Annotated in this window: 53 protein-coding genes, 1 tRNA gene and 2 pseudogenes (2 of these 56 running past the window's edge); 15 read left to right on the top strand and 41 right to left on the bottom strand. The window is 64.1% G+C overall.

The features are described from left to right. The 3 genes from FJ974_RS04935 to FJ974_RS04945 all read right to left on the bottom strand — a co-directional run. On the bottom strand, positions 1-1,111 hold the 5' portion of the coding sequence (locus FJ974_RS04935; RefSeq protein WP_140538083.1) for a D-amino acid dehydrogenase. The gene continues 146 nt to the left of window position 1, outside the view; only the first 1,111 of its 1,257 coding nucleotides appear in the window; its start codon is at positions 1,109-1,111; its stop codon lies off the left edge, out of view. 92 nt (positions 1,112-1,203) lie between these two features. Then, positions 1,204-2,346 carry an alanine racemase gene (gene alr / locus FJ974_RS04940; protein ID WP_140538081.1) on the bottom strand — a complete coding sequence of 381 codons (1,143 nt, stop codon included), beginning with the start codon at positions 2,344-2,346 and terminating at the stop codon, positions 1,204-1,206. Positions 2,347-2,429: 83 nt separating this feature from the next. Then, a complete protein-coding gene (locus tag FJ974_RS04945; protein ID WP_140538079.1) occupies positions 2,430-2,948 on the bottom strand; it encodes an RNA pyrophosphohydrolase in 519 nt (172 codons plus the stop codon). A 185-nt stretch (positions 2,949-3,133) separates the two neighbouring features. On the opposite strand from FJ974_RS04945, the gene FJ974_RS04950 reads away from it, so the two are divergent. Further along, the gene (locus tag FJ974_RS04950; RefSeq protein ID WP_140538077.1) at positions 3,134-3,463 is read left to right on the top strand and encodes a hypothetical protein; all 330 of its coding nucleotides are present in this window, start codon (positions 3,134-3,136) and stop codon (positions 3,461-3,463) included. Positions 3,464-3,493: 30 nt separating this feature from the next. Here the strand turns inward: FJ974_RS04950 and FJ974_RS04955 are convergent, their stop codons facing one another. The 5 genes from FJ974_RS04955 to rsfS form a co-directional block, all read right to left on the bottom strand. Continuing rightward, positions 3,494-4,687: a divergent polysaccharide deacetylase family protein gene (locus tag FJ974_RS04955; RefSeq protein WP_140538075.1), complete on the bottom strand. Its 1,194-nt coding sequence runs from the start codon at positions 4,685-4,687 to the stop codon at positions 3,494-3,496. 199 nt (positions 4,688-4,886) lie between these two features. After that, positions 4,887-6,218 carry a S41 family peptidase gene (locus FJ974_RS04960; RefSeq protein WP_181177276.1) on the bottom strand — a complete coding sequence of 444 codons (1,332 nt, stop codon included), beginning with the start codon at positions 6,216-6,218 and terminating at the stop codon, positions 4,887-4,889. Between the two features lies 1 nt (position 6,219). Next, a complete protein-coding gene (locus FJ974_RS04965) occupies positions 6,220-7,551 on the bottom strand; it encodes a murein hydrolase activator EnvC family protein (RefSeq protein WP_140538073.1) in 1,332 nt (443 codons plus the stop codon). A 146-nt stretch (positions 7,552-7,697) separates the two neighbouring features. Then, on the bottom strand, positions 7,698-8,180 hold the full coding sequence (gene rlmH, locus FJ974_RS04970; RefSeq protein WP_140538071.1) for a 23S rRNA (pseudouridine(1915)-N(3))-methyltransferase RlmH: 483 nt from the start codon (positions 8,178-8,180) through the stop codon (positions 7,698-7,700). Between the two features lie 57 nt (positions 8,181-8,237). Next, the gene (gene rsfS, locus FJ974_RS04975) at positions 8,238-8,615 is read right to left on the bottom strand and encodes a ribosome silencing factor (RefSeq protein ID WP_140538070.1); all 378 of its coding nucleotides are present in this window, start codon (positions 8,613-8,615) and stop codon (positions 8,238-8,240) included. A 244-nt stretch (positions 8,616-8,859) separates the two neighbouring features. Between rsfS and FJ974_RS04980 the strand changes: the two genes are divergently transcribed. Continuing rightward, a complete protein-coding gene (locus FJ974_RS04980; protein WP_140538068.1) occupies positions 8,860-9,711 on the top strand; it encodes a mechanosensitive ion channel family protein in 852 nt (283 codons plus the stop codon). Positions 9,712-9,772: 61 nt separating this feature from the next. Here FJ974_RS04980 and FJ974_RS04985 read toward each other — a convergent pair whose 3' ends face one another. The 5 genes from FJ974_RS04985 to obgE form a co-directional block, all read right to left on the bottom strand. Beyond that, a complete protein-coding gene (locus FJ974_RS04985; protein ID WP_140538067.1) occupies positions 9,773-11,065 on the bottom strand; it encodes an MFS transporter in 1,293 nt (430 codons plus the stop codon). Between the two features lie 246 nt (positions 11,066-11,311). After that, entirely contained in the window at positions 11,312-11,944 is a 633-nt protein-coding gene (locus tag FJ974_RS04990) for a nicotinate-nucleotide adenylyltransferase (RefSeq protein WP_413468335.1), read from the bottom strand. Between the two features lie 205 nt (positions 11,945-12,149). Then, positions 12,150-13,436 carry a glutamate-5-semialdehyde dehydrogenase gene (locus FJ974_RS04995; RefSeq protein ID WP_140538128.1) on the bottom strand — a complete coding sequence of 429 codons (1,287 nt, stop codon included), beginning with the start codon at positions 13,434-13,436 and terminating at the stop codon, positions 12,150-12,152. A gap of 113 nt (positions 13,437-13,549) precedes the next feature. Continuing rightward, positions 13,550-14,689, bottom strand: coding sequence for a glutamate 5-kinase (gene proB, locus FJ974_RS05000; RefSeq protein WP_140538065.1), 1,140 nt, complete (start codon positions 14,687-14,689; stop codon positions 13,550-13,552). A 2-nt stretch (positions 14,690-14,691) separates the two neighbouring features. Next, the gene (gene obgE, locus FJ974_RS05005; RefSeq protein WP_140538063.1) at positions 14,692-15,720 is read right to left on the bottom strand and encodes a GTPase ObgE; all 1,029 of its coding nucleotides are present in this window, start codon (positions 15,718-15,720) and stop codon (positions 14,692-14,694) included. Between the two features lie 203 nt (positions 15,721-15,923). Between obgE and FJ974_RS05010 the strand changes: the two genes are divergently transcribed. Further along, positions 15,924-16,787: an endonuclease/exonuclease/phosphatase family protein gene (locus FJ974_RS05010; protein ID WP_140538061.1), complete on the top strand. Its 864-nt coding sequence runs from the start codon at positions 15,924-15,926 to the stop codon at positions 16,785-16,787. A 194-nt stretch (positions 16,788-16,981) separates the two neighbouring features. On the opposite strand, the gene FJ974_RS05015 is transcribed toward FJ974_RS05010, so the two are convergent. From FJ974_RS05015 to rplU, 3 genes are all read right to left on the bottom strand, one after another. Next, complete coding sequence (locus tag FJ974_RS05015) at positions 16,982-17,569, bottom strand: GNAT family N-acetyltransferase (protein WP_140538059.1); 588 nt, start codon at positions 17,567-17,569, stop codon at positions 16,982-16,984. Between the two features lie 125 nt (positions 17,570-17,694). After that, positions 17,695-17,964, bottom strand: a complete 270-nt coding sequence (gene rpmA / locus FJ974_RS05020) for a 50S ribosomal protein L27 (RefSeq protein WP_140538058.1) — start codon at positions 17,962-17,964, stop codon at positions 17,695-17,697. A 100-nt stretch (positions 17,965-18,064) separates the two neighbouring features. Then, a complete protein-coding gene (gene rplU / locus FJ974_RS05025; RefSeq protein ID WP_140538056.1) occupies positions 18,065-18,781 on the bottom strand; it encodes a 50S ribosomal protein L21 in 717 nt (238 codons plus the stop codon). Between the two features lie 363 nt (positions 18,782-19,144). Between rplU and FJ974_RS05030 the strand changes: the two genes are divergently transcribed. Beyond that, a tRNA-Ser gene (locus tag FJ974_RS05030) sits at positions 19,145-19,234 on the top strand. A 44-nt stretch (positions 19,235-19,278) separates the two neighbouring features. Here the strand turns inward: FJ974_RS05030 and FJ974_RS05035 are convergent. After that, positions 19,279-19,569 (bottom strand): annotated as a pseudogene (locus FJ974_RS05035) (IS481 family transposase); the annotation flags it as partial. A 218-nt stretch (positions 19,570-19,787) separates the two neighbouring features. On the opposite strand from FJ974_RS05035, the gene FJ974_RS05045 reads away from it, so the two are divergent. Beyond that, positions 19,788-20,117 (top strand): type II toxin-antitoxin system PemK/MazF family toxin, encoded by a 330-nt coding sequence (locus FJ974_RS05045; RefSeq protein ID WP_140538053.1) that lies wholly within the window; start codon positions 19,788-19,790, stop codon positions 20,115-20,117. Positions 20,118-20,263: 146 nt separating this feature from the next. Here FJ974_RS05045 and FJ974_RS05050 read toward each other — a convergent pair whose 3' ends face one another. Both FJ974_RS05050 and FJ974_RS05055 read right to left on the bottom strand, forming a co-directional pair. After that, a complete protein-coding gene (locus FJ974_RS05050) occupies positions 20,264-20,449 on the bottom strand; it encodes a hypothetical protein (RefSeq protein ID WP_226891486.1) in 186 nt (61 codons plus the stop codon). A 37-nt stretch (positions 20,450-20,486) separates the two neighbouring features. Continuing rightward, complete coding sequence (locus FJ974_RS05055; protein WP_226891488.1) at positions 20,487-21,560, bottom strand: hypothetical protein; 1,074 nt, start codon at positions 21,558-21,560, stop codon at positions 20,487-20,489. On the opposite strand from FJ974_RS05055, the gene FJ974_RS05060 reads away from it, so the two are divergent. Next, a complete protein-coding gene (locus FJ974_RS05060) occupies positions 21,480-22,469 on the top strand; it encodes a DUF1186 domain-containing protein (protein WP_181177275.1) in 990 nt (329 codons plus the stop codon). The genes FJ974_RS05055 and FJ974_RS05060 overlap by 81 nt on opposite strands. 30 nt (positions 22,470-22,499) lie before the next feature. On the opposite strand, the gene recQ is transcribed toward FJ974_RS05060, so the two are convergent. The 8 genes and pseudogenes from recQ to uxaC form a co-directional block, all read right to left on the bottom strand. Then, on the bottom strand, positions 22,500-24,368 hold the full coding sequence (gene recQ, locus FJ974_RS05065; RefSeq protein ID WP_140538051.1) for a DNA helicase RecQ: 1,869 nt from the start codon (positions 24,366-24,368) through the stop codon (positions 22,500-22,502). Further along, the gene (locus FJ974_RS05070) at positions 24,365-25,348 is read right to left on the bottom strand and encodes a hypothetical protein (RefSeq protein ID WP_140538050.1); all 984 of its coding nucleotides are present in this window, start codon (positions 25,346-25,348) and stop codon (positions 24,365-24,367) included. The genes recQ and FJ974_RS05070 overlap by 4 nt, the downstream gene beginning before the upstream one ends. 69 nt (positions 25,349-25,417) lie before the next feature. Next, positions 25,418-26,164 carry a sulfotransferase domain-containing protein gene (locus FJ974_RS05075; RefSeq protein ID WP_140538048.1) on the bottom strand — a complete coding sequence of 249 codons (747 nt, stop codon included), beginning with the start codon at positions 26,162-26,164 and terminating at the stop codon, positions 25,418-25,420. A 429-nt stretch (positions 26,165-26,593) separates the two neighbouring features. Next, positions 26,594-26,665: pseudogene (locus tag FJ974_RS05080) on the bottom strand (cupin); the annotation flags it as partial. Positions 26,666-26,808: 143 nt separating this feature from the next. Next, the gene (gene kduD / locus FJ974_RS05085) at positions 26,809-27,576 is read right to left on the bottom strand and encodes a 2-dehydro-3-deoxy-D-gluconate 5-dehydrogenase KduD (RefSeq protein ID WP_140538047.1); all 768 of its coding nucleotides are present in this window, start codon (positions 27,574-27,576) and stop codon (positions 26,809-26,811) included. Then, complete coding sequence (kduI, locus tag FJ974_RS05090) at positions 27,573-28,424, bottom strand: 5-dehydro-4-deoxy-D-glucuronate isomerase (RefSeq protein WP_140538045.1); 852 nt, start codon at positions 28,422-28,424, stop codon at positions 27,573-27,575. The genes kduD and kduI overlap by 4 nt, the downstream gene beginning before the upstream one ends. A 19-nt stretch (positions 28,425-28,443) precedes the next feature. Then, positions 28,444-29,217, bottom strand: coding sequence for a FadR/GntR family transcriptional regulator (locus FJ974_RS05095; RefSeq protein ID WP_140538044.1), 774 nt, complete (start codon positions 29,215-29,217; stop codon positions 28,444-28,446). A 70-nt stretch (positions 29,218-29,287) separates the two neighbouring features. Then, positions 29,288-30,691 carry a glucuronate isomerase gene (gene uxaC / locus FJ974_RS05100; protein WP_140538042.1) on the bottom strand — a complete coding sequence of 468 codons (1,404 nt, stop codon included), beginning with the start codon at positions 30,689-30,691 and terminating at the stop codon, positions 29,288-29,290. A gap of 201 nt (positions 30,692-30,892) precedes the next feature. Between uxaC and FJ974_RS05105 the strand changes: the two genes are divergently transcribed. Then, the gene (locus tag FJ974_RS05105) at positions 30,893-32,398 is read left to right on the top strand and encodes a mannitol dehydrogenase family protein (protein ID WP_140538041.1); all 1,506 of its coding nucleotides are present in this window, start codon (positions 30,893-30,895) and stop codon (positions 32,396-32,398) included. Here the strand turns inward: FJ974_RS05105 and FJ974_RS05110 are convergent. The 8 genes from FJ974_RS05110 to FJ974_RS05145 all read right to left on the bottom strand — a co-directional run bounded on the left by FJ974_RS05110 (position 32,395) and on the right by FJ974_RS05145 (position 40,086). After that, positions 32,395-33,240: a hypothetical protein gene (locus FJ974_RS05110; RefSeq protein WP_140538039.1), complete on the bottom strand. Its 846-nt coding sequence runs from the start codon at positions 33,238-33,240 to the stop codon at positions 32,395-32,397. The two genes, FJ974_RS05105 and FJ974_RS05110, sit on opposite strands and share 4 nt — an antisense overlap. A gap of 121 nt (positions 33,241-33,361) precedes the next feature. Beyond that, positions 33,362-33,769, bottom strand: coding sequence for a F0F1 ATP synthase subunit epsilon (locus FJ974_RS05115; protein ID WP_140538038.1), 408 nt, complete (start codon positions 33,767-33,769; stop codon positions 33,362-33,364). A 108-nt stretch (positions 33,770-33,877) separates the two neighbouring features. Continuing rightward, on the bottom strand, positions 33,878-35,476 hold the full coding sequence (gene atpD, locus FJ974_RS05120; RefSeq protein ID WP_181177274.1) for a F0F1 ATP synthase subunit beta: 1,599 nt from the start codon (positions 35,474-35,476) through the stop codon (positions 33,878-33,880). A gap of 65 nt (positions 35,477-35,541) precedes the next feature. Next, positions 35,542-36,426, bottom strand: coding sequence for a F0F1 ATP synthase subunit gamma (locus FJ974_RS05125; RefSeq protein ID WP_140538036.1), 885 nt, complete (start codon positions 36,424-36,426; stop codon positions 35,542-35,544). A 34-nt stretch (positions 36,427-36,460) separates the two neighbouring features. Next, positions 36,461-37,990, bottom strand: coding sequence for a F0F1 ATP synthase subunit alpha (gene atpA / locus FJ974_RS05130; protein ID WP_140538035.1), 1,530 nt, complete (start codon positions 37,988-37,990; stop codon positions 36,461-36,463). Beyond that, complete coding sequence (locus tag FJ974_RS05135; RefSeq protein WP_140538033.1) at positions 37,990-38,550, bottom strand: F0F1 ATP synthase subunit delta; 561 nt, start codon at positions 38,548-38,550, stop codon at positions 37,990-37,992. The genes atpA and FJ974_RS05135 overlap by 1 nt, the downstream gene beginning before the upstream one ends. A gap of 348 nt (positions 38,551-38,898) precedes the next feature. Continuing rightward, positions 38,899-39,294 carry a DUF4345 family protein gene (locus FJ974_RS05140; RefSeq protein ID WP_140538032.1) on the bottom strand — a complete coding sequence of 132 codons (396 nt, stop codon included), beginning with the start codon at positions 39,292-39,294 and terminating at the stop codon, positions 38,899-38,901. A 96-nt stretch (positions 39,295-39,390) separates the two neighbouring features. Then, positions 39,391-40,086 (bottom strand): aspartate/glutamate racemase family protein, encoded by a 696-nt coding sequence (locus tag FJ974_RS05145; protein WP_140538030.1) that lies wholly within the window; start codon positions 40,084-40,086, stop codon positions 39,391-39,393. Between the two features lie 62 nt (positions 40,087-40,148). On the opposite strand from FJ974_RS05145, the gene FJ974_RS05150 reads away from it, so the two are divergent. After that, positions 40,149-40,337: a type II toxin-antitoxin system Phd/YefM family antitoxin gene (locus FJ974_RS05150; RefSeq protein WP_140538029.1), complete on the top strand. Its 189-nt coding sequence runs from the start codon at positions 40,149-40,151 to the stop codon at positions 40,335-40,337. A 10-nt stretch (positions 40,338-40,347) separates the two neighbouring features. On the opposite strand, the gene FJ974_RS05155 is transcribed toward FJ974_RS05150, so the two are convergent. Further along, positions 40,348-42,531, bottom strand: a complete 2,184-nt coding sequence (locus FJ974_RS05155; protein WP_140538027.1) for a primosomal protein N' — start codon at positions 42,529-42,531, stop codon at positions 40,348-40,350. A 90-nt stretch (positions 42,532-42,621) separates the two neighbouring features. On the opposite strand from FJ974_RS05155, the gene fsa reads away from it, so the two are divergent. After that, positions 42,622-43,278 (top strand): fructose-6-phosphate aldolase, encoded by a 657-nt coding sequence (gene fsa, locus FJ974_RS05160; protein ID WP_140538026.1) that lies wholly within the window; start codon positions 42,622-42,624, stop codon positions 43,276-43,278. A gap of 408 nt (positions 43,279-43,686) precedes the next feature. Here fsa and lptE read toward each other — a convergent pair whose 3' ends face one another. Together lptE and leuS are read right to left on the bottom strand one after the other, a co-directional pair. Beyond that, positions 43,687-44,268 (bottom strand): LPS assembly lipoprotein LptE, encoded by a 582-nt coding sequence (lptE, locus tag FJ974_RS05165; RefSeq protein WP_140538024.1) that lies wholly within the window; start codon positions 44,266-44,268, stop codon positions 43,687-43,689. Next, the gene (leuS, locus tag FJ974_RS05170) at positions 44,255-46,882 is read right to left on the bottom strand and encodes a leucine--tRNA ligase (protein ID WP_140538022.1); all 2,628 of its coding nucleotides are present in this window, start codon (positions 46,880-46,882) and stop codon (positions 44,255-44,257) included. Before leuS ends, lptE begins: the two co-directional genes overlap by 14 nt. Positions 46,883-47,027: 145 nt before the next feature. On the opposite strand from leuS, the gene FJ974_RS05175 reads away from it, so the two are divergent. The 3 genes from FJ974_RS05175 (at position 47,028) to FJ974_RS05185 (ending at position 49,516) form a co-directional block, all read left to right on the top strand. Next, positions 47,028-47,693: a YggS family pyridoxal phosphate-dependent enzyme gene (locus tag FJ974_RS05175; RefSeq protein ID WP_140538021.1), complete on the top strand. Its 666-nt coding sequence runs from the start codon at positions 47,028-47,030 to the stop codon at positions 47,691-47,693. Between the two features lie 172 nt (positions 47,694-47,865). Next, positions 47,866-48,264: a hypothetical protein gene (locus FJ974_RS05180; protein ID WP_140538019.1), complete on the top strand. Its 399-nt coding sequence runs from the start codon at positions 47,866-47,868 to the stop codon at positions 48,262-48,264. Between the two features lie 202 nt (positions 48,265-48,466). Beyond that, positions 48,467-49,516 carry an aldo/keto reductase gene (locus FJ974_RS05185; protein ID WP_140538018.1) on the top strand — a complete coding sequence of 350 codons (1,050 nt, stop codon included), beginning with the start codon at positions 48,467-48,469 and terminating at the stop codon, positions 49,514-49,516. A gap of 57 nt (positions 49,517-49,573) precedes the next feature. Here FJ974_RS05185 and FJ974_RS05190 read toward each other — a convergent pair whose 3' ends face one another. Further along, complete coding sequence (locus FJ974_RS05190; protein WP_140538016.1) at positions 49,574-50,479, bottom strand: LysR family transcriptional regulator; 906 nt, start codon at positions 50,477-50,479, stop codon at positions 49,574-49,576. A 121-nt stretch (positions 50,480-50,600) separates the two neighbouring features. Here FJ974_RS05190 and FJ974_RS05195 point away from each other — a divergent pair, with 121 nt between their 5' ends. Both FJ974_RS05195 and FJ974_RS05200 read left to right on the top strand, forming a co-directional pair. After that, entirely contained in the window at positions 50,601-51,788 is a 1,188-nt protein-coding gene (locus FJ974_RS05195) for an MFS transporter (protein WP_140538014.1), read from the top strand. 37 nt (positions 51,789-51,825) lie between these two features. Next, entirely contained in the window at positions 51,826-52,860 is a 1,035-nt protein-coding gene (locus tag FJ974_RS05200) for an aldo/keto reductase (protein WP_140538012.1), read from the top strand. 189 nt (positions 52,861-53,049) lie between these two features. On the opposite strand, the gene FJ974_RS05205 is transcribed toward FJ974_RS05200, so the two are convergent. Both FJ974_RS05205 and FJ974_RS05210 read right to left on the bottom strand, forming a co-directional pair. After that, positions 53,050-54,255, bottom strand: a complete 1,206-nt coding sequence (locus FJ974_RS05205; protein ID WP_140539330.1) for an integrase core domain-containing protein — start codon at positions 54,253-54,255, stop codon at positions 53,050-53,052. A 120-nt stretch (positions 54,256-54,375) separates the two neighbouring features. Further along, entirely contained in the window at positions 54,376-54,648 is a 273-nt protein-coding gene (locus FJ974_RS05210; RefSeq protein ID WP_140538319.1) for an usg protein, read from the bottom strand. Positions 54,649-54,950: 302 nt separating this feature from the next. On the opposite strand from FJ974_RS05210, the gene acs reads away from it, so the two are divergent. Next, positions 54,951-56,086, top strand: the 5' portion of a protein-coding gene (acs, locus tag FJ974_RS05215; RefSeq protein WP_140538318.1) for an acetate--CoA ligase. The gene runs 820 nt beyond the window's last position; only the first 1,136 of its 1,956 coding nucleotides appear in the window; it begins with the start codon at positions 54,951-54,953; the stop codon falls past the right edge of the window.

Below are 56,086 nucleotides of genomic sequence, written 5' to 3' on the forward strand. Positions count from 1 at the left end.
ATTCGCTGCGGCCGACCAGCGGCGGCCCGTCCGGCGTCATCGGCCTGAGGCCGCACCAGAAGCTCGCCGCCTTGAGGTCGCCGCTGCCCGGAAACAGATCGCCGACTGAATGTTCGAGCGTGCGGCGACGCGATTCGTGCAGGCGCAGGTCAAAGCCTGAAATCTCCGCCGTGCCGCCGACCCGGATGCGGTCGCCCAGCCTGGTGATCGCCACCTTGTAGGTCTCGTCCATGACCGTCGACACGGGGGCGGCTTCGGCATCCCTGATCGGCACGGTGATCGAATAGCCCTTGACCGGATAGACCGGGATCGGCCGCTGCAGCTTGCGCATCATTGGCGCCGAATAGCTGCCCATCGCCATCACATAGGCGTCGGCCACCCGCCAGCCCTTTTCGGTGCCGACATTGGCGACACGGTTGCGGTTTCTGACGATGCGCCGGACCGTCGTGCCATATTCGAACTTGACGCCGCGCGCCACGCAAAGCTGCGCCAGCCGGTCAGTGAACATCTTGCAGTCGCCGGTCTCGTCGCCGGGCAGCCTGAGCCCGCCGACGAATTTCTCGCGCACGCCGGCCAGCGCCGGTTCAGCCGCGATGCAACCTTCCCGGTCGAGGAGCTCGTAGGGCACGCCGTATTTCTTCAGCACCTCGACATCGCCGCCGGTGCCGTCGAGCTGCTTCTGCTTGCGGAACAGCTGCAGCGTGCCTCTGGCCCGTTCGTCATAGGCAATGCCGGTCGCCGCGCGCAGCGCCTTCAGCGTGTCGCGGCTATATTCGGCAAGCGGCACCATGCGCGACTTGTTCAGCGCATAGCGCTCGGCCGTGCAGTTGCGCAGCATCTTGATGAGCCACGTCCACATGTGCGGATCGAAGGCCGGCCGCACCACCAGCGGACCGTGCTTCATCAGCAGCCATTTGACCGCCTTCAGCGGGATGCCGGGGCCGGCCCAGGGCGAGGCATAGCCGGGCGACACTTCGCCGGCATTGGCAAAGCTGGTTTCCAGCGCGGGCGCCTGCTGGCGGTCGATGACGGTGACCTCGTGGCCGGCCTCGGCGAGGAAGTAGGCGGTGGTCACCCCGATCACGCCGCCGCCCAGAACCAGTATCTTCATGGCTTGCATCCCTCAAGGCCGGCCATGCCGCCGAAGGGCATGGGTCGTTTGGCCTGTCTGCCGGATTTTGTCGTTCCCGCCAAGTAGCGCGCTTACGCGTTGACGTAACGGCGGTGAAAGCGCGCGCCCAGACCGGCCAGGATTTCATAGCCGATGGTGCCGGCATGGCCGGCGGCATCGTCGACGCTCTGCGAAGGGCCCAACAGCTCGACCAGATCGCCCTCGCGCAGTTTGCCGGGCTGGAGGGCGGAGATGTCGAGAACAATCGAATCCATCGACACGCGCCCGAGGAAAGGCAGACGCACCCCTTCGAACCAGGCCGCGGAAGCGGAGCGCCGCAGCCAGCCATCGGCATAGCCGAACGAAATTGTCGCCAGGCTCAGCGGACCCTCCGCGTGATAGGCGTGGCCGTAGCCGACGCCGGCGCCCTTCTCGACGCTGCGCGTCTGCGCCACCTTGGCTTCGAGACGCAAGACAGACAGCATCGGATTGGCGGCGCCGGGCGTTGGATTGATGCCGTAAAGCGCGGCCCCTGGTCGCGCCAGATCGTAATGATAGGACGGCCCAAGAAAGATGCCGGACGAATTGGCGAGCGAGGCGGGCGCCGCGGGCAGCATGGCGCGCAGCCGTTCGAATTCCATCCGCTGCTGCTCGTTGGCCGGATGGCGTGGCTCGTCGGCGCAGGCCAGGTGACTCATCACGTACTTGACGTCGATGCCATCGAGCGCGCCAAAATCCTTCGTCACCGCCTCGACTTCGGCCGGAGCCATGCCAAGCCGCGACATGCCGCTGTCAACCTGGATGGCGGCCGGGAGTCGGCGCCCGGCGCCACGCGCCGCCGCCCTCCAGGCTTTCAACTGCACGCCGCTGTTGATGACCGTGCACAGGCCGGCCGCCAGCGCTTCCGGCTCGGAGCCGGGCGGCAGCCCGTTCAGCACGTAGATATCCGGTCCAGCCCCGACCGTCTTGCGCAGCGCAATGCCCTCGGCCAGCAGCGCGACGAAGAAAATGTCGCAGCCTTCCCGCATCAGCGCCGATGCCACCTGCGCGGCGCCGAGCCCATAGCCGTCGGCCTTGAGCACGCCGGCACAGCGCACGCTACCCAGCTTTGCTTTCAGCCGCCGGTAGTTTTCACGGATCGCGCCAAGATCGATGGTCAGGACGGCGCCGGCGGCCGCTTTGCTTACGGCGGTAACATCGTCATTAGGCAGCGACCTTGTCGGGGCGTCGTTCATGGCGACCCTCCTTGCAGCGGATAAACATCAATAGGACCGCTGGGCAGGCGCGGCAACCGCGGTCCCCTTCGAACCGCAACCGGCTATGGCACAAGGTGCCGGAATAGCGCCACCACGTCTTCATAGACCTTGCGCTTGAATGGCACGATAAGGTCGGGCAGGTCCTGCATCGGCCGCCACGCCCATTTGTCGAATTCGGCGGTGTGGCCGCCCGGCGGCGGGTTGATCTGGATTTCGCCCTCGTCGCCTTCAAACCGGTAGGCGAACCATTTCTGCGTCTGGCCGCGATAGCGCCCCTTGAAGGCGATGCCGACGAGGTGGTCCGGCAGATCGTAGTTGATCCAGTCCGGCGCTTCGGCGAGCAGCGAGACGCTGCGCATGCCGGTCTCCTCATAGAGCTCCCGCTCCGCCGCCTGCAGCGGCTCCTCGTCCCGGTCGATGCCGCCTTGCGGCATCTGCCAGAGCTGCGTCGTGCCGGCAAATTCGCTGTCGGCTTCGGCGATGCGATGCCCGACCCAGACCAGGCCGGCGCCGTTGAGGATCATCAGCCCGACGCACGGGCGGTAAGGCAGCGTTTCGGGGTCGATTGTCTTTTTGGACATCAGTCAGGTTTCCAGCCGTTTTGGGAATCGCCCCGACGAGGCGGGCGGCGGGCGGTTTCGAGAACGGAGCGGAGCGTACTCAAAGTAAGCTTGCACCGGAAGCGCGGAAAAACGTAGGCGTGTTCCGGTTGGCTATCACTTGCGTCTCGTTGCCGCCGTCGCGGTCGAATGTCAGAATAGATTCCATGAAAAATATCCAAATCATCGATGGCGCTGTGAACGCCACCTTCAGCATATTCCAGGCGACAGAGGAGGAGTTCGCCGCCATTTTCCCCGACGGACAAGATATGGAATTGGCTGAGGACCTCTTCGAACGGCTAGGCGACAAGGAGGCTGGCCGCGTGCTGGTTCCGCTTTGGAATCGTCCCGTCCTTAAGCGCGATGCGCTTGGAATCCATGGGACGCTATTCTACAACAATGAACATCGACGCATCCCGCAATCCAAGCGCGAGGTCGATTGGGATGATGGTTCGATCAACCAAGCCCAGAGAGACCTCTTCTCTCGGCACCGCTGAAATCGTCACGAGCTAATTTGTCCACACCGTCTAGCCCTTTTGCGGATCGATGGCCACCGCCGAGATCGGCACGATCTCGATGCCGCGCTTCTTGGCCTCGGCGATCCAGGACGTCACCGTGTCGACCGTCAGGTCGAACGCCGAGCCGATGCCGACGGCGCTGCCCTTGGCCCGCGCCGTCGCTTCCAGGCTGTCCAGTTTCTTCAGGATCTCGCCGCGATCCTGCACCGCGTCGATCGCGGTGTCGCCGGCCACGAACGGTACTCCGTCCTTCAGGGCAAGGTCGGGCGCCAGGCTCCGCGCGGACGAGCCGTCATCGACATAGGCCAGTCCGCGTTTGCCGAGTTCGGCCATCAACGGTCCCATCGCCGTGGCGTCGGCCGAAAAGCGCGCGCCCATATAATTCATGACGCCGGTATAGTTGGTCGTGCGCGACAGCGCCCAGTGCAGGCTCTTCAGGTTCTCGTCCGGGCTCGCCGCCACCGTCAGCGTGTTGCGCCCGGGATTGACGTTCGGATAGTCGAAGGGTTCGAGCGGTATCTGCAGGACGATCTCATGCCCGCTTTGCCTGGCGGCCTGCATCCAGCGGCCGATGCTGTTGCCCTGCGGCGCGAAGGCCAGCGTCACTTCGGCCGGCAGTTTGGTGATCGCCGCCTGCGTGCCGGTCTGCGAAACGGCAAGCCCGCCAATGACGATCGCGACGCGCGCGCCGCGCGATCCAGACCACGGCCGCGCATAGACGTCGAACGGCCGCCTGCCGTCGGCGGCGCGCACCGGCAGCGGACCGGTGTCGCTGGCCTCGATCAGCGCTCTGTCCGGAATGTGCGCGATCTTCAGGTTCTGGCCGAGTGTGGAAGGGTCGCGGATGACGATCGCTGCTTTTGGCGGGCCGTCGCCCTCTTCGGTCTGGACATGGATGATCTGCGGACCACCGCTCTTCATCGGCGTCCCGGTGTTGGGCGTCGCCGTCGTCGCCAGCGGCGCGGCAGGCGTCGGTTGAGGCGCGGGAGCGGGTGCCACAGTCACCTTCGGCGTCGAAACGGCTGCCTCTTGCGGCTTGCGGAACGGCTTTTCGCGCAAGGCGATCGCGCCGGAGACGCCGGCCATGGCAAGGACGGCGAGCGCCGCGACCAGCGCGCGGGTGTTGATCCCATGTGAGGCCGTTCGCGGCGGCCGGATAGCCTGTCCGAGCGGGCGTTCGATGTCCTTGCCGATGTCAGCCAAGCCGCATCCCCAAGCCGTGATTCGCTCTATCTCGACCCTCGGCAATCACGCGCAAAAACCAATCCCCGGCGCATCCCGGCGCCTGGAGGCGCGGCACCCGGCCGCTGCCCCCCGAATCAAACTGCCGGAACCTCACGGTCCCGGCAGCATCGCATCGCTTCAGTCGGCCGGCCAGAGCCTCGCTCCAGCCGAACCGCGCTTACTGGTTCAGTACGGCCTTGTCCGGGTTCGGCGGGAACGAAGGATCGGTCTTTTGGCCGCGCAGAAGCTGCTCGGCATAGATCAGCTGCAGATCGTCCTTCGGCTCCGGCGGCACATAGGCAGCCGAACCCGAACCGGTTGCGCTCTCCTCGGCGCCCTTGATGTGGCCCTTGAGGTCGGACTCGCCGCGGGTCAGGTCCCTGCCCTGCAGGTCCGGCGGCAACGGCTGGTCGACCTTGACGTCGGGCGTGATGCCCTTGCCCTGGATCGACTTGCCGGACGGCGTGTAATAGAGCGCCGTCGTCAGCCTGAGCGCGCCATTCTCGCCGAGCGGGATGATGGTCTGCACCGAGCCCTTGCCGAAGGACTGCGTGCCGACCACGGTGGCGCGGCGCAGATCCTGCAGCGCGCCGGCGACGATCTCCGAAGCGCTCGCCGAGCCGCCATTGACCAGCACGATCAGCGGCTTGCCGTTGATCTCATCGGTCTGCTTCGGCTTGGCGTCGAAGCGGGTGACGTCCTTCGGATCGCGGCCGCGCGTCGACACGATCTCGCCGCGCTTCAGGAAGGCATCCGACACGCTCACCGCCTGGTCGAGCAGGCCGCCCGGATTGAGGCGCAGGTCGAGCACATAGCCTTTCAGCTTGTCGTTCGGCACCTGCTTCTTGATGGTCTCGATGGCGTTCTCGAGGTCGTCATAGGTCTTTTCGGTGAAGGAGGTGATCTTCATGTAGCCGATGTCGTTCTCGACCCGGAACTTGACCGCCTTGACCTTGATGATGTCGCGCACCACCGTCAGCTCGATCGGCTTGTCCGCGCCCTGGCGCAGGATGGTAAGCTTGATCGGCGTGTTGACGGGACCGCGCATCTTCTCGACGGCGTCGTTGAGGGTCAGCCCCCGCACTTCCTCGCCGTCGATCTTGGCGATGTAGTCGCCGGCCAGCACGCCCGCCTTGGCGGCCGGTGTGTCGTCGATCGGCGTGATCACCTTGACCAGGTCGTTTTCCATGGTGACCTCGATGCCGAGGCCGCCGAATTCGCCCTTGGTCTGCACGCGCATGTCCTGCGCCTGCTCGGCATTCATGTAGGACGAATGCGGATCGAGCGAGGCAAGCATGCCGTTGATGGCGTTCTCGACCAGCGACTTGTCGTCCGGCGGCGTCACATAGTTGGCCCGCACGCGCTCGAAGATGTCGCCGAAGATCGCCAGTTGCTTGTAGGTCTCGGAACCCGCAGCATTCGCCGCCGAGCCGGGTGCGCCGTAGACCAGGCTCATTGCCGATGCGCCCATCAGCGCGCCGGCAAACAGAAGCGACAGTTTCCGCATCATTTCACGTCCTTCCAGAAAATCGGTCCGCCCACCAGGGGCCAGGATCGACGGGTTTTCCATCCTTGCGGAACTCCACATAGAGCTCCGGCGTCGCATTTCCATTCCGCGAGGCCGAGGTGCTTGCCACCCGGGCCTCTCCCATCGCGCCGATCGGCTCTCCTGCGAGCACCGACTGTCCGGTCGCGACGCTGATTCTGCTCATCCCCGCCAGGACGACATGATACCCGTCGCCGGCATTGAGGATCAAGAGCTGACCATAAGAGCGAAACGGCCCCGCATAAAGCACATTTCCATCCGCCGGCGCGGTGACGATGGCTCCCGATTGTGTCGCAACCATGTCCCCTTGCATCACCGCGCCGTTACCGTCATCGGCTCCGAAGCGGGTCTTGATCTTGCCAGTGACCGGCAGCGCGATCTGGCCCTGAAGCGCCGAAAACGGGGCGGAATTCGTCAAACGATTGCTTTCCGGGATCGGCAGCGCGGCAAGTTCGGGCGTTGCGGACGTCTTGTCGCCGTCGGGTAGCGGCTGCCCGGCCGCCTTGGCCTGGTCAGCTGCCTTGCGCGCCTTGTCGGCCTCGAGCGAGGCGATGAGGTCTTTCAGGCTGCTTGCCTTGGCCGCCAGCGCCTGCGAGTGCTGCTGCTCGGCGGCCATGGCCGATTGGGTGTCGGCCTGCAGCTTTTTCTTGGCCTCGAGCAGCATGGTGAGCCGCTTCTTTTCCACCGTCTGGTCCGCGACGGCGGCGGTCAATCGCGACCGTTCGGCCTCGATCGACGCCGTCACCCGCGTCTGTTCCTTGAGGTCGGCCAGGAGCCTGTCGGTCTGCTGGCGCAGTTCCGGCACCACGGCGCCGAGCAGAATGGCGCTGCGCACCGATGACAGTGCATCCTCCGGCTTGACCAGGATCGCCGGCGGCGGGTTGAGCCCCATGCGCTGCAAGGCGCCGAGCACTTCTGCCAACACGTCGCGGCGCGCCACCAGCGAGGCGTGGAGCTTCTCCTGCTCGGCCTTCAGCCCTTCCAGCTTGGCGCCGATGTCCTCGATGTCCTGGCCGAGCTTCTGCTCGGTCATCGCCGACTGGATCAGCGCCGCGGTGATCGAGGCGTAATCCTTCCTGACCGCGGCGATGTCGGCGGCAAGCTGGGCCAGCCGCTGCGACGACAAGGTGATTTCCTTCGAGACCTGCTCGTATTCGGCCCGGCTCTTGTCGGGATCGGGCGCGAGGTCGAGCGTGTTTTCAGCCCGAGCTGGTCCGAGCGCGATCAGGGCGGCGGCAATGGTCAAACCGCAGCGGCTGCGCCAGGCGCGCGTTCTCGAATTCCAGCCTTCGGACATCAGGCCTCTAACTTATCCGCCGCTTCGTTAACGAACCATCAACCATGTTGGAAGCGCCGCGATATTTGGTGATGTCGCGCCATTGAGGCGGAAATCCGGGCAAAGGCCTCGTTCCCCAGCTTTTCGAGCGGTCTGCGAGCAACCGTTCAAGAGCGATGATAGGGATGCCCGGACAAGATTGTCGCGATCCGGTAGAGTTGTTCGCCCAGCATGACCCGGACCAGCTGGTGCGGCCAGGTCAGCGCCCCGAACGACAGCACCAGATCGGCCTCGTCCCGCAATGATTTGTCGTGGCCGTCAGCGCCTCCGATAGCAATGACCAGCGCCTTGCGGCCGCTGTCACGCAGCTGGCCGATGCGGGCTGCCAGATCTTCGGAGGACAGCGCCTTGCCGCGCTCGTCGAGCAGGATCAGCACGGCGCCGGGCTGCAGCTGGGCCCGCAGTTTCTGGCCCTCTTCGCGGCGGCGCTCGTCGGCGCTCTGGTCGCGGCTTTCCGGGATTTCGGCAATGCCGGCAAATTCGAGCCCGAGCGCGGGTCCGCTCTTGGCGAAGCGCTCGAAATAGCGCTCGGCCAACTCTCGCTCGGGGCCGGTCTTCATCCGGCCCACGGCATGAACGGTAATCTTCATCCCCGCCTCGGGCGAGCTTTCGATGCATGCCGCCAAGTCACGGCATGCAGGACAGGCTCAATGCAGCGTCTCTTCCTCGAGGTCCGGCGCCAGCCACATCTTTTCGAGATTGTAGAATTCGCGGACTTCGGGACGGAAGACATGGACGATGATGTCGCCCGAATCGATCAGGACCCAGTCGGCGCTGGCCAGCCCCTCGACGCGCGCCATGCCGAGGCCGGCATCCTTGAGCGCCTTGAGGAGATGATCGGCGACAGCCGAGACATGACGGTGCGATCGGCCGGACGCGACGACCATATAGTCGCCGAGGCTCGATTTTCCCTGAATGTCGATTGAGACGATGTTTTCGGCCTTGGAGTCTTCCAGACTGGCAAGGACTGTGTTGATGGCGCGGGACACGGCGTCGTTTCCGCTGATCCCGGCCGGCGAAGGCACGATGTCGGCCTTCTTCCGCAGTGCTGTTCTCAGTGTATTTCCTTTCCCAGCAAGAACAACCAAATCACCCGTCAAATCAGGTGATGTCACTTAGATAGGCAGAGTTCCGTTGCAGTTTCAAGACGGCGGCCCTCGGCGGCGCCTAAATGCGCCATTCTGCGACAGGTTCCGCGGCTTCGGCAAAATCGGAACCCTTAGGGCACGGCAGGGGTTATCGACCCGTTGCCCCAACCGGATATCCGCCATGCCTACCGATCCGCAAAGCGCACTCATCACGATCCAGGCCGGCCTCGCGCAGCTATCCACACTGATCGTTTCCTACTCTTTTTCGGCAGTTGGCGCCGTTATTCTGCTGGTCGTCGGCTATGTCGTCGCCGGCCTTGCCGAGCGCTCGATCTATGCCGGCCTCGGCCACATCCACGGTTTCGACGAGACGCTGCGCCATTTCTTCTCGCAGGTGGTCCGCTACGCCATCCTGATCCTCGTCGTGATAATGGTGCTCGGCCAGTTCGGCGTGCAGACCGCTTCGATCATCGCGGCAATCGGCGCCGCTGGTCTCGCCATCGGGCTGGCGCTGCAGGGCACGCTGCAGAACATCGCCGCCGGCATCATGCTTTTGGCGCTGCGGCCGTTCCGCATCGGCGAAAATGTCGAGGTCGGCGCTATCGCAGGCACGGTCGAGGAGATCGGCCTGTTCGCGACCACGCTGCGCACCGTCGACGGCATTTACATCCTGGCGCCCAATTCCACGCTGTGGAACCAGCCGGTGCGCAACTTCACCCGCAACGGTGTCCGCCGCACCGACATAACGCTGAGTATCGGCTCATGGAACGACATCGACCGCGGGCAGAAGACGCTGCTTGGCATCGCCAATGCCGAGAAGCGCATTCGGCGCGAGCCGGCGCCGATCGCCTTTGTCGCGGCGCTGGGCGAGACCACGGTTTCGCTGACCTTGCGCTACTGGACCTCGGCGGCGGATTTCTTTTCCACCCAGATCGACATGACCAAGCGCGCCAAGCAGGCCTTCGACAACGAGGGCATTTCGATCCCGCTGCCGCCGCCCGAGGTGCCGCTGCCGGAAGCGCGCAAGCAGTAGAGCAATTCCGCGAAAAGCGTGGAGCGGCTTTCCGTCCGCAATTGCGAAGAAAAACGGACGTTCACTCCCTGGCCCGTTTTGCCGGCTCCTCAGGCGCAAAGGCAAGCTCGACCGGCAAGGGTGCCTGCGCGCTCATCGGCGCGAAACTGCCGGTCGCCGCGGCAGGAACCGGCCGCGCCGCCAGGACACGCCACAAGACAAACAGGCAAAAAGCCGACGCGATGAAAAACCCGACGTAAATGAAGGTCTGCGTGCCATAGATAGCGGAAAGCGCGGTGACGATGCCCGGCACGACGAAGCCGGCCAGCGACCAGGCAAACAACATCGAGCTCGACAGAGCCAAGAGATCGTCTCTGCCGGCGCGGTCGGCGGCATGCGCGCTGGACAGCGAATAGATCGATTCCGACGCGCCGTCCCAGATCAGATAGATCACCACCAGAGCGCTCAGCGCCCCGCCGTCGAAGCCGATGGCGAGCAGGCTGGCGACGACCGCGAGCGCTGCCGCGCCCGCCAGCACATAACGCCGGTCGGTGCGGTCCGAGATCCAGCCGAGCGGTATCTGCAGGATCAGCGTGCCGACCGGCATTGCCGACAAAAGCAGCGCCACATCGGCCTGGCTGTAGCCCCTGGCGGTGGCATGGATCGGCGCGAAACCGGAAATGATCATCGACAGGCCGCCGACCGCCAGCATTCCGGCGACGCCGACCGGCGAGATCCGCCAGGCGCGGCCGAGCGCCACCGAAGCCGCCTGCGGCGGTGGCGGCTGGGCCAGCCGTGTCATGCCCACCGGCAGGATCGACAGCGCGGTGAAGGTGATGCCGATCAGCGGCGCGGCCGCCGTCTGGATGTCGATCGCCGCAAGCGTTGCGTAGCCGACGCCAAGACCCGCTACATAGGCGACATAAAAAACCGCCATGACGCGGCCGCGTATGGCGTTGGGCACGGCATCGTTCAACCAGCTCTGCGCGACGATGAACAGGCCGCATATGGCAAAACCGTAGAGCGCCCGCGCCGCGATCCACAGCAGCGGGATCGGTCCGGCGCCGATGGCGACGTTGGAGAGCGCGATCAGCGCCGAAAGCACCATGAAGGCGCGGGCGTGCCCGACCCTTCTGACGACAGGCCCGGTCCAGATGCAGCCGGCGAGCCCGCCGGCGGAAAGGCCGGTGACGATCAGCCCGGCCCAGGTCGGGTCGAAACCGCCGGCGCCGAGGCGCACCGGAATATAGGCAAACATCAGCCCGTTGCCGATCGCGATCAGGGCCATCGCGATGACGACGCTGGCAATGGCGATCAGCGGCGTCGGATGCGCGGCCTGTGTCCGATCGGTTGTGGCTTGGTCCTGCTGCAGCATGCTCCAGCATCTCCCGCCGGCGGGCGAAAAGCAGCCGTAAAAGCGACATGGCCGGACTTCCCTTCCCCCCTTGTGGGGGAAGGTGGATTGCCGCGAAGCGGCAAGACGGATGAGGGGTATTCCAGCGGAGTGAGACGCTTGCAATTGCGGCTTGAATGAGCGCGTTGGTCAAGCTGGAGCACCCCTCATCCGTCTCGGCGCTATCGCGCCGATCCACCTTCTCCCGCAAGGGGAGAAGGAGGGCGCCTACCCTTCCGCCGCCTTGCGGATCGCGGTCGAGGACAGCGACGAGCGCGGGCCGTGGATGAAGGTCCAGGCCGGCGCCTGCATGCGGGCAAGCCGCGGCGCGTCGACCTCGTCGATGCGGGCATAGTCGAAGGTCTTGGCGACGACCGACGACAGGAAGGAGAGCGTGGCGCCGGGGCGGTCGATGACGGCGATCGGGAAGGTCAGCACGATCTCGCGCCAGCGCTGCCAGCGATGGAAGTCGCGCAGCGAATCCGCGCCCATGATCCAGACGAAATCGACGCCGGGATTGCGCGCCTTGACCAGGGCCAGCGTGTCGGCGGTGTAGCGCACATGATGCGCCGCCTCGAAAGCGGTGACCTTGATCTTGGGATTGCGGGTAATCTTCTCGGAAAGCGCGATGCGCTCGGCGAGCGGCGCGAGTTCCCGCCCTCTTTTCAGCGGGTTGCCGGGCGTCACCATCCACCATAGCTGGTCGAGCGCCAGCCGCCGCAGCGCGATCTCGGCGACCAGCGCATGGCCGGCATGCGGCGGATTGAACGAGCCGCCGAACAGGCCGACGGTCAGGCCTTTGGCGGCATGCGGCATGCGGAGGTAGCGGATGGGGACGGCAGGTTCGGAAAGGGAAAGCATGGTGCTAGGCCCCCCTCTCTGGCCTGCCGGCCATCTCTCCCTCAAGGGGGGAGATTAGCAGTTTCGGCGAAGGCAGCCATCTTCCGACGCTGGTGGTTAGCGAAGGGGGCTGCGACAGCTGATCTCCCCCCTTGAGGGGGAGATGTCCGGCAGGACAGAGAGGGGGGCCTGGGCGCAACGCTTCACGCTCTAGCAGCAATAAACGTCACGGCCTCACCTGTCCCGACCCGCGCACGCGGTATTTGAACGAGGTCAGCTGCTCGACGCCGACCGGCCCGCGCGCATGCATCTTGCCGGTGGCGATACCGATCTCGGCGCCCATGCCGAACTCGCCGCCATCGGCGAACTGCGTCGAGGCGTTGTGCAGCAGGATCGCTGAATCGATCTCGTTGAAGAATTTTTCGACTGCCTTGGCGTCCTCGGCGATGATCGCCTCGGTGTGATGGGAGGAGAAGGTCTCGATGTGTTCGATCGCACCGGCGACGCCGTCGACCAGCTTCACCGCGATGATGGCATCGAGGTACTCCGTCACCCAGTCGGCATCGGTCGCCGGGCTGGCATCGGCAAAGGCCTTGATCACGTCGGCGTCGGCATGGATCTCGCAGCCGGCGCGCTTGAGCGCTTCGAGAATCGGCACCAGATGTGTTCCAGCCACGGCGCGGTCGACCAGCAGCGTCTCGGCCGCGCCGCACACGCCGGTGCGCCGCATCTTGGCATTGACGGCGATCGCCACCGCCATGTCGAGCTTGGCCGAGCGGTCGACATAGAGATGGCAGATGCCTTCCAGATGGGCAAAGACCGGCACCCGCGCCTCGCTCTGCACGCGCCCGACCAGGCTTTTTCCGCCGCGCGGTATGATGACGTCGAGATTGCCGCCGAGACCTTTCAACATCTCGCCGACGGCGGCGCGGTCGGCGGTCGGCACCAGCTGGATGGCTTCCTGCGGCAGGCCGGCGGCCTTCAGCCCTTCGACCATGCAGGCATGGACCGCGGCCGAGGAATTGAGCGAGTCCGAACCGCCGCGCAGGATCACCGGATTGCCCGCCTTCAGGCAAAGCGCGCCGGCATCGGCCGTCACATTCGGCCGGCTCTCATAGATAACGCCGATGACGCCGAGCGGCGTGCGAACGCGCTCAATGTGGAGCCCATTCGGCCGGTCCCAAGCGGCGATGATGTCGCCGACCGGATCCTTGAGCGCGGCGATCTCGCTCATGCCGTCGGCCATAGCGCGGATTCTCGCCGGATTGAGTTTCAGCCGGTCCATGAACGACGCGGACAGTCCCGCCTCTTCGCCGTTAGAGACGTCGATGGCGTTAGCATCGAGGATTTTCTGCTCGTTGCGCAGGATGACGTCGGCCATGCCGATCAACGCGTCGTTCTTGGCTTTGGTCGAAGCGACGGCCAGCGGTCGGGCGGCAGCGCGGGCGCGGCGACCGATATCGGCCATCAGCGCCACCGTGTCTTCGCCGGATTTTTCATGCAGCTTCAGCATGGTCATCCTCCGCTCCAGAGCGTTTCTGCGTTCAGGAAACGCCGAACCGCTCTACGTCTTTGTTTTACGCAATTCCGAACGGAAAACCGCTTCACACTTTTCCTGGAATTGCTCTAGTCGTCGGCCAATATCTGGTCGCCGGCAAGGTTTACCACAAGGTCGTCGCGATGGATCATCGCCGAACGCGCCTCGTAGCCGAGCACCGTCTCGATTTCGGCCGTCTTCAGACCCGCGATCCTTACGGCATCGGCGGCATCGTAGGCAACCAGCCCGCGCGCGATCTCGCGGCCCTCGGGCGACAGGATCGCCACGGTATCGCCGCGCGAGAAATTGCCGCTGACCAGTTTTACGCCGGCCGGCAACAGCGACTTGCCGGATTTCAGCGCGCCGACGGCGCCGGCGTCGACGGTCAGCCGCCCGGCCGGTTCGAGCTGTCCGGCGATCCAGGTCTTGTAGCCTTTCACCGGATTGGCGCTCGGCCGGAAGAAGGTGGCGCGTTCGCCACGCTCGATCGCCATCAGCGGCGACAGCCGCGTACCGGCGGTGATGATCATCGCGGTGCCGGCGGCGGTCGCGATCTTGCCGGCATCGAGTTTTGTCCGCATGCCGCCGCGCGACAACTCAGATGCGGCGGCGCCCGCCATCGCCTCGATGTCGGGCGTTATGCGCTCGACCACCGGGATGAATTTTGCTTGCGGATCCTTGGCCGGCGGCGCCGTATAGAGCCCATCGATGTCGGACAGCAGCACCAGCAGGTCGGCGCCCATCATGGTCGCCACCCGTGCCGCCAGCCGGTCATTGTCGCCATAGCGGATTTCGGAGGTCGCCACCGTATCGTTCTCGTTGATGACCGGCACCGCCTTCATCTTGAGCAGCGTCGAGATCGTGGCGCGCGCATTGAGGTAACGGCGGCGCTCCTCGGTATCGCTCAGCGTGAGCAGGATCTGGCCCGATTTCAGCCCGTCCTTGCCGAGCGCATCCGACCAGGCGCCGGCCAGCGCAATCTGGCCGACGGCGGCGGCGGCCTGGCTTTCCTCCAATTTCAATGCCCTTTTGCCGAGGCCGAGGATGGTGCGGCCAAGCGCGATGGCGCCCGAGGACACGACCAGCACCTCCGCGCCGGCATTGGCCAGCACCGCGATATCGCCGGCGAGCGAGCTCAGCCAGTCGCGCTTCAGCCCGCTCGCGCGATCGACCAGCAACGCCGAGCCGATCTTGACGGTGATGCGCCGGTATTTCGTCAGCGACTGCATGGTCATTGCCAGCGCGTGTCGACGGGCGCGGGAACGGCGTCGCGCGCTTCGGCCACCACCGCCATCAGCGCCCGCAGCACCGCCTCGACGCCTTCGCCGGTGACGGCCGACAAAAGCATCGGCGCGCGCCCGGCGGCGCGTTTCAGCGAGGCCGTCTTCTTCTTGCGCTGCTCGGCATCGAGAATGTCGACCTGCGAAAGCGCCACGATCTCGACCTTCTCCTCAAGGCCATTGCCATAGGCTTCGAGCTCGGCACGCACGGTCTTGTAGGCCTTGCCAGGGTTTTCCTCCTGCGCCGAGACCAGGTGCAGCAGCACGCGCGTGCGCTCGACATGGCCAAGGAAGCGGTCGCCGATGCCTACACCTTCATGCGCGCCTTCGATCAGCCCGGGAATGTCGGCGAGAACGAATTCGCGGCCGTCGATGCGGGCGACGCCGAGCCCTGGATAGAGCGTCGTGAACGGATAGTCGGCGATCTTCGGCTTGGCGGCGGTGACAGCGGCGAGGAAGGTCGACTTGCCGGCATTGGGCAGCCCGACCAGGCCGGCATCGGCGATCAGCTTCAGCCTCAGCCAGACGATGAGCTCCTCGCCCGGCAGGCCGGGATTGGCGCGGCGCGGCGCCTGGTTGGTCGAGGTCTTGAAATGCTGGTTGCCGAAGCCGCCATTGCCGCCCTTGGCGAGCAGAAAACGCTGGCCGACCACGGTCAGGTCGCAGATCAGCGTCTCGTTGTCCTCGGCAAAGACCTGGGTGCCGGCCGGCACCTTCAGCGTCACGTCGGCGCCCTTGGCGCCGGTCATGTTGCGGCCCATGCCGTGCATGCCTGTCTTGGCCTTGAAATGCTGCTGGTAGCGATAGTCGATCAGCGTGTTCAGCCCGTCCACGGCTTCCACCCAGACATCGCCGCCGCGGCCGCCGTCGCCGCCGTCAGGGCCGCCGAATTCGATGAACTTCTCGCGCCGGAACGATGTCGAACCGGCGCCGCCGTCGCCGGAGCGGATATAGACCTTGGCTTGATCGAGAAATTTCATCGGATTTTCAAGTTTCTGCTGATGGCTTCGCGCGATTGCTCTAAACCAAGGCGGGGCCAAGGGCGAGGCTGTTTTGTGACGAAAGCATTGGTACGCGCTTTTGCGCGCGCTGCGGAGGCTGTAGCACTTCCACCCCGCGAATGACCCCGCGCGACGATCGGTTTCCGGTTTCGCGAGCCCGTGCGAGCATTTGGAGTCGGGGAATGAAGTTCGTCACCTATAACATCCAGTACGGCATCGGGCTGGACGGGCGCTACGATGTCCGCCGCATCGCCGACACGGTGCGCGGCGCCGACGTGATCGCCCTGCAGGAGGTCACCCGCAACAATCCGCGCAATGGCGACCGCGATATGGTGGCCGAGATCGGCGAGGCGCTGCCCGATTATTTCGCCGCCTATGGCAGCAATTTCGAGGTCAATGTCGGCTCGCGCCTCGATGAAGGCCGCGCCGTCACCAGGACCTTTCAACTCGGCAACATGGTGCTGTCGAGGACGCCCATTCATCTGTCGCGCAACCTGCTTTTGCCGCGCAGCCGCAGCCTGGAAGCCATGAACTTCCAGCGCGGCGCGCTGGAAGCGCTGATCGAGACGCCGCTCGGCTTCATCCGTTTCTACTCCACCCATCTCGACCATCGCAGCCCGGTCGAGCGCCAGGGCCAGATCCGTTTCCTGCGCCAGCGCCTGTTGAACTACGCGCTGGAAGGCGGCGGCCTTTCCGGCATTCCCGAGATCGGCCTGCCGGACCTGCCCTACCCGGAAGCCTTCGTTGTCATGGGCGACTTCAACATGCTGCCGGGGTCACCCGAATATGTCGAACTTGCCGGCCGGCCGGACCACGAGTTCGGCATGCCGCTCACCGCCGACCTTGCCGTCGATGCCGCCCAGCGATTGGCCGTTTCCGAACTCGTCACCTGGGTCGATCCCGATCGACCCGACGATGCCAGCCGCCACAAATGCATCGACTATGTTTTCACCAGCGCCTCGCTTGCCGGATCGCTGAAGCGCCTGTGGGTCGACCGGCAGGCCGCCGGCTCGGATCACCTGCCGGTCTGGGTCGAGCTTGGATAAACTCAACCCCGCGCAGGGAGACCCCCTCATCCGGCCGCTGCGCGCCCACCTTCTCCCCGAGGGGAGAAGAGGTGCGCGCGGGTGTCTCTAACTCCTCTCCCCTCGGGGAGAGGTCGGATTGCCCCGAATTGCCCTTCGCAATTCGGCTGGCAATCCGGGTGAGGGGGCGCTTCGTCAGCCTTCCGAAGCAGCCGTCAAAAATGAATCCAGTTCCTGAGGCTCGTCCAGGTTTTGCGGTCCAGCCGGTAGCGCTCGACCGGCACCTGGCCGGCGACGATCGAGTTCAGCATGCCCTGGCCGGCATACTGGAAGCCGCATTTGTGGATGACGCGGCGCGAGGCCGGATTGATCACCCTGGTCGAGGCATGCAGCACCTGGATCGAGGTCTTCTGGAAGGCGAGGTCGACCAGCGCGTGCGCCGCCTCGGTGGCGTAGCCGCGCTTCCAATAGGGCTCGCCGATCCAGTAGCCGAGCTCCAGCCCGCGCTCGGTGGTGTTGAGCCCCGCGCAGCCGACGAAGGTGCCGGTGCCGGCCAAGGTAAGTGCGAAGACGATGCCGGCGCGCCGCGACCCCGCCATGGCGAGGAAGGCTCGCGCCTCGGCTTCGCCATAGGGATGCGGCATACGGGCCAGCATTTCGGCGACGTGACGGTTGTCGGCAAGCTCGACCAGCTGTGCGATATCGCTCTCGCGCGGGGGGCGCATGACCAGCCGCTCGGTGGCGAGCACCGGGCAGTCTATCGCGTAACTTTCGCTTTCTGTGTCTTCCGCTTCGGCAACCATTTTAGTCCTCCAGGGCATAGGAAAAATGAAAAAGGAGAGATGGAAAACCCATCTCTCCTGATCCTTTTCCTGGCCTGGCCAGACCGGTTCCCGAGATGGGTGCCGGTGTTATGGTGCGGAACCGGCTACTCCGCTGCTTTGGTAATCGGGTTCACCGATACGTAGGTTCGGCCGTTGGCTTTTTTGTTGAAGGTGACTGCGCCGGCTTCAAGCGCAAAAAGGGTGTGGTCCGTGCCCATGCCAACGTTGGTGCCCGGGTGCCAGGTAGTGCCGCGTTGGCGGATGATGATGTTGCCGGCAAGCACGGCTTCGCCGCCGAACTTCTTCACGCCCAGACGCTTGGAATGCGAGTCGCGACCGTTGCGCGACGAGCCGCCAGCTTTCTTGTGTGCCATCTAACTAACTCCGATACGCCGCAAGGGCGTTTGAATGGTCTTATGAACGCGTTCGCGTTCCGTTTCAAGCCCGTACCGGCGACGTTTGTCGCCGATGCGCCTACTTCTTCTTCGCCAGTTCCTTGGCCTGCTCGCGCCAATCCTTGATCTGGTCGGCGCTGAACGGCATATGCTCGTCGATCTTGGCGACGTCCTTGTCGGTGAGCTTGGCAAGCTGCGCGAAGGTGACGATGCCCTGCTCGGCGAGGTCCTTGGCCGCGACCGGGCCGATGCCCTTGATTACGGTCAGGTCATCCGGCTCGCCCTTCGGCGCCTTGAACAGCGGCGCGGCGGCCGTTTCTGCCTTCGCCTCTTCCTGCGGAGCGGCCTCTGCCTTGGCTTCCTTCTTGGCCTTGGCCTCCTTCGGCGCAGCCTCGGCCTTCGCCTCGGCGGCGACTTCAGCCTTTGCAGGAGCCTCGGCCCTGGCTTCCGGCTTGGCGGCGGCCTTCTTCGCCGGCTTGGCGCCGCCCAGCAGGATCTCGGAGATCCGCACGGTGGTCAAAAGCTGGCGGTGGCCGATCTTGCGGCGCGAATTCTGCCGGCGGCGCTTCTTGAAAGCAATGACGGTGCGGTTCTTTCCTTGTTCGACGACTTCCGCCGTAACCAGGGCGCCATCGACGAACGGCGCGCCGAAGGTGACGTTCTCGCCCTCGCCATGCGCCAGCACGGTGCCGATCTCGACGATATCGCCGACCTGGGCTTCGACTTTTTCGATCTTCAAGAGATCGTTGGCGGCGACGCGATACTGCTTGCCGCCCGTTTTGATGACTGCGAACATTTTTTGCCTTTCGCTGTTCGGTCGGCCTTGATGAGCCGCCTGAGGCGGTTCGGCCGTCTTTTTGTCAGTCTGCGGGTTCAAAAAACAAGCGGCGCGGAAGACCCCTCCACGCCGAATGCGGGCTGTCCCTAACCGAAGGCTGGGCCAAAGTCAAGGCAAGCGGCCCGTTGCCGGGACCATTGTTGGCGCACCGACAACGAGGCGGTTCGAGATGTCGGCAGCCGCGGTGCCGGCGAGGGTCAGGCGACCGAATTGACACGGCTTTTCCAAGAAGCCGGAAATCGGGCGAATGGGGCCTTGTAACCTGTCCGCCCAGCCGTTATCTAGTGCGCCGCGCCGGCAACGGGCTGACCATGACCTCGCGGAGAGGTGGCAGAGTGGTCGAATGCACCGCACTCGAAATGCGGCATACTCGCAAGGGTATCGGGGGTTCGAATCCCTCCCTCTCCGCCATCGCTCAATTTGTACGGCCCGGAGACATAGGTAACAGTTCGTACCTAAGACATGGGTGACAATCTCGTGCCGAACGGATTGTCGATGGTCTGCAAGGTCCTCTGCTCCAGGTCGACATATCCCAGATCATAATGCATGAAGCTGACGAGCCAAATGCCGTCGTCGACTTCCTTGATTCCGAGCCTCTGACCGGCGAGCACGGTCAAGACGTTGATCTTCTTCCTCATCATGCAGATGCGGCCGCAGGCGGTGACCATGGTGTCCTTGTCATGGAAGGGATTGCCGCAAGACACGTAACGCGTTACAGTGACACTGTTGGCGCTACATGGGAGACCGAAGTGACTGCAACCGCCGAGCGGATGAGAATGATGCGCGAGCGGCGGCGCGGGCGAGGGCTGCGGGAATTGCGCCTGGTCGTGCCTGATCCGCGATTGGCGTCTGTCCGAAAGCGCGTTGCCGCCCAAGCAAGCCGTCTTGACCGGCGCCACGAAGACGAAGCCCTGAGTTGGATCGAAGCCGTTTCGGAATTCGACGAACCCGATCCAAAGGGACGATGAAACGCGGCGACGTTGTGATCGTCGCGGCGGCTGGCGATTACGGAAAGCCGCGACCGGCCGTCATTGTGCAGACCGACGCCTTTCCCGAAAACTATCCATCGGTCGTGGTTTGCCAGATGACATCCGACGTCGTCGACGCTCCGGATTTTCGCATCATGATCGAACCGAGTGAAAAGAATGGTCTGCGCATCCGTTCGCAGATCATGGTCGACAAGCCCGTTACGGTCCGGCGGGAACGGATCGGACAATTGGTTGGGCACCTGGCCGACGCCGATATCGGGCGTCTCAACATCGCCCTTGCTTTCGTCATGGGGCTCGCGGACTGATCTCGATTACAGAGCCATAGCCTAGACATGGTGCTCATCATCGTCGGTCGTGACCCGCCATCCTGCTTCGCTCTTCGAGCTCCGCAGGATTTGGTGGTTCTCTACAAGAAGCAGGATGCGCTCCGAAGGAGGACCTCCTCGAAAACCTATCCCAGCGCCTCCAGACGTTCGATGAAGCGTCCCTTGCCGGCGTGACGCTCCCGGATTGATTGAAACCGGAGGCGAAATTCCTCGACCGTGCCATGTTTTTCGGCGAACCCCAAAAGGTCGGAAAGAAGCGCCGCCGCCTTGTCATAGCCGGCGGGATTGCGGCGTCCGATTTCAGCCTCCACCTCTCCCCAGACACTCTCGCCCCGTCGGAGAATGGCTTCAAGCCGGATTTCTCGCGCCTTCTGGGCCGCCTCCGCTTGTTGTCGCCGTTGCGCTTCCGCCAGTTCCGCCTCGGCGCGCTCGCGCGCAAGGCGGATTTGATGGGCGCGGGCCTGCAGATCGGCAGCTGCGTGCGGCGCCTGGCGCCGTCTGGGGTTCCAAACGTGCCCGGACCATGGCCCGCAACTCGGCGGACACATGCGGTTCGCCATTGAAAACCCGCATGAGCAGGCTGGTTTTCTCGGCATCGCTCATCGTCGCGACCATCCGCCCGGCCATCTCCTGCAACGCTTCTTCAGGAGCCGTTGCCGCGCCTCGCTCAGCCGCTGCCTGGACGAGATCGCGATGGATGCAGAAGAACTCGGCAAACGCTTCGAGCGCGCCGGTCAGCGGCCCGATACCCGGCATCGGCTCCGGCTCGCCGGGCTCGATCTCCCCGGTTTCGACAGCCATCAGCCAAAGCAGATAGGACAGCCTGAGGTCGCCCGCGAGCAGGTCGGCCCGAAGCGGCGCCAGGGCCGGCAGCCAACTCGCGTCGTCATCGCCCCAGTCCTCCAGTTCCAGATCGTCGCGCCAGACGCTCAAAATGATGTTCTCGCCGGCGATCCTGAGCGTGACGTAGTCGGTATCCCCGAGGAAGGCGCCGAGGCGGTCCCGATCGACCAGCCGGGCCGGCAACCTCATCATCAACCGGCGCGATCCCCAGTTCGCCAGATAGAGGTGAAGGTCGAACCAGCGATCCATGAGCTCGTCCGGATCGCCGCGGAAATCGCCCCAATCGTAGGAATTGGTGAAGCTGGTGGTAGTGATCCGCGCCCGTGATGACAGACCGCGAAGCACCTGGCGATCCGCGTTGCTAAGGGGACGATCGACCGCCTGGAATTCATAGTATTGGTATTCGCTCATCGTCGCTCTCAGGATTGACACTGGTGTGTGGCTGAAGGATCGATAGCATACCCCCGGGCCGGGGCTCCATCGACGCGACTGGACGTGATGAAAAAAGAAGATTTGGAAAAGCTGTTTTCCGACGACAGCGGCGACTTCGAGCTGTATCCGATAGACCGCTATCTCCATGCCGTGGCAACCGAACGGCAGGTGCCGGATCTTGCAATCGCGGTCTGTACGATCAGGATAGAAGAATCCGCGCCTCCGCTGCGCGCGGTACTTGAACGCGCCGCGAACGGACGACCTTTGTCGGACGATGAAGAGTTGCTGCTCTTCAGAGGCGTGCATATCCTCGGCGGCGCCCGCGACACCCAGGCATGCCAACCTTTGCTGCGTCTGCTGCGCCGTCCCACCGAGGAAACTGGCCGGCTGCTTGGCGACACCATAACCGAAACCTTGTCGCGCATCATCGTAGGCGTGTTCGACGGCAACGCCGGCCCGCTGTTCGGCGTCATCGCCGACCGCTCCGCCGACGAATTCATCCGCGACGCGGCGTTTGGCGCGGTGACCTTTTTGACCTGGGAAGGTCGCATCGAGCGCGACCGGACACAGCAGTTCCTAGAACGATTTTACAAGGAGAGGTTGGCCGACGACTGGGACTACGCCTGGGTCGGCTGGCTAGAGGCGATCGCTATGCTCGCCCTGCGAGACCTCGTTCCGCTTGTCTACAGCGCTTGGGATGAGGACCGTATCCCCGAAGATGCGCTTGAACGCAGTGATTTCGAAAGCGACCTGCGGGAAGCCGAGCAGCAACCCGGCGACATTGGCCGGTTCGATCGCGCCGGTCTGAGTTATATCGAGGATGTCCTTGTGGCGCTGGATTGGACCCGCGGCCTTGATGATGACGACGGATTCGATTTTGGCGACGACGATTTCGATCTTGACGAGGACGAGGATGGGCAAGCCTCACGGCTGGACCTGGCCTTCTCCAGCGTGATACCGGCCACCAACCCTTGGCGCGACATCGGGCGCAACGATCCGTGCCCTTGTGGAAGCGGCAAGAAATTCAAGAAATGCTGCTTGGCAAACCCGGAATGACGGGGTGACGCGTCAAGGAAAAGCCGTTCCTCAGTTCGACCCACTTGCCTCATGCGCCGCGATCGCGCTCACGAAGATCTCCCCGAACTCCTTGAGCTTCGCTGCGCCCACGCCGTTCACTTCGGCGAAGGCGTCGAGGTCGCGCGGCCGGCGCTCGGCCATGTCGATCAGCGTGCGGTCGGAGAAGACGACATAGGCCGGCACCTGGCGCTCTTTCGCCAGCCGCAGACGCAGCGCCTTGAGCGCGGCCAGCAACCCGGCATCCAGCGCCTCGCCACCCGAAGCGGAAGCCTCCGCAGCCCGCTTCCTGCCACGCGCAAGACGATCCCGGCCCTCGACGCGATAGTGGAACGCAACCTCGCCACGCCCGAGCGCGCGGCCGGTTTCGGAAATGCCAAGGCCGCCATGGCCTTCCGGATCCGGCATCAGAAAGCCGCCCGCGACGAGTTGTCGGATCAGCGACAGCCATACAGTTTTCCTGTGCGCTATGCCCGTCCCGAAACTGGCGAGTTTCTGGTGGCCTCTCGCCAGCACCTTTTCGGTTTCATGGCCAAGCAATATGTCGATGACATGGGCGGCGCCGAAACGCTCGCCGGTCTGCGCGACAGCCGCCAGGATGATGCGCGCCTCGACGCTGCCATCCGCACGCGGCGCCTGCTCGAGGCAATTGTCGCAATTGCCGCAAGGCACCGCCGCCTCGCCGAAATAGCCAAGCAGCACCTGGCGGCGGCACTGCGCCGTCTCGCAATAGCCGATCAGCGTGTCCAGCCGGCCGTGCGAGCGCCTTTTGTGCTCCGGCGAGGCATCCTCGTCGTCGATGAACATCCGGCGCGTGCGGATGTCGCCGAGGCCGTACAGCATATGGGCCTCCGCGGCGCGCCCGTCGCGGCCGGCACGGCCGATCTCCTGGTAATAGGCCTCCAGGCTGCCCGGCAGATCGGTGTGGAAGACATAAGCCACGTCGGGCTTGTCGATGCCCATGCCGAAGGCGATGGTCGCCACCATGACGACGCCTGACAGGGTCATGAAGCTATTTTGATTGGCCTCACGTGCCTCCTTGCTCATGCCGGCATGGTAGGCGAGCGCGGTGACGCCGTTGCGCTCGAGGAAGGCGGCCATCTCCTCCGTCTTCCGGCGTGACAGGCAGTAGACAATGCCGCTCTTGCCTGGATGGCGCTCGACGAAGCGCAGCAGCTGGCGCTTGCTGTCCTGCTTGGTTTCGATTGCCAGCTTGATGTTCGGCCGGTCGAAGCCCAGCACCAGGGTTTTCGCGCGCCCGGCAAACAGCCTCGCCTCTATGTCGGTGCGCGTGGCCTCGTCAGCCGTTGCCGTCAGCGCGATGATCGGCACCTGCGGGAAGATGCCGCGCAGCCGCGACAGGTCCTCATATTCGCGCCGGAACGCCGGGCCCCATTGCGAGATGCAATGCGCCTCGTCGATGGCGATCAGGCGCACGTCGAGCCTGGCAAGCGCGTCGAGCATGCGCTCGGTCATCAGCCGCTCCGGCGCCAGATAGAGCAGGCGCGTCTGGCCAGACGCGACGCGGCGCCATGCCGCGACATTGGTGTCGCGGTCGAAAGAGGAATTGATCGTGTCGGCGGGCACGCCTGCCAGCCGCAACGCCGCGACCTGATCCTGCATCAGCGCCACCAGCGGCGAGACGACGATGGTGAGCCCGCCCAGCACAAGCGCCGGGACCTGGTAACACAGCGACTTGCCGGCGCCTGTCGGCATCACCGCCAGCACGTGACGTCCCTCAAGCAGCGCCTCCATCACGGCGGCCTGGCCGGGACGAAAATCGTCGAAGCCGAACACGTCCTTCAGGACGCGACGCTTTGGATCCGGCCCGCCCGCCGGTGCGCCTGCCGTCGCTTTGATTCCCGTAATGTCCGGGGTCATGGCCACCTCAGTCGCCCGGCCAGGGTCCGCAGCGCCGCGACCGATCTTTGCAGGCGCGTGGTGCCGGCGGCCTCGCCAAGGTAGAGTTCGGCCAGTGCTATGCCGCCTTCACCGGCAACGGCATAAAGCAGCCAAGTGCGGCCGTCCTCCTCGAAAATCGCCGGATCGCGCAACGCGTTCTCCCTGCCTTTTGCCGTACCGCTCCGGCTGCGGCGAACAGGCAGGCCGGCGCCTTCGAAGTCGGTGCCGGGCCGCAGCAGCTCGGTGCTGCCGCGCACCCTCCAACGTTGCCAGTCTCCCGAAAGATCGATCCTGCCATAGAATATTCGCTCCGGCGCGTCGCCCTTGTTCGTGTAGTAGACCACGAGCGAACGCTCGTTTTTCTGTACCGCGACATGCCTGGGCCTCGCGCGCCGCGACCCGGGCAGCACGATCGGCCCCTTGTCGAATCCGGAAAGACCGTCGCCCGATCGACTGAGTTTTATGCTGCCGGCCCCGAACAGCCCGTACCACCAGCCGTCATGGCGAAAGATGCGCGCATAGGAAGGTCCGAGCGCCTCGGAGCGGGGCGTGAAATTCAGCCCGTCGACCGAGGTGGCGGCGAAGGTCATCTGTTCCCGGTCATTCAGCGTCGGGCCGTGAAAATACATGACGATGCGCTGATTTTGCTCGTCGACATGCACATCGGGAGACGCGACGTGGTCCTGGAGGAACGGGCAATCGGCAACCGAGAGCGCGCCGCCGTGATGGATGTGCCACGGGCCCTCCAACGCATCCGAATACGCAAGCCGGATGTAGGTTCCGGTGTGATGCGCGAAATAGAGATAATATTTCCCGAGCCGGCCCGTCACCCAATCGGGCACCCTGATCAGCGAAGGGCCGTTTATGTTGATGCCATCCTTGCCGGGCAGCATGTCCGCGCCGATCAGCAGACCGTGCCGCTTCGCGATCAGCCTGACGCGTTCGTCATCGCCTCTCAAACCCGGTCTCCGCAGCACGCGGACTTCGTTTGCCGCAGCCCGCTCGCCTGTAACGGCTCCCCGCTCATGTCATGCGCCGGTCCAGTCGGGCATATCGTAGCCGAACTCGTCGCAGAAACTCCGCAGCCGGTCGACAAAAGCCGGCGGCAGGCCGCGCAGATAGGCTTGGAATTCTTCGTTGCGCTCCCATTTTTTCAGCGAGGTCGCCCACATCGGATTGCCGGGATCCTCGCTGAAGCGGATGCGCGACTTGAGGTCCAGCGCCCGCGCGATCCGCCCCTGCACGGCATCCGGCGCGCCGATCGTGTCCTCGTAGCGAACATAGACGATTGCACGGTTCGGCTGTGCCTTCCTCAGGCGCAGCAAAGCATCATACTCCGCCAGCCAGCGCTCGGGCGTGACATGGAACCGGCGCTCGCCCCTGGTCTGCGGATGCGAACTGGTGAGCACGTCGAAGGGATGGCGAATGCAATAGATCAGACTGACGGCGGCTGGAAGTCTCTCCAGATGTGCATGACCCCGTTCGGTGCGTTTGACCACAAGATTGGATTCGGGACGGTCCAGCAGGTCCAACTGCGCGTATTTCGCTTCCTGTCGATGGACGAAAGTGTCTTCGAAACACCCCATCAGACGTTGGGTCAGCGTCGTTCCGCTGCGCGCGCAGCCGGCAATGAATATCTTGTGGTAGCGCGCCGTGTCCGACTTTATCCAAAGCCGCCACAGCCGCTTCACATCCAACGCAAGGCGCCGGACCTCCCTGATCGGCCGCCTGGCAGCCGCGCGCGCAAGCGCCTCTGACTTTCGCACAACTTCCATTTTTTTGACGTTTCTCCAGCCGCTAGAGCATGTGTCCCGAAAGTGTGCAGCGGTTTCGGGACAAAGACATGCTGAAAATCAGACCTAAAGCTGTCGCGTGAATCCTTCTTCACGCGACAGGCTTTAGAGCAAATTCCAGGAAAAGTGTGAAACGGTTTTCCGTCCGCAATTGCGTCAAAAACAAAGAGGCAGAGCCGGGTCACCGTTTCCATGAAACGATGAACCGCTCCGGCGGCCTGCCACGGCCGCAAGATCTTGTCGTCTCGTTGGCCCGATATGTCGGACGAGTCCCAGTCTCGTTAAACCTATGTTCACCATATTGCGGCACGGTTGTTGTCCTGCGGCGATGTTCGAGTACCGCGGCTTAGGCAACAAGCCCGTGCCTGCCAAGGCGCGGGCTTTTTGTTTCCGATATCCTCGAATCGAATATCAGGCCAGGAAATCTGCACGGCACGGCGCAAAGCTGTCGACCAGCCGCCCGGCCTCCAGCGCCTTGACGCCACGTCGGTCATCGAGCGTTTTTCCGTTTTGCCTAAAGCATGTCTTCCGAAAGGGTGTAGCGATTTCGGGACAAAGACATACTTAAAATCAAAGACCTAAAGCATGTCGCGTGAATCCTCTTTCACGCGACATGCTTTAGGTCGTCAGCGCGCCAGCCAGCCGCCATCCACCGCAACCACCGCGCCATGCATATAGTCCGACGCCGGCGCGAGCAGGAACACCGCCGCATCGCCGATGTCGTCGGGCCGGCCCCAGCGCCCGGCCGGAATGCGCCCCAGTATGGCGGTGCTGCGATCTGGATCGCCGCGCAGCGCCTCGGTGTTGTTGGTCTCGATATAGCCCGGCGCAATGCCGTTGACGTTGATGCCCCTGTGCGCCCATTCGCAGGCGAGCAGCCGGGTGATGCCGAGCACGCCATGCTTCGAGGCGGTATAAGAGGCGACGCGGATGCCGCCTTGAAAACTCAGCAGCGAGGCGATGTTGACGATCTTGCCGCGCCGTCCGGGCTGTGCCAGCACGCGCCGGGCAAAATTCTGGCATAGGCGAAAGACCGTCTTCAGATTGATGTCGATGACATCGTCCCAATCGGCTTCGCTGAGGTCGACCGCGTCGGCGCGCCGGATGATGCCGGCATTGTTGACCAGGCCGTCGAGCGGACCGCTCTCGTCCCAGATCCGGTCGAGCATGGCGGCGGCCACGGCAGGATCGGCGAGGTCGGCGGCCACCGCCTCGAAGCTCCCGCCCAACTTGGCGATCCTGGCCGCGGTCTCGTCCATGGCCGAGCGACCGACGCCGATGACGGCGCCGCCGGCACGCGCGACCGACGCGGCGATGCCCTGGCCGATGCCGGTGTTGGCGCCGGTGACGAGGACGCGTTTGCCGGCGAGGCTGAAGGCTGAGAGGTCGCTCATTTGAGGTCTTCCATCGCCACCGTATCGACATCGGTATAGTCGATATTGTCGCCGGCCATGGCCCAGATGAAGGCATAATTCGAAGTGCCTGCGCCCGAATGGATCGACCAGCCGGGCGACAGCACCGCCTCCTCGTTGCGCATGACGATGTGGCGCGTCTCGTCCGGCTCGCCCATGAAGTGGAAGACCCGCGCGCTCTCGGCCAGGTCGAAATAAAGATACACCTCCATGCGCCGGTCATGCACATGGCAAGGCATGGTGTTCCACACCGATCCCGGCGCCAGCTGGGTCACGCCGACGACCAGTTGGCAGGTTTTTGCGCCATCGGCGTGGATGAACTGGAAGATCGAGCGTTCGTTGCTGGTCGCCGGGCTGCCGAGATCGAGCCGCTTGGCGTCGCCGATGCGGATCAGCTGGCTGGGATAGATTTGATGCGCCGGCGCGCTCAGCAGGTAGAACTTAGCCGGCTCATCCGGACTTGCGGACGCGAACGATACCAGTTGCGTACCCATGCCGAGATAGAGCATGTCGCGCGCCGTCATTTCATGGGGCAGGCCGTCCGCCGTCACCGTGCCGGCGCCGCCGATGTTGACGACGATCAGCTCGCGCCGGTCGAGGAACGCCTTGGTGCCGGTCGGCTTGATCGCTTCAAGGTGCAGAACGGAATCGACCGGCATGGCGCCGCCGACAATCATGCGGTCGTAATGCGTATAGGTCAGGCTGACGAGGCCGGGATGGAACAGCCCCTCGATGTGGAAATTGTGGCGCAGCTCGTCGGTTCCCATCGCCGCGGCGGCAACCGGGTCGATGGCGAAGCGCGACGAAAATTCAAAGTGTTTGCGACTCATCTTTACCTCGCTCGCATGATCACCCGGCCGGCGCGGCCGTCACCGAATGGGCGTAGTAGGCCTGCCTGGCCTGCAGCCGCTCGCGGTAGCGCTGCTGGCTGTTGGTGAGATGCGTGCGCATCGCCTCGCGCGCGGCGCCGGCATCGCCCGCCGAAATCGCATTGAGGATGACCATGTGCTCGCGCTGCAGGCCGCGCTGGTAGTCGTCGGACTGGACGAGCTCAGTCGACCACTGCGAGGTCACGTCGCAGGGAATGGCGCGGCGGCCGAGCATGTCGAGCATCTCGACATAGAAGGGATTGTTGGTGGCGCTGGCGATCGCCCGGTGGAAAGCAAGGTCGGCCGGGCCGGTCGGCTGGCCGTCGAGCAGCAAACGTTCGAACTCGAAGAAGGCCTCCTGGATCGCCGCCTCCTGCGCGGCGTTGCGACGGAGGGCGGCAAGGCCTGCCGATTCGATCTCGATCGCCAGGCGCACCTCGAGCACGTTGAGCGCGATGGAATCCTTGGCTCCCATTTCGGCGGTGAGCACGCCGAAGGTGGTCGAGATATGCTCGCTGACGAAGACGCCGGCACCTTGTCTCGGTTCGACCAGCCCGTCGGCGGCAAGCCTGGCCAGCGCTTCGCGGATGACGGTGCGGCTGACGCCGAAGGTTTCGGTCAGTTGGCCTTCGGTCGGCAGCTTGCGGCCGGGCGGGATCTCGCCCGCCAGGAGCTGCTTGCGGATCGTCGCAACGACGGTTTCCGAAAGCTTGGGCCTTCGCTCGACCCTGAGATCGATTGCGGTATCAGCCACACCGCGACCTGTGGATCAATTTCGAAAAATGCAACATGACTTTCCTCCGGCAGAAAACATGGCGCTCGGCTCAAAGCCGGTACGCCTTTTTGGCAAGCGTGTAGGCAAGCTCCCTCGCCAGCTCGTGCGCCTCCTCCTCGCGCAGCCGATGCTCGGCGACGAGCCGCGCCAGGAAGGCGCAGTCGACGCGGCGGGCGACGTCGTGGCGCGCCGGAATCGACGGAAAGGCGCGGGTGTCGTCGTTGAAGCCGACGGTGTTGTAGAAGCCGGCCGTCTCTGTGGTCATCTCGCGGAAGCGGCGCATGCCTTCCGGGCTGTCGTGGAACCACCAGGCCGGGCCGAGCTTCAGCGCCGGATAGACGCCGGCGAGCGGCGCCAGCTCGCGCGAATAACTGGTCTCGTCGAGCGTGAACAGGATGATCGCGAGGTCGCGTTCCAGCCCGACGCAATCGAGCAGCGGCTTCAGCGCCGCCGCATAATCGGTCCTTGTCGGGATATCGAAACCCTTGTCGCGGCCGAATCTCTGGAAAATAGCCGGCGAATGATTGCGCCATGAACCGGGATGGATCTGCAGCACCAGGCCGTCGTCGCGGCTCATCTTGGCCATTTCGGTCAGCATCTGGGCGCGGAACAGCCGCCGCTCGCGCTCGTCGTCCGAACCGCGGCGGATGCGGTTGAACAACTCTTCCGCCGCGGCGTCGGAAAGGTTGGCGGTCTCGGCGGTCGGATGGCCGTGGTCGGACGAGGTCGCGCCGAATTCCTTGAAGTAGGCGCGCCGCTGGCGGTGCGCATCGAGATAGCCGGCCCATGTGCCGGTATCGCGGCCGGTGATTTCGCCGAGACGGTCGAGATTGGCGGCAAAACCTTCGAAATCGGGATCGACGACGGCGTCCGGCCGATAAGCGGTGACGACGCGGCCTTTCCAGCTGCTGTCGCGGATCATCCGGTGCCATTTGAGATCGTCGAGCGCGCCCTCGGTCGTTGCAATCACCTCGATGTTGAAGCGCTCGAACAGCGCCCGCGGCCGATAGTCGTCGCGTGCGAGCAGCGCGGCGATCGTGTCGTAATGACGGTCCGCGGTGCCGGCGCTCAGCGGCTCGTCGATGCCGAACAGATGTTCCAGCACATGGTCGAGCCAGAGCCGGGTCGGCGTGCCGCGAAACAGATGATAGTGCTCGGCAAAGCGCCGCCAGATCGTCCTGCCGTCGGTCTCGACCGGTGTGCCGTCTAGCGTCGGCACGCCGAGCTCTTCCAGCCGCACGCCCTGGCTGAACAGCATGCGGAAAATGTAATGGTCGGGCACGATCAGCAATTGCGCCGGATCGGGGAAAGCCTCGTCGAGCGCATACCAGCGCGGGTCGGTATGACCATGCGGGCTGACGATGGGAAGGTCTTTCACTCCCGCATAGAGGGCTCGAGCCACCGATCGCGTTTCCGGCGCAAACAGCAGGTCCGGATCGGTCAGTGCGGCCATGTCGCTCCTCCAGGAAGGCGTAACCGGTATGGTCGCCCGGAAATAATGTCAACATACAAAAATCGGCTTGTTGTATGATGACTTTCGATCGGCAGCCGGCCATTGTGCGGGCCGCCAGCGGGTGTTATGCCGCTGACAACTCATCTTCGCTGCCTTCCGCCGGGAGTTGATTGTGGTCCAATCCGGAGACTTCGCGCAACAATGAAGAGCCGTCTTTCGAACGCTGCGGCCGCGACATTGCCGGCCGCAATTGCCGTGCCGCGCTACGACCGTGGCGCGGTCACGCCCGGCATCGTCCATCTCGGTGTCGGCGCCTTTCACCGCGCCCATCAGGCAGCCTATGTCGACGCCTGTCTGGCGGACGGCGCGACGGATTGGGGCATCGTCGGCGTCTCGCTGCGCAGCCCGGACACGCGCGACGCGCTGGCGCCGCAAGACGGGCTTTACACCTTGGCAATCAGGGACAGCGGCGGCGAGCAATTGCAGGTCGTCGGCTCGATCCTGTCGCTGCTGGTGGCGCCCGAAGGTCCTGGTGCGGTGCTCGCCGCGCTGACCGACCCGCGCATCCGCATCGTCACTCTGACCATTACCGAGAAAGCCTACTTGAGAGCGGCCGACGGCAGTCTCGACGAAGCGCATCCCGATATCGTACACGACCTGTCGAACCCCGGATCGCCGAAGACAGCGCATGGCTTCCTCGCCGAGGCGCTCGCGCGCCGTCGCGCCGCCGGCACGCCGCCCTTCACCGTGCTTTGTTGCGACAATTTGCCGGCCAACGGCGCCACGCTGCATGGGCTGCTGCTCGCCTTTGCGGAATTGCGCGATGGCCGGCTAGCCGCGTCAGGCGATGGCTCGCTCGCCAGCCACATTGCCGGCGAAGTCGCTTTTCCGTCGAGCATGGTCGACCGCATCGTGCCGGCCACCACCGATGCCGATCGAGAGCGTATCGCCGGCGAGATCGGCGTCGAGGACGCCTGGCCGGTGATGACCGAGCCGTTCTGCCAATGGGTGATCGAGGATCGTTTTCCGGCGGGCCGCCCGGCCTGGGAGAAATTCGGCGTCACCATGGTCGAGGACGTGCGGCCGTTCGAGGACATGAAGCTCAGGCTGCTCAACGGTGCGCATTCCGCCATCGCCTATCTCGGCCTTCTCAGCGGCCACGCCACAGTCGACCGCGCCTTTGCCGACCCGGCGATCCGGCAGTTTGTCGACTGGCTGTGGGCCGAGGCCATCCCGACCTTGCCGCAGGATGCCGGGCTCGACCCAATCCCTTACACGGCCGAGCTCGCCAGGCGCTTTTCCAACACGGCCCTTGCCCACCGCACAGCGCAGATCGGCAACGACGGCAGCCAGAAACTGCCGCAGCGCATCATCGCTTCCGCCCTTGCAAGACTTGAAACCGGACTGCTGCCAGAACATCTGGCACTGGTGGTCGCCGCCTGGATCGCCGCCTGCGCAGCGCGCGGCATCAGCTTACCCGAGAGCCACTTCACCGACCCGCTTGATTCAGCATTGGCGGCGCTTTTAAGCCGTAACCTGCCGACTGAAGAAATGGTTGCCGCAGTATTCGACCTCGCCGGCTTCGCCAAGGGTCATTCCGAGCGCCAGACGCTGATCGAGTTCGTGGCCACCCATCTCGCCCATCTGCGGCAGGGCGGCCCAGCGCTTGCGCTGGCCGCGCTCGGCATGGGAGGCGAGAAATCCTAAGCCAAAGCTGGCACTGGTTCGGGCCCGAAGTCTGCGAACGAAGCCTCTGTTGAGCCCCATCTCTTGCGAGCACCTGCCAGTCTTTCGTCGAGACCCCGCTCGTCGATAAGCTCAATGAAATCAAGAACGTGAAGGAGAATCCGCTGTAATCTGACCTTCCTAAAATCCTTATTGCCGTCCTCCAGGTCGAGCAGAAAATTGATAACAACTTGCGACCATGACTTAGTCGAACTTATGCCATCACTATTTATTAGGTCGACAAAACGCCCGTACCCAATAATCGACCTAGTCGCTCCTTTGCTTTCAATCATTGATTCTCCGATAGCGCGCAGTTCTTCTCGGAAGATAAGGGTGTCACGCCAGCTATCCCAATCGTCGGCCAAGTTTATGTGGCCGTCAGCAAAATCTGCTCTTATATCGGACAAGGCTTTATCTATCTCAGCGGTATGCGGATTCTCCGATGGCTGATAGAAGGTAAGCTCTTGCCGATATAGCTCGAGCCACCCTAGAAAGGCAGAAAAACGGTACAAACTGCTGACGAGTTTGTGGCGCTTGTAGTTGGGATCTTGATTGCTGTTTCTTTCTTGTCTCAATGGCCGCGACTGAAAAACTCGGCCAGATAGAAATACCGTGGGATAAGTATCACAAATCTCTAACAAACGGTAAGCTAGCTCTCGTGCGGATAACTTAAGTGGATCACGGTATTTCTGGTATATTTGTTCAAGAGCTCGATCTTGCTTCCACAGCTCGAACGATCTCGAAAAAAGTATTCTTTTAGGACGATCCCGAGAATTGACCCGACGGTCGATACCAAGGCACCAACGAATGCGAAGCCCAGCCAAGTTTTGAGGTCTAGCCCAAGCACAAAAACACCCCCCGGAGTTTTTTCTCTCTCCGAGAGTAACAAAGTTCGATGAGATTTGAAACCACCGGCAGGCTGACTATGCCGATGACCTGCTGCTCTCAAGCCGGCAGCAGCGCGCCTTCCAGCGTGGTGAGCTGGCTAAGGAACTGTTCCGCCCGACTGCGGCTCTCGTCGTCCTTGGCGTCGGCGGCGTCTTCCCTGGCTTCCTGGATACGGCGGGTGAGATCAGCCCGGTCGATGTCGTTGACGTGCACCGCCGATTCGGCAAGCAGCGTGCAGCCCGAAGGCAGGATATCGGCGAAGCCGCCGAACACGACGAAGCGCTCCTGCTTGCCGCCCGCGGTGTTCACGGTAACAACGCCGGGCTTGATCGTGGTCATCACCGGCGCGTGCTGCGCCATGACGGTCATCTCGCCCTCGGCGCCCGGAATGACGACCGACTCGACCTGCTCGGAAACAAGCAGCCGCTCCGGCGCAACCAGTTCGAATTTGAACGCTTCAGCCATGTCAATCTAGTGAGTAGGGAATAGTGAGTAGTCAGTAGTGAAAGGCGGCAAACGCCTGGATCACACCGCTAATCACTACTCACTATTCACTACTCCCTATTCGCTTCTTTACGCCGCTTCAGCCGCCAGGCGCTGCGCCTTCTCGACCGCTTCCTCGATGCCGCCGACCATATAGAAGGCGGCTTCCGGCAGGTGGTCGTAGTCGCCGGCGCAGAGGCCCTTGAAGCCCTTGATGGTGTCGGCAAGGTCGACCAGCTTGCCCGGCGAGCCGGTGAACACTTCGGCGACGAAGAACGGCTGCGACAGGAAGCGCTCGATCTTGCGCGCCCGGGCAACGGTCTGCTTGTCCTCTTCCGACAATTCGTCCATGCCCAGGATGGCGATGATGTCCTGCAGCGACTTATAGCGCTGCAGGATCGACTGTACCTGGCGGGCAACCTGGTAGTGCTCCTCGCCGACGACCATCGGGTCGAGCATGCGCGAGGTCGAGTCGAGCGGATCGACGGCCGGGTAAATGCCCTTTTCCGAGATTGCGCGGTTGAGCACCGTGGTGGCGTCGAGGTGGGCGAACGAGGTCGCCGGCGCCGGGTCGGTCAGATCGTCGGCCGGCACGTAGATCGCCTGCACCGAGGTGATCGAGCCCTTGGTGGTCGTGGTGATGCGCTCCTGCAGCGCGCCCATATCGGTGGCCAGGGTCGGCTGGTAGCCCACGGCGGAAGGAATACGGCCGAGCAGCGCCGACACTTCCGAGCCCGCCTGCGTGAAGCGGAAGATGTTGTCGACGAAGAACAGCACGTCCTGGCCCTGGTCGCGGAAATATTCGGCGACCGTCAGGCCGGTCAGGCCGACGCGGGCGCGCGCGCCCGGCGGCTCGTTCATCTGGCCGTAGACGAGCGCTGCCTTGGAGCCCTGGCCGCCGCCCTTCTTGTTGACGCCCGATTCGATGAACTCGTGATAGAGGTCGTTGCCTTCGCGGGTGCGCTCGCCGACGCCGGCGAACACCGAGAAGCCGCCATGCGCCTTGGCGACATTGTTGATCAGTTCCTGGATCAGCACCGTCTTGCCGACGCCGGCGCCGCCGAACAGGCCGATCTTGCCGCCGCGGGCGTAAGGGGCGAGCAGGTCGAGAACCTTGATGCCGGTGACCAGGATCTGCGCTTCCGTAGACTGGTCGACATAGGCCGGAGCCGGCTGGTGGATGGCGCGTATTTCGACGCCGTCGACCGCGCCGGCCTCGTCGACCGGCTCGCCGATGACGTTGATGATGCGGCCGAGCAGGCCCGGACCGACCGGCACCGAGATCGGTGAGCCGGTGTCGAAGACCTCCTGACCACGGACCAGGCCTTCGGTGGAGTCCATGGCGATGCAGCGCACGGTTTTTTCGCCGAGGTGCTGGGCAACCTCGAGCACCAGGCGGTTGCCGACATTGGTGGTTTCGAGCGCGTTCAGGATCGCCGGCAGATGGTCTTCGAACTGCACGTCGACGACGGCGCCGATGACCTGGCGGACCTTGCCGGCGGCGCCGACCCGCTTCGTCGCAACGCTCACCGACCTCGCCGCGGCCGGCTTGGCCGGCGCTGCTGCCTTGGCCGGGGCGGCCGCCTTCTTGGCCGGAGCGGCCTTCGCGGCTGCTTCCGGAGCCGTTGCCGCGGCCTTGGGGGCCGCTGCCGCCTTGGCGGCGGTCTTCGGGGTAGCTGCTTTCGCCATCGTCTTTGCCCTTCTCGTCTATCTGTTGCTCACGCGGTCTGCTCGGGGACGGCCCCGCAAACCGCCTAGAGCGCCTCGGCGCCCGAAATGATTTCGATCAATTCCTTGGTGATCTGCGCCTGCCGCTGGCGGTTGTAGGTGATCGACAGCTTGTTGATCATGTCGCCGGCGTTGCGCGTCGCATTGTCCATGGCGCTCATCTTGGCGCCCATCTCGCCGGCTGCGTTCTCGAGCAGCGCGCGGAAGATTTGCACGGCGATGTTGCGCGGAATGAGCTCGGAGAGTATCTCGCCCGGCTCCGGCTCGTATTCGTAGACGGCGACAGCGCCGTTGCCCGTCTCGGCGGTGGCGGAAGCCTCGCCCGCGGGAACGATCTGCTGCGCGGTCGGGATCTGGCTGATCACCGACTTGAACTTCGAGTAGAACAGCGTGCAGACGTCGAAGCCGCCCTGGTTGAACAGGTGGATGACCTTGCGCGCGATCGCATCGGCATTGACGAAGCCCAGCGTTTTGACCTCGCGCAGATCGACGCGCTCGAGGATCATCGAGGCATAGTCGCGGCGCAGGATGTCGAAACCCTTCTTGCCGACGCAGATGATCTTGACCTGCTTGCCGTCGGCCAGAAGCCTGCGGATGTGCTCGCGGGCAAGCCGCGCGATCTGCGAATTGAAGCCGCCGCACAAGCCGCGCTCGGCGGTGCAGACGATGAGCAAATGCACGTCGTCCCTGCCGGTGCCGGTCATCAGCGCCGGCGCATCGCCGCCGCCGCCGACCGCCTGGGTGATGTTGGCCAGCACCGCGCCCATGCGCTCGGAATAGGGTCTAGCCGCTTCCGCCGCTTCCTGCGCGCGCCGCAGCTTCGCCGCGGCGACCATCTGCATCGCCTTGGTGATCTTCTGCGTCGCCTTGACCGAGGCGATACGGTTACGAAGGTCTTTTAATGAAGGCATGCTTCAAACCTGATCCCGTCCGTCCGGCTTTGTCTCAAGCGAAGGTCTTGGCGAAGGCGTCGATCTCGGCCTTCAGCTTGCCGCGCAGATCGTCCGAAAGCGCCTTTTCCTTGCGGATGCCGTCGAGCACATCCTTGCCGGCCGAGCGCATGTGGCTGAGCAGGCCATGCTCGAACTTGCTGACCTGGTTGAGTTGCAGCTTGTCGAGATAGCCGTTGACGCCGGCGAAGATCACCGCGACCTGCTCCTCGGTCTTGAGCGGCGAAAACTGCGGCTGCTTCAAAAGTTCCGTCAGGCGCGAGCCGCGGTTGAGCAGGCGCTGCGTGGCGGCGTCGAGGTCGGAGCCGAACTGTGCGAAGGCCGCCATTTCGCGGTACTGCGCGAGCTCGCCCTTGATCGAGCCTGCGACCTGCTTCATCGCCTTGATCTGCGCCGACGAGCCGACGCGCGACACCGATAGACCGACATTCACCGCCGGGCGGATGCCCTGGAAGAACAGGTTGGTTTCGAGGAAGATCTGGCCGTCGGTGATCGAAATCACGTTGGTCGGGATATAGGCCGACACGTCGTTGGCCTGCGTCTCGATGATCGGCAGCGCCGTCAGCGAGCCGTTGCCGTTGTCGTCGTTGAGCTTGGCGGCGCGCTCCAGCAGGCGCGAGTGCAGGTAGAAGACGTCGCCCGGATAGGCTTCGCGGCCCGGCGGGCGGCGCAGCAGCAGCGACATCTGGCGATAGGCGACGGCCTGCTTCGACAGATCGTCATAGCTGATCAGCGCATGCATGCCATTGTCGCGGAAATATTCGCCCATTGTGCAGCCGGCGAACGGCGCCAGGAACTGCATCGGCGCCGGATCGGAAGCGGTGGCGGCGACGATGATCGAATAATCGAGCGCGCCGCGCTCTTCCAAGACCTTCACGAACTGCGCGACGGTCGAGCGCTTCTGGCCGACGGCGACGTAGACGCAGTAGAGCTTTTCCGTCTCCGGGCCGTTGTCGTGCACCGCCTTCTGGTTCAGCATCGTGTCGAGGATGATGGCGGTCTTGCCGGTCTGGCGGTCGCCGATGACCAGCTCGCGCTGGCCGCGGCCGACCGGGATCAGCGCGTCGATGGCCTTGAGGCCGGTCGACATCGGCTCGTTGACCGACTTGCGCGGAATGATGCCGGGCGCCTTGACGTCGACGCGCTTGCGTTCGGTCGCCTTGATCGGGCCCTTGCCGTCGATCGGGTTGCCGAGCGCGTCGACGACGCGGCCGAGCAGGCCGGGACCGACCGGAACGTCGACGATGGCGCCGGTGCGCTTGACGGTGTCGCCTTCCTTGATGTCGCGGTCGTTGCCGAAGATGACGACGCCGACATTGTCGGCTTCGAGGTTCAGCGCCATGCCGCGGATGCCGCCGGGGAACTCGACCATCTCGCCGGCCTGGACATTGTCGAGGCCGTAGACGCGGGCGATGCCGTCACCGACCGACAGCACCTGGCCGACTTCGGAGACCTCGGCCTCCTTGCCGAAATTCTTGATCTGGTCTTTCAGAATTGCGGAAATTTCCGCGGCGCGGATGTCCATCAGCCGACCTCTTTCAGTGCAAGCTTGAGCGAATTGAGTTTGGTTTTGAGCGACGTGTCGATCTGGCGCGAGCCCATCTTGACGATCAGTCCGCCGAGCAGCGTTGGGTCGACGGTGACGGCGATAGCCACGTCCTTGCCGGCAATGCCCTTCAGCGTCGTCTTGAGCTCGGTTTCCTGGGCAGCCGTCAGTTCATGCGCCGAGGTAACCTCGGCCGAAGTCTCGCCGCGATGATCGGCGGCGATGCGACGGAACGCCCTGATCATGCCGGGCACGGCAAACAGCCGGCGGTTCCTGGCGACGACGCGCAGGAAATTGCCGGTGAGACCGGTGATGTTGGCCTTGTCGGCGATCGCCGCGATGGCCTTGGCCTGATCCTCGCTGGAGAACACCGGGCTGTTGATTAGCCGGGAAAGGTCGGCGCTGTCGTTCAGCATCGCCTCGAAGGCGTTGAGGTCGGCCTCGACCTTGGCGACCGCATTGTCCTGCAGCGCCAACTCGAACAACGAGCCTGCATAGCGCTCTGCGACAGTTGAGATTGGCGATGACGATTGGGCCACGGACCGTCTTTTCTCTTGTCTGACAGGCCGCAGATTGTTGGCGCGAGCGAAAACTCTGGCTAAATCTTTGACCTTACTGCAAATTTTCCAAGCACGGAGGTCGGCTTCCGCTATCCCCGGCCGAAAGTCGATTGCCGTCTAGCACAGGCCTTTTAAGACCGCAATGCGTCGCCCGGAATGGTTTTCAGGCACTTTTGTCGCATCCGGCGGCAGAGTCCAGCCCAAGCGCCGGATTAAAGCATGTCTCCCGAAAGTGTGCAGCGGTTTCGGGACAAAGACATGCTTAAAATCAAAGACCTGAAACATGTCGCGTGAATCCTTTTCACGCGACATGCTTCAGCCGCTTAATCAGGGCAAAAAGCCGAAAGCGAAGGCCAGCGGCAAGGCTGCCAGCACCAACTCGACCGCGATCGAAACCCAGTTGAAAGGGGTGTTGGCGCCGTCCGACATCATCGACAGCAGCCGCCCGAAGGCGGTGAACAGCCAGGAGAAGCCGAGCGCCATGTAGAGCAGCGGCTGCGCCAAAAGGATGCAGCACAGGCTGACGCCGAGATAAAAGCCCGACATGCGGCCGCGCCCCTCGGCGATCGCCGCCGCCTTTTCCGGCTTGACCTGCAGGCGCAGGATGCGGAAGGCCAGCCCCGGTGCCAGGAACAGCAGCAGGCCAAGAGCCAAGGTGACCACGGCGCTCGACCATGCCAGCCATTCGCCCTGGCTCGCCGGCCACGGAAATGCAAACTCCATCTCGTCCCCTCGTAAAATGCTTGTTGGAAATTTCCGCATTCTAGCGAAGGAAAAGCACCGCGCCAGATAGCTGCCGGAAGATTAGGAAATTCACGGTCAAGAGAGCGCGAAGTCGATCGCCGCCTCGGCATGAATGCGCGTGGTGTCGAACACCGGAACGTCGAAATCCTGCTGGCCGATCAGCATGGTTATCTCGGTGCAGCCCATGATGACGCTATCGATCTTTTCATCGCGCCGCATACGGCCGATCTCCGCGACATAGGCCGTTTTCGATGGTTCGCTGATGACGCCCTGGCAAAGTTCGTCATAGATCACCCGGTGCACCATGTCGCGGCCGGCCTGGTCGGGTACCACTGGCTCAAGGCCGTATTTGTCGGCAAGCCGGCCCTTGTAGAAATCCTGCTCCATGGTGAAGCGCGTTGCCAGCAGCGCCGGTCGCCTCACGCCGGCATCGACGACAGCCCGCGCCGTTGCATCGGCGATGTGGATCAGCGGGATCGACACCGCTGCCTGCATCTGATCGGCGAGCTTGTGCATGGTGTTGGTGCAGATCACAAGGCCTTGCGCACCGCCTGTCTCCAGCTTGCGTGCCGCCGCCACCAGAAGCACGCCGGCGCCTTCCCAGTCACCCGCATGCTGCCGCTCGGCGATCTCGGCGAAATCGAACGACCACAACAAGAGCTTCGCCGAATGCAGCCCGCCCAGCCGTTCGCGCACGACTTCGTTGAGCAGGCGATAATAGATGGCGCTCGATTCCCAACTCATGCCGCCGAGCAAGCCAAGGGTTTTCAAAATCGTATCTCTTCTTCGGGAGGTTTCATGATACATTGGAGAACGAGGGTGAGGAGTGCCAAATGAAGACCATGGCAAGCAGCAAAGCGCGAGACCAGCTGTGCGCCTTGATCCGTAACGCCGGAAAGGGCAGCCCGACAACGATAACCAAGCGCGGACGGCCAGTAGCTATGGTCGTGTCGATCGAGGACGCACTTCGTTTATATCCGGATGAATTTCCGCAGCACCTCAAACTGAATATTCCCAAGTAGACAGCTGACCTCACAAAAAGCTCTGCGGGTCGATGTCGACCTGCACGCGCACCGAACCGCGCAGCTTCGGTCCTTCGGCCAGCATGGCGCGGATGAAGCCTTGCATGTCGGCGCGCCGCTCGCCCTGGATCAGCAGACGGAAGCGATGGCGGCCGCCGAGCAGCGACAGCGGCGCCTCGGCGGGGCCGAGCACGAAGATATCCAAGGCCGTGGGCGCCGCGCGCCGCAGGCCGCGCGCGTGGCCTTCCGCCTCGCCCCGCGATGCGGCGCTGACGATGACGCCGGCGAGCCGGCCGAAGGGCGGCAGCGCTGCCCGCTCGCGCTCGGCGATCTCGCGCTCGTAGAAGGCGTCGGCATCGCCGGAAACGATCGCCCGCATCACCGGATGATCCGGTTGGTAGGTCTGCAGCAGGCCGAGGCTTTTCTTGCCGGTGCGGCCGGCGCGTCCGGTCACTTGGCTGAGCAGCTGGAATGTGCGCTCGGCGGCGCGCGGATCGCCGTTGGCGAGCCCGAGGTCGGCATCGACCACCCCGACCAGTGTCATGCCTGGAAAATTGTGCCCCTTGGCGACGAGCTGCGTACCGATGACGATATCGGCCTCGCCCTTGGCAACCGCCTCCAATTCGAGCCGCAGCCGGCGCACGCCGCCCAGAAGGTCCGACGAAAGCACGATGGTGCGCGCATCGGGGAAATGCGCCACCACCTCCTCGGCAATGCGCTCGACGCCCGGCCCGCATGCCACCAGATGATCGAACGTGCCGCATTCCGGGCAGGCCTCCGGCCGCCGCTCATTGTGTCCGCAATGGTGGCAGACGAGCTGGCCGCGAAAGCGGTGTTCGACCAGCCAGGCCGAGCACACCGGGCAGCCGAAGCGGTGGCCGCAGACCCGGCAAAGCGTCAGCGGCGCGTAGCCGCGGCGGTTGAGGAAGAGCAGCGACTGTTCCTGCCTTTCCAGTGTCCGTCGCATATGGTCGGTCAGGACCGGGGAGAGAAAACCGCCGCGGGCCGGCGGCGCACGGCGCATATCGATCGACTTCAGGTCGGGCAGCGCCGCCTCGGCGAAGCGCGACGACAGCACCGCCCTGCCATAGCGGCCCTGGCTGGCGTTGACCCGGCTTTCGACCGACGGCGTCGCTGAGGCCAGCACCACCGGGAAGCCGCCGATATGCCCGCGCACCACAGCCATGTCGCGCGCATTGTAGAAGACGCGGTCCTCCTGCTTGTAGGCGGGGTCATGCTCTTCGTCGACGACGATCAGGCCGAGCTCGCGGAACGGCAGGAACAGCGCCGAGCGCGCGCCGGCGACGACGCGCACGCCGCCTTCCGCCACCTGCCGCCAGACTTTTTCGCGCATTCTTGGCGGCAAATCCGAATGCCATTCCGCCGGCTTGGCGCCAAAGCGGCCCTGGAAGCGCTCGAGGAAGGCATGCGTAAGCGCGATTTCCGGCAACAGGATCAGCACCTGCCTGCCCCGCTGAAGCGCTGTCGCGACCGCCTCGAAATAGACTTCGGTCTTGCCCGAACCGGTAACGCCGTCGAGCAAGGTGACGCCGAAGGCATCGGCCGCGACCGCCGCGCGCAGCTTTTCGGCGGCGGCTTCCTGGTCGGGCATCAATTCCGGCACGGCATGGTCGGGATCGGGCGCCGCCACCACCGGCCGCGGCGGGATCATCACGGCCTCGAACACGCCTTGCGCCCTGAGCCCGTCGATGACAGTCGAGGAGACACCGGCCGCATGCGCCAGCCCCGAGCGCGTCCAGGCAAGCCCGCTTTCGGTCGTTTCCAGCACGCGCCGCCGCGCTTCCGTCAGCCGGTCTGGCTGCGCAAGCGTGCGCTGCAAGCCTTCTATCCATGGCTCCGGATCGAAGGCTTCGGGTGCCCTGAGCAACATGCGGGCCACCATGCCGGGGGCCGACAGCGTGTACTGCGCGATCCAGTCGACGAAGCGGCGCATCGCCCGGTCGATCGGCGGGCAGTCGAACACCTCCTCGATCGCGCGCAGCTTCCTGGCGTCGACCGTCTCGACGGCGCCGTCCCAAACGATGGCCGCAACCTGCCGGGGCCCGAGCGGCACGCGCACGATCGAGCCCGGCACGACGCGCATGCCGGGCGGCACCGCATAGGTGTAGGGTCGCTCTGCCGGCATCGGCACCAGCACCGGTGCGGCCGCGACAAAGGGCGAATCTTCCATCATGAGGCGTGACCTTGCCCCGACTTTGCTCTAGATCAAAGGGCGACGCTGAACGTGCCGAGCACGCACGAGCAAATCTTCAGGAGACCCGCCATGAAATTTTTTGTCGACACCGCCGATATCAAAGAGATCAAGGAACTGAACGACCTCGGACTGCTCGACGGCGTTACCACCAACCCGTCGTTGATCCTGAAATCGGGCGGCAAGATCGTGGAAGTCACCAAGCAGATCTGCGACATCGTCGAAGGCCCGGTCTCGTCCGAGGTCGTGGCGACCGAGTTCAAGGACATGATGGCCGAGGCCGAAGTGCTGGCCAAGATCGCACCCAACATCGCCATCAAGGTGCCGCTGACGCTTGACGGGCTGAAGGCCTGCAAGACCATCCGCACCGAGATGAACCGCATGGTCAACGTCACGCTTTGCTTCTCGGCCAACCAGGCGCTGCTCGCCGCCAAGGCCGGCGCCTCCTTCATCTCGCCCTTCGTCGGCCGCATCGACGACACCGGCTCCGACGGCATGGAGCTGATCCAGGAAATCCGCCAGATCTACGACAATTACGATTACCAGACCGAGATCCTGACGGCATCGGTGCGCACCGTGAACCACGTCAAGCAAGCCGCCTTGATCGGCGCCGATGTCATCACCGCTCCGCCGGCGACGCTGAGGGCGCTGGTCAACCATCCGCTGACCGACAAAGGCCTCGCCGCCTTCCTCGCCGACTGGGCCAAGACCGGCCAGAAGATCGGCTGAGGCTGGATGCGAGCAATAAAAAAGGCCGGGCAACCGGCCTTTTTTCGTGGCAAAGTGCCTATGCCTTGGCAGGTCGCATGCCTCGGCGATTGGCCGGAATGCCCATCGCGATCGTCATCCTCGGGCGAAGCAAGGAGCGAAGCGACGCGGCGCAGACCCGAGGATCCATTCCGTGGAATACGAGCGTTGTGGCGATGCAGAATTTTGCTCCGCTGCACCCTTCGATCAAGGTAACGGCATGGATCCCAGGGTCTCCGCGACGGAGCTTACGCTCCTGCTTCGCCCTGGGATGACGAGGTTGTGGCGGCTTCAGCTAATCCCCAGCGCTTGCGCTGATTCCACCGAGACCAACGGTGAAAGCCCGCCGACAAGCCTGCAACCTTTCAAAATCCCTGTGTCCTTGAGGAACTAGGCTTTCTTGCCGTGCTTGACCAGATCCTGGGCGATCGCCAGGCGCAGCAGGTCGGCGAGTTCGCGGGCGGCGCGGTTCTCGGCGTCGATCTGCGCCCGATAGGCCGCATATTCCTGACGCGGTTTGTCATAGGACGACGGGATCGACCGCTTGCCGAGCGCGATCACCGTGCCGGTCGCGGTGTCCCGCAGCACGTAGTTGGCGGTCAGTGTCACGGTGCCTGCCGTCGGCTCGTCCTCGTCGGTCTGCACCTGCACCAGCGCCGCCGATTCGACCAGCTCGCTGACGCCGAGATCGAGCGTATAGACGGACGAGGCCGGTTCGCCCGAACCCTGGCCGAAGGCGAAGATCAGATTGTTGCGCACCTGCTGGGCATAGCGGGTGGCGACCGGCTTGATCGCGATCGACGCCAGCTCCGCCGCCGCGCCGACCTGCGAGCCGGCGGTCAGCGGCGCGCTCGAATAGAGCGGCCGCACCGTGCAGGCCGAGACCAGCGTCAGCGAGGCGACAAAGCCGTAGACCGCGATGCGGCGCAGCAGACGCGCCGCTTCTGGCTTTTCCGGATCAGGCAACGACATTGACGATCCTCTGCGGCACGATGATCACCTTGCGCGGAGCCTTACCTTCAAGTGCTTTCTGCACGAAGTCGAGGGCCAGCACCGCTTTTTCGACGGCACCTTGATCCGCGTCGCGGGCAATTGTCAAATCGCCGCGCTTCTTGCCGTTGACCTGCACCGGCAGCACGATCTCGTTGTCGACGACAAGCGCCGGATCGTAGGCCGGCCACGGCCGTTCGGCGACCAGTTCGGTGCCGCCCAGCGTCTCCCAGCACTCCTCGGCCAGGTGCGGCATGACCGGCGCGATCACATGCACCAGGATCTCCACCGCCTCGCGGCAGGCGCTATTCAGCGCCGCATCGGCCTTACCTTCGGCGACATCGTTGAGCGGCGCGGTCAGCGCATTGGCAAGCTCGTAGATGCGGGCGATCGCCCGGTTGAAGCCAAGCCTCTCGATATCCTCGCCGATCGCCTTCAGGATCTTGTGCGCGGCCCTGGAAACCGAACCGGCCTCGCCGTCATTCGCCGCTGCCGGCTTGACGCCGTCCAGCGATTCGGCCGCGATCGACACCAGGCGCCAGATGCGCTGCACGAAGCGATGCGCGCCGGCCGCACCCTCGTCCGTCCATTCGACGTCGCGCTCGGGCGGCGAATCCGACAGCATGAACCAGCGCGCCGTGTCGGCGCCGTAGCCGTCGGTGATCTCTTCCGGGCTCACCGTGTTCTTCTTCGACTTCGACATTTTTTCCAGCGGGCCGATAACCGCCTCCTCGCCGGTGGCGGTGTCGATGGCGCGGCGCTCGCCGCCGACGTCCTCGATCCTGACCTCGCTCGGCGACAGCCAGCGTCCGTTGGTCGAAGGACCACCGACCCGGTAGGTCTCGTGCACCACCATGCCCTGCGTGAACAGGCCCTTGAACGGTTCGGCCAGATTGAGATGGCCGGTTTCGCGCATGGCGCGGGTAAAGAAGCGCGAATAGAGCAGATGCAGGATCGCGTGCTCGATGCCGCCGATATACTGGTCGACCGCAAGCCATTCATCGGCCGCCTTCGGCTCGGTCGGCTCGTTGGCCCAGGGTGCCGTGAAGCGCGCGAAATACCAGGACGAATCGACGAAGGTGTCCATGGTGTCGGTTTCGCGTCGCGCGTTGCTGCCGCATTGCGGACATTTGACATGCCGCCAGGTCGGATGGCGGTCGAGCGGGTTGCCCGGCCTGTCGAACTCGATATCGTCGGGCAGCCTGACCGGCAGGTCGGCCTTCGGCACCGGCACCACGCCGCAGTGCTCGCAGTGGATCATCGGGATCGGGCAGCCCCAGTAGCGCTGGCGCGAAATACCCCAGTCGCGCAGGCGGAAATTCACCTTGCGCTCCGCCATCGGCCGGTTGCCGATGGTCTTCTGCTCCAGGAGCTTCGCCACCTCGTCGAACGCCCGCTCCGGCTTCATGCCGTCGAGGAAGCGCGAATTGATCATCACGCCGTCGTCGACATAGGCCTCCTCGATGATCTGGAAGCTTCCCTGATTTTCGCCTTCCGGCATCACCACCGGAATCACCGGCAGGCCGTATTTGTTGGCGAAGTCGAGGTCGCGCTGGTCGCCCGACGGGCAGCCGAAGATGGCGCCGGTGCCGTATTCCATCAGCACGAAATTGGCGACATAGACCGGCAGCGTCCAGCTGTCGTCGAACGGATGGACAACGCGGATGCCGGTGTCGAAACCCTTCTTCTCGGCCGTCTCCAGCGCCGCCACCGAGGTGCCCATATGGCGCACCTCGTCGATGAACTTGGCCAGTTCGACATTGCCTTCGGCGGCCTTCCTGGCCAGCGGATGGTCGGCGGCGACCGCCATGAAGGAGGCGCCGAAGATGGTGTCCGGCCGGGTCGTGTAGACCTCCAGCTCGTGCATGTCGCCGACCGGTTCGGCCAGCGGCCAGCGGATAAGCAGCCCTTCCGAGCGGCCGATCCAGTTGTGCTGCATCAGCTTGACCTTTTCCGGCCATTCGTCGAGGCGGTCGAGCGAATCCAGGAGGTCCTGCGCGAAGTCGGTGATCTTGAAGAACCACTGCGTCAGCTCGCGCTGCTCGACCAGCGCGCCGGAGCGCCAGCCGCGGCCGTCGATGACCTGCTCGTTGGCGAGCACCGTCATGTCCTCCGGATCCCAATTGACCTTGGAGGATTTGCGCGTCACCAACCCCTTCTCGACGAAGTCGAGGAACAGCATCTGCTGGCGGTGGTAATAGTCGACGTCGCAGGTGGCGAATTCGCGCGCCCAGTCCAGCGACAGACCCATCATTTTGAGCTGCTCGCGCATGGCCGCGATGTTCTCATAGGTCCATTCCCTGGGATGGACCTTGTTTTGCATCGCTGCGTTCTCGGCCGGCATGCCGAAGGCGTCCCAGCCCATCGGATGCAGCACGTTGAAACCCTTGGCGCGTTTGTAGCGCGCCACCACGTCGCCCATCGTGTAGTTGCGGGTGTGGCCGATATGGATTTTTCCCGACGGATAGGGGAACATCTCGAGCACGTAGTATTTCGGCTTCGGGTCGTCGTTCTGCGCCTCGAACAGCTTCTTTTCGGCCCAGGCCTTCTGCCATTTGGGCTCTGACGTGCGCGGATTGTATCGTTCGGTTGCCATCGGGTGTTTTTCACTTAAAAGCAGGCACGAAGCGCCGGACAATGCCAGGCGCCTGGGAAATGTCGTCGCGGTGTTCACCATGGATTGCCGGACCCGTCAACTGCGGCGAGTCGGCGTCGGCACTAACTACAGGCAGGATATGGGGATGACGAGTGCCGTCGAACAGCTTCTCGCGGTCAAGGCGAGGATCGCAAATGCAGAGCGCGAGGCCAAGCGCGAGCCTGGCGCCGTCACGCTGGTCGCGGTGTCGAAGACCTTTTCGGCGGACGATATCCACCCGGTGATCGAAGCCGGCCAGCGCGTCTTCGGCGAGAACCGCGTCCAGGAGGCTCAGGCCAAATGGCCGGCATTGAAGGAGAGCTTTCCGGATATCGAACTGCATCTGATCGGCCCGCTGCAATCCAACAAGGCCAGGGAAGCGGTCGCCCTTTTCGACGTCATTGAGACGGTCGACCGCGAGAAGATTGCCGCCGAGCTTGCCAAGGAGACGGCACGGCAAGGCCGCGCGCCAAAACTCTACGTGCAGGTCAACACCGGCTCGGAGCCGCAAAAGGCCGGCATCGAGCCGCGCGAGGCCGTCGCCTTCGTCAAGCGCTGCCGCGATGTGCATGCCCTCGTAATAGAGGGGCTGATGTGCATTCCGCCGGCCGACGAGAATCCCGGCCCGCATTTCGCGCTGCTCGAAAAGCTTGCCCGCGAGGCGGGAGTCGCAAAACTGTCGATGGGCATGTCCGGCGATTACGAGATGGCCATCGCCTTCGGCGCGACCAGCGTCAGGGTCGGCTCGGCGATTTTCGGCAGCCGCGCCTAGGCATGTCTCCCAAGATTTTGCGGCGGTTTCGGGACAAAGAAATGTTTGAAATCAAAAGCTTTAGAGCAGCCGCGTCATACCACCGCATTGCCCGATTGGACCGTCGCGCTAGCTGCGTTTTGAGGAACGAGCGAGCGGCTCCGAGCGGCTCCTTGAGCCCAGAGGAGGCCCCATGGCCACCATACGCCACGACCAGGATATCAGATATGACCGGCAAGTTTCCCGCGGGCTGCACGCGTGGGTCTATTTTGCGATGGTGGGGCTGGCAGCTTGCTATGCGCTATCGGCTTGGATCGGCTTCGGCGGCGGCTATGACGCCTATCTTCTTGCCGTTGTGACCGGGTTCATCGTGATGGCGGTAGCGTTGCCAGCCATCGCAGGCCGCGTCTGGCGTCATCACCGCAGCGGCACCCATGCCGCCACGACCTTCGCCGATTGGGTGGAAGGAGATTTCGATACCGGCGAGCACCCCATGAAAGCCAGAACGGCGGCGATCGAAATCCTGCTGCCACTTGCCGCTGTCGCGTTCGGTATGACGGCGTTTGCGATCCTCGCATTGGTGGAGAGCTAGAGCATGTCTCCCGAAAGTGCTCAGCGGTTTCGGGACAAAGACATTCTTAAGATCAAAGATCTTTGAAGCATGTCGCGTGCCTTAAGCCGATCCGTGGATCGATATGCGGCCAGGCGAATGATCCCGTTGTTCCAGCGCTTGAAACGAAACGCCCCGTTCCTATTTGACCTTTGTCATTCCAACTCACCGGGGAAATCTCATCATGCGCCATAACCAGCTCGGAAATACGGGGATGTTCGTCTCCGAACTCTGCCTCGGCACCATGACCTTCGGCGCCGCCGGCGAGAATGCCCAATGGGGCCTCATCGCCAGCCTTGACCAGAAAGGCGTGAACGAGATCGTCGGCCGCTCGATCGCCGCCGGCGTCAATTTCTTCGATACGGCCGATGTCTATTCGTTCGGCCAGTCCGAGCAGCTGCTCGGCCAGTCGCTCAAGGACCTCGGCATCAAGCGTTCGGATGTCATCATCGCCACCAAGGTGCACGGCACCATGGGCAACGGGCCCAATGAACGTGGCTCCTCACGTGGCCACATCATGGATTCGATCGACGGCAGCCTGGAGCGGATGCAGACCGACCACATCGATCTCTATCAGCTGCACGGCACCGACACGGTGACCCCGATCGACGAGACGCTGCGCGCCCTCGACGACCTGGTCGCCAGCGGCAAGGTGCGCTATGTCGGCGTCTCCAACTGGCAGGCCTGGCGCATCGCCAAGGCGCTGGGCATCGCCGAGCGCAAGGGCTTCGCCCGCTTCGAGACGGTGCAGTCCTATTACTCGATCGCCGGCCGCGACCTCGAGCGCGAGATCGTGCCGCTGCTCAATGAGGAGAAGCTCGGGCTGATGGTCTGGTCGCCGATGGCTGGCGGCCTGCTATCCGGCAAATACGGTCCCGGCGCGCCGGGCAATGGCGAAGGCCGCCGCGCCGCCTTCAACTTCCCGCCGGTCAACGAGGATCGCGCCTGGGCGGCGGTCGCCGTCATGCGCGAGATCGCCAGGAAACATGACGTCAGCGTCGCCACCGTGGCGCTGGGCTATGTGTTGGCCAAACCTTTCGTGATGAGCGTCATCATCGGCGCCAGCCGCATGGACCAGCTTGAGCAGAACCTTGCCGCGACGGCCCTGAAGCTCGATGCCGATGATCTCGCCAGGCTCGACGAAGTCAGCGCGCTACCCTCCGAATATCCCGGCTGGATGCTGGAAAGGCAAGGTGCCGGCCGGCGCCCCGCGCCCTTCGAACCGAAGGCGTAATACCGTTCGAGCAGACAGGTCAGAGCCGCGTGCCTTTGCGCGCGGCTCTTTCCTCATTCAGAGACGAACGGTCTCCGCCAGAAAGTCGAGAAAAGCCCGCACCCGCGCCGGCAAATGCTTGCCCTGGCCGACATAGACGGCATGCGTCGGCTCCTCGTCGCCGGGATTGAACTCCTCAAGCAACGGCACGAGCAGCCCGGCGGCGATGTCGGGTTGGACATGCCAGCGCGCCAGCCGTGCGATGCCGGCTCCTGCCAGCGTCGTTCGCCGCATCGCTTCGCCGTCGGTCAGCGACATGTTTCCGACAATCGGAAGGATGATCGATTTGCCTGCCGTATCGACGAAAGGCCATCCTTCGATATGTCTGGCGAAGCCGAAGGCGAGCATATTGTGGCGTCCTAGGTCGGACAGTGTGTGCGGCGTGCCGCGGGCTTCAAGATACGCAGGCGACGCGACCAGCACCATCCGGCTCTGGCCGAGCTTGCGCGCCACCAGGCGTGACTCGCGCAGCGGCCCGGCGCGTATGGCGATGTCGGCTCGCTCCTCCAGAAGGTCGATGACATTGTCGGTCAGCACCGCCTCGACGCCGATCTCAGGGTAGCGTTCCAGGAAGCGCGGCAGCAATTCCATCAGCCGGTGCTGGCCGAACGGCACATAGCTGTTGACCCTCAGCTTGCCCCGCGGTGCGGCCCCCGCCGCCGCTTCGCGCTCGGCCGTGTCCATGTCGGCGAGGATGCGCACGCCGCTGTCGTAGAAGGCGGTGCCCTCCGGCGTCAGCTGCAGCTTGCGTGTCGAGCGGCTGATCAGCCGCGCGCCAAGCCGCGCCTCCAGCCGCGCGATCAGCTTGCTTATCGCCGAAGGCGTCATGCGCAGCGCCCGCGCCGCGGCAGAAAAACTGCCCGCCTCGACGACGCGCACGAACACTTCGATCTCGCCGGAGCGGTTGATCTCGGGTCTCGCCATTCGTGAATCTATTTCACAGAAAATATGCCCGATGCAAGGCTGGTTCACAGCCTGGGGATTACGATCTTGCGTGTCGGGCGCGGGACTGAGCGTCCCTTTCCTGATCAACCGGACCGCAGCCATGCCTCTTGCCCTTTACGCACTCACCGCCGGCGCCTTCGGCATCGGCGTCACAGAATTCGTCATCATGGGCCTGCTGCTCGATGTCAGCGCCGATCTCGGCGTCTCGATCTCGGCCGCCGGCCTGCTGATCTCCGGCTATGCGCTGGGCGTCGTCCTCGGCGCGCCGCTGCTCGGCGCGCTGACCGGCCGTCTGCCGCGCAAGACCTTGCTGCTCGCCTTGATGGTGGTCTTCACAATCGGCAACCTCGCCTGTGCGCTGGCGCCCGACTATTGGACGCTGATGGCCGCGCGTGTGCTGACGGCCTTCGCCCATGCCTCCTTCTTCGGCGTCGGCTCGGTCGTCGCCACCGGCCTGGTCGCACCCAACAGGAAGGCCTCGGCTATCGCGCTGATGTTCACCGGCCTGACCGTCGCCAACATCCTTGGCGTGCCGTTCGGCACCTGGCTCGGCCAGGCCTATGGCTGGCGTTCGAGCTTCCTGGCCGTCACGCTGGTCGGCGTCATCGCCTTTGCCGTGATCGCGCTGCTGGTGCCCCGCGACGAGCCCGCCGCCGCTGAGGAAGAGGAGACCTCCGAAGGCACGCTCGCCGTGCTCGGCCGCCGGCCGGTGCTGCTCGGCCTGTTGACCACCGTGCTGAGCTGGGTCGGCGTCTTTGCGGCCTTCACCTATCTGGCGCCCATCCTCACCCGCGTCACCGGCTTTTCCGAGGGAGCCGTGTCGCCGATCCTGCTGGTCTTCGGCGGTGGCCTGGTGGCGGGCAATCTGCTTGGCGGGCGCCTTGCCGACCGCCATCTGATGCCGACGGTCGTCGGCACGCTGATCGCGCTGTCGGCAGTGCTGTTCGTCATGACCGCCGCGATCCATCAGCCGGTCACCGCGATCGTCGCCGTCGGCTTGCTGGGTGCCGCCGCCTTCGCCACGGTCGCGCCGCTGCAGATGTGGGTGCTGGAGAAGGCCGAGGGCGCCGGCCAGGGGCTGGCCTCGTCCTTCAACATCGCCGCCTTCAATCTCGGCAACGCCATCGGCGCCTGGCTCGGCGGCTTCGTTATTGACCACGGCCCCGGCCTCGGCGCCGTGCCCCTCGTTGCCGGCTTCGTGCCGCTCGCCGCGCTCGGTGTGGTGCTCATGGCGCTGCGCCTCGAACGCGGCCGGGCGATCGGCAAACCGGTCACGGCGCAGTGCTGAGCGCTGATCCCTTCGACATCCAATCAGGAGAAAAAAGATGGACTATCGACCTCTCGGTGCTTCCGGCCTGAAAGTGCCCGCGCTTTCCTTCGGCGCCGGAACCTTCGGCGGCTCCGGACCGCTGTTCGGCCATTGGGGCAACAGCGACGCCAGGGAAGCGCGCCGGCTGGTCGACATCTGCCTTGAGGCCGGCGTCAATCTGTTCGACACGGCGGACGTCTATTCGAACGGCGCCTCTGAAGAGGTGCTGGGTGAAGCGATCAAAGGCCGCCGCGACGCAGTGCTGATCTCGACCAAGACCGCGCTGCCGATGGGCGACGGCCCGGCCGGCTACGGTTCGTCGCGCTCGCGCCTGATCCGCTCCGTCGACGCGGCGCTGAAACGCCTCGGCACCGATTATGTCGATCTGCTGCAATTGCATGCCTTCGATGCCTCGACGCCGATCGACGAAGTGCTGTCGAGCCTGGACGACCTCATCCGCGCGGGCAAGCTGCGCTATGTCGGCGTCTCCAATTTCTCCGGCTGGCAGGTGATGAAGTCGCTCGGCCTGGCGGAGAAACATGGCTATCCGCGCTATGTCGCGCATCAGGTCTATTATTCGCTGGTCGGGCGCGACTATGAATGGGAGCTGATGCCGCTCGGCCTCGACCAGGGCGTCGGCGCGCTGGTGTGGAGCCCGCTCGGTTGGGGCCGGTTGACCGGCAAGATCCGCCGCGGCCAGCCCTTGCCGGAAAAAAGCCGCCTGCACGAGACCGCCAGCTTCGGCCCGCCGGTCGAGGACGAGCATCTCTATCGTGTCATGGATGCTCTCGACGCGGTGGCCGAAGAGACAGGCAAGACCGTGCCGCAGGTCGCCATCAACTGGCTCTTGCAGCGGCCGACCGTGTCGTCGGTGATCATCGGCGCCCGCAACGAGGAGCAATTGCGCCAGAACCTCGGTGCCGTCGGCTGGGTGCTGACGCCGGAGCAGATGAAGACGCTGGATGAGGCCAGCGCGGTGACGGCACCGTATCCGTACTTCCCCTATCGGCGCCAGGAAGGCTTCGCCCGGCTCAATCCGCCAGCGGTGTAAGCGCCGGCGCTGCCTAATCTCCCCCCTCGAGGGGGAGATGTCGCCGAAGGCGACAGAGGGGGTCGCCTCACGTAGAGCGCCAACCTCCTCCGACCTTGCAAAGGGGCCGGCGCTCCACGCGCGGCGACCCCCCTCTGGCCGCTTTTGTCCAGCCGATAGATGGGTAACACTTTGAACCGGATACATGGGTTACAGTTTTCTCCCTGAGTTGCTGTCCGCCGCAGTGCCGTCTGGTCGGGGTTGAACGGCACTGCGGCGGACCAGTTTCTTGTGTCGGCCGTCAATGAAGCCGAGCGGATGGGCATAGAAGTGGAGTGCCCATTCCCCATTCTCGGTCTCGGTTGCGGCAATCGCTTCACCGGCCAGCGCTTTTGAGACGTAGATGAAGTCGCCGTTCCACTTGATCTCGCCGTTTTGGCGCACGCTGCGCACCGCAGCTTCGGCCGGATAGTCCGGCTCTGGTGTCGTCTTCGGCATGGCGCGGGTCGAGGGGCGGTAATGCTGTGCCGGCGTGTCCATACCCAGCGCCTCGTGCGGGCGCTCCTCGTTATACTCGCGCCGGAAAGCCTCGAAAGCCCGAGCCTGGGCGGCCCTGTCGGCCTCCGGCGCCTTGGCCAGCGGCAGCATGGTCAGGTGGAAGCGCTCATGGCATCCGTTCTGCTGCGGTTTGCCCGGCTGAATGCGCTCCAGCACGATACCGAGCTTGATGAAGCGCACCGCAAGCGGCGTCAGCCCGGTGACGCCGGCTGACGCGAACGGCGCCCCATTGTCGCTTCTGAACCGATCCGGCAGGCCATGCTCCTCGAATGTCCGTTCAAACACCGGCCAGGCTTCACCCTCCGACGTCGAGCCGATCGCCGCCAGCGCCAACAGGTAGCGGCACGCCCCATCCATCACCGTCAGCGGCTCGCAGCGCCAGCCGTCGCCGGTCCGGAACCAGCCCTTGTGATCTCCCGTCCACAGCGCGTTCGCCGCCTCAGGCTCCGGCCATGGACCGTTGCCCGCCGCTCTCCAGCGCGCGCGCCGACGCCCGACAAGGCCATGCCGCTTCAGAATCTCGCCGGCTGTCGACACCGCCGGCCAGCTGCAGCTGGGCTCCGCCCGCTTCAGCCGGGCCATGATCTTCTTCGGCCCCCACAGCGGATGCGCTTCCTTCTGCGCCACGATCCGCTCCACCAGCTCCGCTGCCGTGGCACGGCCGTGCTCGAGCGGCGCCCGCGGCTGGTCGTGCAGGCCTTCCGGCCCGAACGCCCGGTAACGTCCAAGCCATTTGTAACCGGTCTTGCGCGAGATCTCGAAGGCAGCACAAAGCTGCGTCATCGTCTCCTCGCCAGATAGGCATTCCGCAACAAAACGAAGCCGCTCATCCATGAGCCCAGTCTCTCGCCAAACCATCGCCGGTCCTCCCGGCGGACAAGAAAACTGTCACCCATCTAATCGGTCCATTCTGTTACCTATCTATCCGGTTCGGACACTTTGCGGCCATCTCCCCCTCAAGGGGGGAGAGTGCGCCGCTCAATGTACCCGAAACTCCCCATCTACCTTGCGCCACTCGTTCGGGGCGATCAGCTTCTGGTGCGTGTAGGTTACCGAATGCAGCGGCCCGTCGAGCTTGGTCTTCCAGAACTCGATGAAGCGGATCAGCACCGGGAATGTCGGGGCGATGTCGTAGTCCTGCCAGATATAGCTCTGCAGCAGATGCGGATGGTCCGGGAAATGATAAAGGATCTTGGCCGTGGTCAGTCCATAGCCGCTGAGCATCAAGTCCATTTCGGGATGGTGGCGCATTGCCGTCCTCAGTTCTCCTTTCCTCCCAACGCGAAACTGTGCGCCTGGTTGCTTAACTGTCTATTGATTTTCGCACACCAGACCAGAGTTTTCCATCGGAAAAACAGTCGGTTAGCAGCCCAGGGACGCGAGTGCTGACAGCACTGTGCGCTTGACCCTGCGTCATCCCGCCGCGCGAATCCAACGTCTAATATTGCCGTCACGGCGGAACTGTTAATAATGCCCGCGAATTCGCGGCTCGACCGCCGCGATGCCGCCGGTGCTTCAAGCCGGCGGAACGGTTCTGGAGGAAAGCTGCAAAAATGTCCGATGTGCATGTCCACCGCGTCCAGCCGGCGTGGAAGAAGAACGCGTTGATCGACAACGACACCTATCTCAAATGGTACGCCGACAGCGTGAAAAATCCGGACAAGTTCTGGGGCAAGCACGGCAAGCGCATCGACTGGTTCAAGCCGTTCAGCAAGGTCAAGAATACCTCCTTCGACGGCAAGGTCTCGATCAAGTGGTTCGAGGACGGCCAGACCAACGTTTCCTACAATTGTATCGACCGGCATTTGAAGAAGCGCGGCGACCAGACCGCAATCATCTGGGAAGGCGACAACCCCTACGATGATCGCAAGATCACCTATAACGAGCTCTATGCCCATGTCTGCCGCTTTGCCAATGTGCTGAAGAAGTACGGCGTCAAGAAGGGCGATCGCGTGACCATCTATATGCCGATGATCCCGGAAGCGGCCTATGCGATGCTTGCCTGCACGCGTATCGGCGCCATCCATTCGGTGGTCTTCGGCGGCTTTTCGCCGGATGCGCTGGCCGGCCGCATCGACGACTGCAAGTCGACCATCGTGGTCACCGCCGACGAGGGCCTGCGCGGCGGCAAGCCGATCCCGCTCAAGGACAACACCGACAAGGCGGTCGACATCGCCGCCAAGGCCGGCACCAAGGTCGAGAAGGTCGTGGTCGTTCGCCGCACCGGCGGCAAGACCGGCTGGGTGCCGGGGCGCGACGTCTGGTATCACGAAGAGGCGGCTACCGTTAAGGCCGACTGCAAGCTGGAGAAGATGAAGGCGGAAGACCCGCTTTTCATCCTCTACACCTCCGGCTCGACCGGCAAGCCGAAGGGCGTGCTGCACACCACCGCCGGCTACCTCGTCTATGTCTCGATGACGCACCAGTACGTCTTCGACTACCATGACGGCGACATCTACTGGTGCACCGCCGATGTCGGCTGGGTCACCGGCCACAGCTATATTGTCTACGGCCCGCTCGCTAACGGCGCCACCACGCTGATGTTCGAGGGCGTGCCGAACTACCCCTCGCAATCGCGCTTCTGGGAGGTCATCGACAAGCACAAGGTCAACATCTTCTACACCGCGCCGACGGCGCTGCGCGCGCTGATGGGCGCCGGCGACGGCCACGTGAAGAAGACCTCGCGCAA

The sequence above is a fragment of the Mesorhizobium sp. B1-1-8 genome, from assembly GCF_006442795.2.
GTDB lineage: Bacteria > Pseudomonadota > Alphaproteobacteria > Rhizobiales > Rhizobiaceae > Mesorhizobium.

Excerpts from the sequence above, each read along its gene's own strand:
- FJ974_RS05105 (WP_140538041.1), top strand. The coding sequence starts at position 30,893 with ATGAAGAGCCGTCTTTCGAACGCTGCGGCCGCGACATTGCCGGCCGCA.
- fsa (WP_140538026.1), top strand. The coding sequence starts at position 42,622 with ATGAAATTTTTTGTCGACACCGCCGATATCAAAGAGATCAAGGAACTG.
- FJ974_RS05210 (WP_140538319.1), bottom strand. The coding sequence starts at position 54,648 with ATGCGCCACCATCCCGAAATGGACTTGATGCTCAGCGGCTATGGACTG.
- atpA (WP_140538035.1), bottom strand. The coding sequence starts at position 37,990 with ATGGACATCCGCGCCGCGGAAATTTCCGCAATTCTGAAAGACCAGATC.
- atpD (WP_181177274.1), bottom strand. The coding sequence starts at position 35,476 with ATGGCGAAAGCAGCTACCCCGAAGACCGCCGCCAAGGCGGCAGCGGCC.
- FJ974_RS05150 (WP_140538029.1), top strand. The coding sequence starts at position 40,149 with ATGAAGACCATGGCAAGCAGCAAAGCGCGAGACCAGCTGTGCGCCTTG.
- obgE (WP_140538063.1), bottom strand. The coding sequence starts at position 15,720 with ATGAAATTTCTCGATCAAGCCAAGGTCTATATCCGCTCCGGCGACGGC.
- FJ974_RS05045 (WP_140538053.1), top strand. The coding sequence starts at position 19,788 with ATGAAACGCGGCGACGTTGTGATCGTCGCGGCGGCTGGCGATTACGGA.
- FJ974_RS04985 (WP_140538067.1), bottom strand. The coding sequence starts at position 11,065 with ATGCTGCAGCAGGACCAAGCCACAACCGATCGGACACAGGCCGCGCAT.
- FJ974_RS05075 (WP_140538048.1), bottom strand. The coding sequence starts at position 26,164 with ATGGAAGTTGTGCGAAAGTCAGAGGCGCTTGCGCGCGCGGCTGCCAGG.
- kduD (WP_140538047.1), bottom strand. The coding sequence starts at position 27,576 with ATGAGCGACCTCTCAGCCTTCAGCCTCGCCGGCAAACGCGTCCTCGTC.
- FJ974_RS04980 (WP_140538068.1), top strand. The coding sequence starts at position 8,860 with ATGCCTACCGATCCGCAAAGCGCACTCATCACGATCCAGGCCGGCCTC.
- FJ974_RS04990 (WP_413468335.1), bottom strand. The coding sequence starts at position 11,944 with ATGCTTTCCCTTTCCGAACCTGCCGTCCCCATCCGCTACCTCCGCATG.
- FJ974_RS04965 (WP_140538073.1), bottom strand. The coding sequence starts at position 7,551 with ATGTCCGAAGGCTGGAATTCGAGAACGCGCGCCTGGCGCAGCCGCTGC.
- FJ974_RS05190 (WP_140538016.1), bottom strand. The coding sequence starts at position 50,479 with ATGGCGAGACCCGAGATCAACCGCTCCGGCGAGATCGAAGTGTTCGTG.
- rlmH (WP_140538071.1), bottom strand. The coding sequence starts at position 8,180 with ATGAAGATTACCGTTCATGCCGTGGGCCGGATGAAGACCGGCCCCGAG.
- FJ974_RS04950 (WP_140538077.1), top strand. The coding sequence starts at position 3,134 with ATGAAAAATATCCAAATCATCGATGGCGCTGTGAACGCCACCTTCAGC.
- FJ974_RS05140 (WP_140538032.1), bottom strand. The coding sequence starts at position 39,294 with ATGGAGTTTGCATTTCCGTGGCCGGCGAGCCAGGGCGAATGGCTGGCA.
- FJ974_RS05010 (WP_140538061.1), top strand. The coding sequence starts at position 15,924 with ATGAAGTTCGTCACCTATAACATCCAGTACGGCATCGGGCTGGACGGG.
- FJ974_RS05195 (WP_140538014.1), top strand. The coding sequence starts at position 50,601 with ATGCCTCTTGCCCTTTACGCACTCACCGCCGGCGCCTTCGGCATCGGC.
- FJ974_RS05055 (WP_226891488.1), bottom strand. The coding sequence starts at position 21,560 with ATGGAGATAGCGGTCTATCGGATACAGCTCGAAGTCGCCGCTGTCGTC.
- FJ974_RS05200 (WP_140538012.1), top strand. The coding sequence starts at position 51,826 with ATGGACTATCGACCTCTCGGTGCTTCCGGCCTGAAAGTGCCCGCGCTT.
- uxaC (WP_140538042.1), bottom strand. The coding sequence starts at position 30,691 with ATGGCCGCACTGACCGATCCGGACCTGCTGTTTGCGCCGGAAACGCGA.
- recQ (WP_140538051.1), bottom strand. The coding sequence starts at position 24,368 with ATGACCCCGGACATTACGGGAATCAAAGCGACGGCAGGCGCACCGGCG.
- kduI (WP_140538045.1), bottom strand. The coding sequence starts at position 28,424 with ATGAGTCGCAAACACTTTGAATTTTCGTCGCGCTTCGCCATCGACCCG.
- FJ974_RS05205 (WP_140539330.1), bottom strand. The coding sequence starts at position 54,255 with ATGGTTTGGCGAGAGACTGGGCTCATGGATGAGCGGCTTCGTTTTGTT.
- rplU (WP_140538056.1), bottom strand. The coding sequence starts at position 18,781 with ATGTTCGCAGTCATCAAAACGGGCGGCAAGCAGTATCGCGTCGCCGCC.
- FJ974_RS05185 (WP_140538018.1), top strand. The coding sequence starts at position 48,467 with ATGCGCCATAACCAGCTCGGAAATACGGGGATGTTCGTCTCCGAACTC.
- FJ974_RS05180 (WP_140538019.1), top strand. The coding sequence starts at position 47,866 with ATGGCCACCATACGCCACGACCAGGATATCAGATATGACCGGCAAGTT.
- FJ974_RS05015 (WP_140538059.1), bottom strand. The coding sequence starts at position 17,569 with ATGGTTGCCGAAGCGGAAGACACAGAAAGCGAAAGTTACGCGATAGAC.
- FJ974_RS05115 (WP_140538038.1), bottom strand. The coding sequence starts at position 33,769 with ATGGCTGAAGCGTTCAAATTCGAACTGGTTGCGCCGGAGCGGCTGCTT.
- FJ974_RS05125 (WP_140538036.1), bottom strand. The coding sequence starts at position 36,426 with ATGCCTTCATTAAAAGACCTTCGTAACCGTATCGCCTCGGTCAAGGCG.
- rpmA (WP_140538058.1), bottom strand. The coding sequence starts at position 17,964 with ATGGCACACAAGAAAGCTGGCGGCTCGTCGCGCAACGGTCGCGACTCG.
- alr (WP_140538081.1), bottom strand. The coding sequence starts at position 2,346 with ATGAACGACGCCCCGACAAGGTCGCTGCCTAATGACGATGTTACCGCC.
- leuS (WP_140538022.1), bottom strand. The coding sequence starts at position 46,882 with ATGGCAACCGAACGATACAATCCGCGCACGTCAGAGCCCAAATGGCAG.
- FJ974_RS04960 (WP_181177276.1), bottom strand. The coding sequence starts at position 6,218 with ATGATGCGGAAACTGTCGCTTCTGTTTGCCGGCGCGCTGATGGGCGCA.
- FJ974_RS04995 (WP_140538128.1), bottom strand. The coding sequence starts at position 13,436 with ATGCTGAAGCTGCATGAAAAATCCGGCGAAGACACGGTGGCGCTGATG.
- proB (WP_140538065.1), bottom strand. The coding sequence starts at position 14,689 with ATGCAGTCGCTGACGAAATACCGGCGCATCACCGTCAAGATCGGCTCG.
- FJ974_RS05060 (WP_181177275.1), top strand. The coding sequence starts at position 21,480 with ATGAAAAAAGAAGATTTGGAAAAGCTGTTTTCCGACGACAGCGGCGAC.
- FJ974_RS05155 (WP_140538027.1), bottom strand. The coding sequence starts at position 42,531 with ATGATGGAAGATTCGCCCTTTGTCGCGGCCGCACCGGTGCTGGTGCCG.
- FJ974_RS05175 (WP_140538021.1), top strand. The coding sequence starts at position 47,028 with ATGACGAGTGCCGTCGAACAGCTTCTCGCGGTCAAGGCGAGGATCGCA.
- FJ974_RS04945 (WP_140538079.1), bottom strand. The coding sequence starts at position 2,948 with ATGTCCAAAAAGACAATCGACCCCGAAACGCTGCCTTACCGCCCGTGC.
- lptE (WP_140538024.1), bottom strand. The coding sequence starts at position 44,268 with ATGTCGTTGCCTGATCCGGAAAAGCCAGAAGCGGCGCGTCTGCTGCGC.